Genomic DNA, 52,176 nt, shown 5'->3' with positions numbered 1-52,176 from the left:
TGCCTTCGCAGGCATGACGAGCATGGGGGACGCGGCAGAGAGCTGGCCGTCGCAGGCATGGTGGATGAAGTGCGATGCCTGCCTTCGCAGGCATGGCGGGGAGAGGGAGAAAGTCGCGGACATGAAAAAGGCCCGGCAGTCGCCTGCCAGGCCTTCCATCCGCTATACGCGAATCAGCCCTTCTTGGCCTTGGTCAGCAGCTGATCCAGCAGGCTGATCGCCAGATCGATCTCCTCGTGCGTGATGTCCAGCGACGGCGCAAACGTGATCACGTTCTTGTACCAGCCGCCCACGTCGAGCACGAGGCCGATCTTCTTGCCGTTGTGGGTGAGGTCGCCGGCCAGGCCGATGTCGACCATCTTGTCGAGCAGCGCCTTGTTCGGGGTGAAGCCGTCGTCGGTGCAGATCTCGGCGCGCAGCGCCAGACCCAGGCCGTCGACGTCGCCGATTTCCTTGTGCTTCTTCTGCAGTCCGCGCAGGCCTTCGAGGAAATGCGCGCCCTTCACTGGCACGGTCTTCTCGTAGTCCAGCTCGTAACCCATCTTGATGACTTCGAGGCCCAGCGCGGTGCCCAGCGGGTTGGAGTTGAACGTACTGTGGGTGGAGCCCGGCGGGAAGATGGTCGGGTTGATCATCTCCTCGCGCGCCCACAGGCCGGACAGCGGGTTGAGGCCGTTGGTAAGCGCCTTGCCGAACACGATCACGTCCGGCGTCACGCCGAAGTGCTCGATCGACCACAGCTTGCCGGTGCGCCAGAAACCCATCTGGATCTCGTCCACCACCAGCAGGATGCCGTACTGGTCGAGCACCTTTTTCAGGTCCTTGAAGAAGTTCATCGGCGGCACGACGTAGCCGCCGGTGCCCTGGATCGGCTCGACGTAGAACGCGGCGTATTCGCACTGGTTCGTTTTCGGATCCCACACACCGTTGTATTCGGTCTCGAACAGGCGCGCGAACTGGTTCACGCAGGCGTCCGAGTACTCCTCCGCCGTCATGCCCTTCGGGCGGCGGAACGGGTACGGGAACGGCAGGAACATCGCGCGCTCGCCGAAGTGGCCGAAGCGGCGGCGGTAGCGGTAGCTGGAGGTGATCGACGAGGCGCCCAGGGTACGGCCGTGGTAGCCGCCCTCGAAGGCGAACATCAAGCTCTTGCCGTTCTTGTAGTTGCGCACCAGCTTGAGCGAATCCTCGATCGCCTGCGCGCCGCCCACGTTGAAGTGCACGCGGCCGTCCAGGCCAAACTTGCCCTTCGCGTCCAGCGCCACCGTCTTGGCCAGCTCGATGCGGCTCTGGTGCAGGTACTGGCTGGCCACCTGCGGCAGCAGGTCGATCTGGCGCTTCAGCGTGTCGTTGAGGCGCTTGTTGCCGTAACCGAAGTTGACCGCCGAGTACCACATCTGCAGATCCAGGAACGGCGTGCCGGCGGTGTCGAACATGTGGCTGCCTTCGCCGTGGCGGAAGATCTTTGGCGGGTCGACGTAGTGCACGGTGTCGCCGAAGGAGCTGTACTTCGCCTCGTCGGCGAGCAGCTCGGCGTCGTCGATCACCACGGAAGCGTTCTTGTCGAAAACATTCATCGGGAGTCCGGAGTCGGAGAGCGGGGGATGGGTGGCAAGGCGACCGCTCAGGCTGTCGTCGCCGATGCGGTTGCGGTGGGATGGCCGGACAGGCTGCCGTCGAGCAGTCGCGGCAAGAACTCGAGCGCGTCCTCGAAGCCGGTGATCGGCACGTAGGGGATGCCGGCGGCGCGGCAGTGCTCGATCAGGCGGTGCTTGGCGAACACGAAGTCGACGCGGTCGGCAGCGCAGAAATCCGAGGCGCCGTCGCCGATCAGCAGGGTCTTCGCCCCCGTCTCGCGGGCTTGACCCACGCAGGCGCACTTGCAGGTGCCGCTGCGGCAACCGTCCGCCTGGAACGGCGAGGTCAGCTGCCACTGCCGCGGCGGTTCGGCCGGCGCCAGGTGGTTCGCCGCCAGCGGCAGGTCGTCCAGGCCGTAGCGGCCGAGGATGCGGTGGATCGCATAATCGAGGCCGTCGCTGACCACGCGGATCGGCACGCCGAGCTCGCGCGCCTTCGCCACGAAACCCGGAAACGCATGGTCGATCCACATCTCGGCCAGGTGCGCATCGAGTTCGGCGCGGCTCATCTGCAGCAGGTCGACCTGGCCGGCCATGCACTCGCGCGAACCGATCCGGCCGGCGCGCCAATCCTGCTCCAGCACTTCCCAGCCGGGACGACCGAAACGATCGAGCAGCGAGTCGATCACATCCTCGACGGAAATGGTGCCGTCGAAATCGCACAGGATGGTCCAGCCGGAAACGGGCATCGTCGGCACACTCGCATGGATGATGTGGTGCAGCCTAGGAACGCTGTCTTTCGGCGCCCTTTCCCCTTTCCGAACGGATGCTGAGCGTACGCACCGTGTCGCCCGCTGAAGCACGCCGGCAGCCCGTATGCTGCCACCCCATGCCGAACCACCGCGCCATCCCGTTGCAACTTGGCCTGCTGCTGGCCGCGTGCCTGCTGTGGCTGCCGGGCTGCACCGCAGCGGCCGAGCCGACCACGCTCGCCGTCGGCGTCGGCATGCAACGCATGCCCAGCTGGCCCGGCGCCAGCAACCAGCACAGCGAGCCGCTGCCGTACATCGACATCGAACTGCCCGGTCGCGGCAGCTTCTCCACCCTGGACGGGCTGCAGATCCAGCTGGTCCACGGCGACACATGGCACGCCGGCATCCATGGCGATTACCAATGGGGTCGCTCGCGCGACGACCTCGGCAGCCTGGGCGGGAAGATCCCGTCGCTGGCGCCGCGGATCAACCTGGGCGGCTACCTCGAATGGCAGCTCAACCGGCAGCTCGACGTGGGCGGCAGCCTCCGCCACGACATCAACGGCGCCGGCGCCTATCTGGAGCTGTATGCCGAATGGGACCCGCCGCCGATCGGCCTGCTGGAGCAATCCTTCGAGTTGCACTGGCAGGCGATGAACGCGCCGGCGATGAACCGCTTCTTCGGCATCGGTCCGCAAGCCGCGCGCGCCTTGTCGGTGCGCGCGTGGCAACCTGGCGCCGGCAGCCAGCTGGCCTCGCTGGAGTACAACCTGTTCATGCCCACCAGCCGGCACACCGGCATGGCGCTGGCGCTGGTCTACGGGCGCTTGCTCGGCGATGCTGCCGACAGTCCGCTGGTCACCCGTTACGGCTCGCGCACGCAGCTGTCGGAATCACTGGCGTTCGTCTACCACCTGTGAGGCCACGCGCGATTTCGGCAAGGCCAGTACCAGCAACAGCAGGTGTGCACCGATGGACAGACAGGGAGCCATCCGCGCATCCACCACGGTCGCGGGCAGCGTGGCATCGACCACGCCGTTGCCCAGGTTCCAGCCCCAATGCAGGCCGACCGCTGCCCACAGGCTGCCACTGCACCACAACGCGGCGGCATAAGCCAGCCCGAAGCTGAACAACGTGAACCACTCCAGCGGGCCGTCGGCAAGACGGTAGATGTGGTTGAGCACGTAGATCGTGCTGGATGCCAGCACGAACACCACACCGCCGCGCCAGTGCACGCCGGCGGCGCGATACCAGAAGCCGCGGGTCAGGATGTCCTCGGCCAGCGATGCCACGAAGGTGGAAAGCAACAGCAACGGCAGCGCGGACAGCAGGCTGGCCACGCCGCCGCTGGCTGTCTGCGGGTCGGGCGCATAGACGCCCCAGGCCAGGCCGAGCCGCACTGCGGCAAACTTCGCCAGCACGGCCAGCAACAAGCCGGCTGGCAACCATGTCTGCCAGCCATGACGACGGGTCAGCGCGTACGCCCCATAACCGCGATAGCCGAGCCAGCGCGACAGCGGCCAGGCCACCAGAACGCACGAGAGCATCAGGCCGGCCTGCACCGGAAAACTGTGCAGCCAGCGTCCGCCGACGCCTTCGGCCGACTGGTACAGCAGCCACAACACGACGAATGCGAGCATCGCCCGCCAACGGTTCTTCACGGCTGCCCCTGCCCCATCACCACCGGCAAACGCCAGCGGCGCGCAGGATATCAGCGATCGTCGCGGGTCCAGATCGCGCCGTCGTCCTCGCGCACCGGGAAACTGGCGATCGGCTCGTACGCCGGCGGTTTCGTCACCGCGCCGGTGCGCAGGTCGAAGCGGGCGCCGTGGCGCGGGCATTCCACCTCGAAGCCGAACACCTCGCCACCGGCCAGATCGCCGCCGTCGTGGGTGCAGATGTCCTCCACCGCGTACAGCGCGCCGTCGATGTTGTACACCGCGATCGGCGTGTCGCCGTCCCACACCACCTTGTACTCGCCCGGCAGGAAGTCGCTGCGCGTGCCGACCCGTACCCAGCCGTTCATGCCGTCACCTCGTCGAAGTCCTTGCGCAATACCTCGAAGCGCAGATCGTCGCGGCGCGGGATGCCGAAACGCTCGTCGCCATAGGGGAACGGCTGGTACTCGCCGGTACGCCGGTAGCCGCGGCGGCCGTACCAGGCGATCAGTTCCTCGCGCTGCACGATCACCGTCATGCGCATGCCGCGGCAATGCCACTCGTCGCGCGCGATCCGTTCGGCCTCGGCCAGCACCTGCTTGCCGAGGCCACCGCCCTGCCCGGCCGGGTCGACCGCGAACATGCCGAAGTAGCCGTTGTCGCCCTGGCGTTCGACGTGGCAGCTGGCCACCAGCCGGCCGTCGCGCTCGGCCAGCAGGATGCGGCTGCCCGGGCGCTCGATCAGCCCGCGCACGTCGGCCGCGTCGGTGCGCTGGCCGTCCAGCAGGTGCGATTCGGTAGTCCAGCCGCGCAGGCCGGATTCGCCGCGGTACGCGGATTCGACCAGGGCCACGATGGCTTCGACATCGGCGAGAGTCGCCGGGCGGAAAACGGGAGGGGTGGGTGCGCTCATCGCGGCGATGATAATGCGCCGTCCGGCGAGCCCACCATGACCTGGAACAGGCGGCCCGGGCGTGACCTTCGACACTGGGCAGCACGCAACGGCCTTGCCTAGCCTGCCGTTTGCGCAAAATTTTGCGACGCCCGGATGGCCGGGCGTACCCGCGTGCCTACCGAAGGAACCCACTTATGAAGCACCGTTGCATGAAGCCGCTGGCCTTCGCCCTGGCGATGACGCTGGGCGGCAGCGCGCTGGCCGCCCCCACCACCGCCTTCGACGTGAACGAGCTGGACAGCTCGATCAAGGCCTGCACCGACTTCAACGGCTTCGTCAACGCGAAATGGGTGGCCGCCAACCCGATTCCCGCCGACCGCACGCGCTGGGGTTCGTTCGACGCGCTGCGCGAGGGCAGCCTCAACGTGCAGCACGCGATCGTCGAGAAGGCCGCGCGCGAAGCGGCCGCCGCCAGGCCGGGCTCGATCGAGCAGAAGATCGGCTACCTGTACGCCTCCGGCATGGATGAGGCGGCCATCGAGCGGGCCGGCTTCGATCCGCTCAGGCCGCAGCTGGCGCGCATCGCCGGGTTGAAGAACCGTGCCGACGTGGTCGGCTACATCCGCGACAGCTACGCCCGCGGCGAGCCGGTGCTGTTCCGCTTCTCTGGCAACGCCGACTTCAAGGATTCCAACCGGCAGATCGCCTACGCCGGCCAGGGCGGCCTCGGCCTGCCCACCGTCGACTACTACAGCAAGCCCGACTACGCGAAGATCCGCACCGCCTACGCCGCGCACATAGCGAAGCTGCTCGAGCTGGCCGGCGTCGGCGCCACCGACGCGCAGCAGCAGGCCAAGTCGGTGCTGGCGTTCGAAACCCGCCTCGCCGCCGTGTCGCTGCCCCCGGTGGAAATGCGCAACCCGAACAACCGCTACCACTACGTCAGCCTCGCCGAGGCCGACAAGGTCACGCCGGACTTCGACTGGGCCGCGTTCTTCAAGGCACAGGGTGCCGACGTGAAGGACGGCTTCTCGCTGTCGCAGCCGAAGTTCTTCGCCGAGGTGCAGAAGATGCTGGGCGGCGTGCCGCTGGCGCAATGGCAGGCCTACCTGCGCTACCACGCGATCGCCAACGCGGCGCCGTACCTGTCCACGCCGTTCCAGCGCGAGGATTTCGCGTTCAACGCGCAGACCCTGAACGGCCAGAAGGCAATGAAGCCGCGCTGGAAGCGCGTGCTGGAGACCACCAACGACGGCATGGGCATGGCACTGGGCCAGCTGTACGTGGCCGACCACTTCTCGCCGACCGCGAAGCAGCGCGCCGAGGAACTGGTGGCCAACCTCAGCGCGGCCTTCCGCACGCGCATCGAGCAGCTCGAATGGATGAGCGACGCGACCAGGCAGAAGGCGCTGCAGAAGTGGGCCACCTTCGTGCCGAAGATCGGCTACCCGGACAAGTGGCGCGACTGGTCCGGTCTGGCGCTGACGCCGGGCGACTACTACGCCAACGTGCAGGCGGCGAACAAGTTCAACTACGACTACGCCATCGCCAAGATCGGCAAGCCGGTCGACCGCAGCGAATGGGGCATGACCCCGCAGACGGTGAACGCCTACTACAGCGCGCAGAAGAACGAGATCGTGTTCCCGGCCGCGATCCTGCAGCCACCGTTCTTCGACGCCAACGCAGACGACGCGATCAACTACGGTGGCATCGGCGCGGTGATCGGCCACGAGATGGGCCACGGCTACGACGACCAGGGCAGCAAGTTCGACGCCCGCGGCAACAACGTCAACTGGTGGACCGACGCCGACCGCTCGGCGTTCGAGACGCGCACCGCGAAGCTCGGCGCGCAGTTCGAGGGCTACGAGGCGCTGCCGGGCAAGCACGTCAACGGCCAGCTCACCATGGGCGAGAACATCGGCGACCTGGGCGGCCTCAACGCGGCCTACACCGCGCTGCAGATGGCGCTGGCGAAGAACCCGGCCGAGGCGCAGCGCAAGATCGACGGCTACACCCAGGAGCAGCGCTTCTTCCTGAACTGGGCCCGCGTGTGGCGCGGCAACATCCGCCCGGAGGCGCAGCTGACCCTGCTCAACACCGACCCGCACGCACCGGCGAAATTCCGCGCGATCGGTGCGCCGTCGAACATGCCGGAGTTCGCCAGGGCGTTCCAGTGCAGGACAGGCGACGCGATGGTGCGCGACGGCGCGAAGCAGGTGAAGATCTGGTAGGTCACGCGACCGGCCACGGCGCGGCTACGGCGGATGCCACGGATGGCCCGTAGGAGCCCGCTCGCGGGCGATGCCTTTGCTTTTGTGAATCCCGAACCCCGAGCCACGGCTCCAAGAGCATCGCCCGCGAGCGGGCTCCTACATGGCGGCGATCAGGCTCGGCCCGCTTCGTAGACCTTCAGATGCGCATACACCGTCGCCAGCAGCGAGCCTTCGTCGCGCGAGCGGTCGGCGCGGGCCAGCAGGTCGCCGACGATGTGGTCGGCTTCGATCGGGTGGCCATGCTGCAGGTCACGCAGCATCGAGGCGGTCAGCGTGGAGCCGGCCTCGGTCAGCACGCCGCGGGCCCGCTGCAGGGTCTGCTCGCTCGGCGCATGCCCGGCACGCTCGGCCACCGCGCGGCAATCCTCCAGCAGATCCAGCGCTGCCGCGCTGCCGCCCGGCGCAGCCACGATCTCGCCGACCGAGCCGCGCATCAGGCAGGTGATGCCGGCCAGCGCCGCCAGGAAGATCCATTTGTCCCACATGTCCTGCAGCACCGTGCTGCTCGGCCGCGCATCGAAGCCCGCATCGGACAGCGCCTGCGTGATTCGCCGCATGCGCGCCGACGCGCTGCCGTCGCGCTCGCCGAAGGTGAGGCTGTGCGAGGTATTGAGGTGGCGCACGGCGCCGTCTGCATCCAGCGTGGCGGCGATCACGCACTGCCCGCCGAGCACGTGCTGCGCACCGAAGCGCGCATCGAGCAGGTCGAGCTGGCGCATGCCGTTGAGCAGCGGCAGGATGACGGTCTGCGGCCCTGCCGCCGGCGCGATGTCGGCCATCGCCTGCTCCAGGCCATACGCCTTGCAGCTCAGCAGGATCAGCTCGTACGGCCCGCGCAGGTCGCCGGCCAGTACGGTCGGCGGCGAACGCAGGTCGGCGTCGCCGGTGGCGCTCCTGATCGACAGGCCATGCTGCGCCAGTTGTGCCGCGCGCTTTTCGCGCACCAGGAACGTCACGTCGCGCCCGTGCTGCAGCAGGCGACCGCCGAAGTAGCCACCGGTGGCACCGGCGCCCACGATCAGAATACGCATGTCACTCTCCCATCGGTGCGGCATCCGCCGCCATCAGCATCTGCGCGACCCGGGCGTCCTTCTCGCGCCACAGCGCATTGACCCACAGCTTGACGCGCCCGCGAAACGCCGCGTCGTCGTCGTAGCTGCCCACCAGGGTGGCGTCGATCGGCAGCTCGCGCACGTGCACGCGAATGTCGTGCACGCGACCGGCAATCAGATCCATCATCGTGCCGCGGCCTTCCGGATAGACGATGGTGACGTCGAGGGTCGCGTGCAGCGCGTCGCCCATCGCGTCCAGCACGAACGCCAGCCCGCCGGCCTTCGGCCGCAGCAGGTGCCGGTACGGCGAGGACTGCGCGTCATGCTTGGCCGGCGTGAAACGGGTGCCCTCGACGAAGTTCATCACCGACACCGGCATGTGGCGGAACTTCGCGCAGGCCTGCCGGGTGGCCTCGCGGTCGCGGCCCTGCAGTTCGGGATGGCGCAGCAGGGTTTCCCGCGAGTAGCGCTTCATGAACGGGAAATCCAGCGCCCACCACGCCGGCCCGAGCAGAGGCACCCAGATCAGCTGCTGCTTGAGGAAGAAGCGCATGAACGGCACGCGCCGGTTGAACACCTTCTGCAGCACCGGGATGTCCACCCAGCTCTGGTGGTTGCACAGCACCAGGTAGTTGCCGTCGCGACGCAGGCCGGCCAGCCCCTCGACCTGCCAGCGGATGCGGGTGAACAAGCCGAACAGGAAGTTGTTGACGCCGATCCAGCTCTCCGCGATCGCCACCAGCATGCGCGAGCAGGCAAGCCGGATCCCGTGCACCGGCACGACCACCTTGACCAGGCTGAGCGCGAACAGCGGCAGCACGTGCAGCAGGATATTGGCGGCGAGCAGCAGCAGGGCCAGCGGGATGCGGATCGGGCCGGGGAGCTTGGCGAGCATGGGGTCGGTCGTGGCGGGTGGAACGGAAAGCATAATGCCGACGGCGGCGACAGACCATGCGGGTGGGCGCCGCCTCACATCAGCAGCTTGCGTACCTTGAGCAAGGCCACCACGAACGCGTCGATCTCCTCGCGCGTGTTGTAGAACGCGAGCGAGGCGCGCAGCGTGGCGGGTACGCCGTAGAACTGCATCAGCGGGTGCCCGCAGTGATGGCCGGAGCGCACCGCGACGCCCTGCAGGTCGAGCAGGGTGGCCAGGTCGGTGGCCTGCGCGCCTTCCAGCAGGAACGAGATCACCGGCTCCTTCTCGGCCGCCTCGCCGATGATGCGCAGGCCGGGAACCTCGCGCAGGCGCTCGGTGGCGTAGTGCAGCAGCTGCTGCTCCCAGGCATGGATCGCCTCGAAGCCCACCGAGGCGTAATAGTCGATCGCCGCCGACAGCCCGGCGAAGCCGGCGATGTTCGGCGTGCCGGCCTCGAACTTGTGCGGCGGCGCGGCGAAGGTGGTGCCGGAGAACTTCACCTCGCGAATCATCTCGCCGCCGCCGAAGAACGGCGGCATCGCCTCCAGGTGTTCGCGCTTCGCCCACAGCGCGCCGGTGCCGGTGGGGCCGAGCATCTTGTGCCCGGTGACCGCGTAGAAATCGCAGCCCAGCGCCTGCACGTCGACCGGCCGGTGCGGCGCTGCCTGCGAGCCGTCGACCAGCAGCGGGATGCCGCGTTTCCGGCATTCGCGCGCGATCTCGCGCACCGGGTTGACCGTACCCAGCACGTTGGAAACGTGGGTGACGCAGGCCAGCTTCACCTCCGGCGTCAGCATCTCGACATACTTCTCCACGATCAGCTCGCCGCGCTCATCGATCGGCGCGGCCTTCACCGTGGCGCCACTGCGCGCACCCACCAGCTGCCACGGCACGATGTTGGCGTGGTGCTCCATCACCGTGGTGAGGATGCTGTCGCCGGGCTTCAGCTGCGGCAACGCGTAACTGTAGGCGACCAGGTTGACCGACTGGGTGGTGCCGGAGGTGAGAATCACCTCGTTGCGCGAGGGCGCGTTGAGGAAGCGCACCAACCGGTCGCGTGCGCCTTCGTAGGCGGCGGTAGCTTCCTCGCCCAGCTGGTGCACCGCGCGCGCCACGTTCGCGTTGCGCTCGCGGTAGTGCCGGTCCACCGCCTCGATCACCGACAGCGGCTTCTGGCTGGTGTTGGCGTTGTCCAGGTACACCAGCGGCTTGTCGTGCACCGTGCGCGCCAGCAGCGGGAAATCCGCGCGGATGCGCTGGACGTCGAAGACGGTGGGCGTGCTGACGGTGGTGTTCATGCGAGGGAATCCGGTTGGGTCCCTTCCCTGCTTGCCCCAAAGGGACTTCCTTCGGTCGCAGGGGAGGGTTGGGGAGGGGTCGCTCCTGACCTTCAGATCACAAGCCTTACCCCTCCCCGCCTCCCCCTGCAAGCGGGGGAGGCGATAAGGGCATCAGTCCGGCAATTGCGCGCTCAGCAACGCCGACAAATGCTCGCGCAGCGCCTCGTTCGGCACGTCGTCCAGTACCGCGCGGCAGAATGCGGCAGTCAGCAGCGCACGCGCCTCGGCCAGCGGGATGCCGCGTGAGCGCAGGTAGAACAGCGAACGCTCGTCGAGCTGGCCCACGGTGGCGCCGTGCGCGGCCTGCACCTCGTCGGCGTAGATCTCCAGCTCCGGCTTGGTGTCGATCTCGGCACTCGGCGACAGCAGCAGGTTCTTGTTGGTGAGGCTGGCATCACTGCCGTCGGCGCCGGGCGCCACCAGGATCGCGCCGCGGAACACGCCGCGTGCACGGTCGTTGGCGACACCGCGCCAGGTGGAGGTGGAGGTGGTGTTCAGCGCCTGGTGGCGGATCGCCAGCTGGGTATCGACGTGCTGGCGGCCGTGCGGCATGAACACGCCGCGGGTGTGCAGCTGCGCTCCGTCGCCGACCAGCTCGGCCTGCAGGTCGTGCCGCACCAGCGCGCCGCCCAGCTCCAGCACGTGCAGCCGCATCTGCGCGCGCGCGTGCAGGCGCAAGCCGCTGCGACGGATCAGGTGGGCGCCGGTCGCGGTGTTCTGCAGCACGGTGTAGTGGAGTTGCGCGCCTTCGTGCAGCTCGACGTCGCCGACCAGGGTGGCCAGTTGGGCCTGCTCGCCGTGGCCCACGTGGTGCTCGACCAGCGCCAGCGAGGCGCCCTCGCCCAGCTCGATCAGGTTGCGCGCATGCCAGGCCAGTTCGCTTTCCGCGGCGGTGCCGACGAAGACCAGTTGCACTGGCACCGCGATCGTCGCGTGGGCGGCGACTTTCAGCACCACACCGTCGGCGGCGCTGGCGGCGTTGACCTGCACGAACGCGTCGCCGCCCTCGCGGACGTGCCCGACCAAGGCCGGCCGCGACAAGGCAAAGCGCAGCGGCTCCGCGTCGTCGCGCAGGGCCTGCGCCAGCGGCTGCAGCGACAGCCCGTCGGGCAGCGCCTCGAGCGCCGACAGGTCGGCGCGGAACACGCCGTTGACGAAAACCAGCTGCGGCCCGCCCACGCCCGGCAGGGCGAACTCGGCGGCATCGACGTCGCGCGTCGCCGCTCCGGCGTCGCCGGCGGCGAAGCGGCGCTGGCCGAGACCGCGCAGCGCGGTGTACTTCCACGCCTCGACCCGCGCGCCGGGCAGGCCGCCGACAGCGAACGCGGCGCGGTTCTCGCGGCGCGCCTCGTCCAGCCAGGCGATGCCGCTGGCCGGCAGCGGCGCGTCCAGCAGCGACGCGACCAACGGCAGGGATGCCGGCTGGTTCATGCCACGGCCCCCGTGCCAAGCCCGGCGTAGCCGTGCTCTTCCAGCTTCAGCGCCAGCGACTTGTCGCCGCTCTCGACGATGCGGCCGTTCGCCAGCACGTGCACGAAATCCGGCACCACGTAGTCGAGCAGGCGCTGGTAGTGGGTGATCATCAGGAACGCGCGATCCGGCGAACGCAGCGTGTTGACGCCCTGCGCCACCTGCTTCAGCGCGTCGATGTCCAGGCCCGAGTCGGTCTCGTCGAGGATCGCCAGCTGCGGCTCCAGCACCGCCATCTGGAAGATCTCGTTGCGCTTCTTCTCGCCGCCGGAGAAGCCCTCGTTGACCGCGCGGTGCAGCAACTCGTCGGAGATCTGCATCACCTTGAGCTTCTCGCGCACCAGCTTGAGGAACTGCATGGAATCGAGTTCCTTCTCGCCGCGCGTTTTGCGCTGCGCGTTGAGCGCCGCGCGCAGGAAATAGGTGTTGTTGACGCCGGGAATCTCCACCGGGTACTGGAACGCCAGGAACACGCCGGCCGCTGCGCGCGCTTCCGGCGAAAGCTGCAGCAGGTCGATGCCGTTGTAGGTCACCGAACCGGTGGTCACCTCGTAGCCCTCGCGGCCGGACAGCACGTTGCCCAGCGTCGACTTGCCGGCGCCGTTCGGCCCCATGATCGCGTGCACTTCGCCCGCATTCACTTCGAGGCTGAGCCCCTTGAGGATTTCCTTGCCCGCGACGCGGGCGTGCAGGTTTTCGATTTTGAGCATGGTTGTTCCTGGTTTCTTTAGCCCCTCTCCCATCGGGAGAGGGGTTGGGGTGAGGGTTCGGGGCGGGCCGCAATGTCTCGCTCCGCCCGTACCCTCATCCGCCCTTCGGGCACCTTCATTCGGCACATCCATGTGCCTTACCTTCGGCGGCTCGCGCCGTGCAAATCGGCAGTCCTGCCGATTTGTCTCCCGGAGGGAGAAGGAATAAACATCAACCCACCGCGCCTTCGAGGCTCACCTCAAGCAGCTTCTTCGCCTCCACCGCGAACTCCATCGGCAGTTCGCGGAAGACCTGCTTGCAGAAGCCGTCGACGATCATCGACACGGCGTCTTCCTCGCCGATGCCGCGGCTGCGGCAGTAGAACATCTGTTCGTCGGAGATCTTCGAGGTGGTCGCCTCGTGCTCGACGATCGCGGTGGGGTTCTTCACTTCCATGTACGGGAAGGTGTGTGCGCCGCACTTCTTGCCGATCAGCAAGCTGTCGCACTGGGTGTAGTTGCGCGCACCCTCGGCGCCCTTCTCCATCTTCACCAGGCCGCGGTAGCTGTTGGAGCTCTTGCCTGCGCTGATGCCCTTGGAGACGATCTTCGACTTGGTGTGCTTGCCGAGGTGAATCATCTTGGTGCCGGTGTCGGCCTGCTGGAAGTGGTGGGTCAGCGCCACCGAGTAGAACTCGCCCACCGAGCGGTCGCCGCGCAGCACCACGGAAGGGTATTTCCAGGTGATCGCCGAGCCGGTCTCGACCTGGGTCCAGCAGATCTTCGAATCGTCGCCGCGGCAGTCGCCGCGCTTGGTCACGAAGTTGTAGATGCCGCCCACACCGTTCTCGTCGCCGGGGTACCAGTTCTGCACGGTGGAATACTTGATCTGCGCCTTTTCCAGCGCCACGAGTTCCACCACCGCCGCATGCAGCTGGTTCTCGTCGCGCTTGGGCGCGGTGCAGCCTTCGAGGTAGGAGACGTGGGCGCCTTCCTCGGCCACGATCAGGGTGCGCTCGAACTGGCCGGTGTTCTGTGCGTTGATGCGGAAATAGGTGCTCAGCTCCATCGGGCAGCGCACGCCTTTCGGGATGAACACGAAGCTGCCGTCGGAGAACACCGCCGAGTTCAGCGCGGCGAAGAAGTTGTCGCCGGTGGGCACCACGCTGCCCAGGTATTTCTGCACGATCTCGGGGTATTCGCGGATCGCTTCGCTCATCGAGCAGAACAGCACGCCGGCGTCGGCCAGCTGCTTGCGGAAGGTGGTGCCGACCGAGACCGAGTCGAACACCGCGTCCACCGCCACGCCGGCCAGCGCGGCGCGCTCGTGCAGCGGCACGCCGAGCTTCTCGTAGGTTTCCAGCAGCGCCGGGTCGACTTCGTCCAGCGACTTGGGCTGCTTCTTGGGCGCGGCGTAATAGCTGATCGCCTGGTAATCGATCGGGTCGATGTTGAGCTTGGCCCAGTCCGGTTTCGGCATGGTCAGCCAGTGGCGGTAGGCCTCAAGCCGCCACTCGGTCATCCACTCCGGTTCGCGCTTGACCGCGGACAGCGCGCGGATGGTGTCCTCGTCCAGGCCCGGCGGCAGGCCGGTCATCTCGATCTGGGTGACGAAGCCGGCGCTGTAGTTGCGGCCGAGGATCTGGGCCACCTGCGCGTTGTCACGCAGTGTGGCGGCGGTGCTGCTCTGGTTGTTCATGATCTCGTTCATTCGGTGGTGACCCGGCGGGCTTTCGCCGGCATGACGATGTCGCTCAGCGGCACGGTGGCAATCCGGCGCGGCGGCCGCGGCGGCTGCGGCTTGAGCATGTCGGCCAGGCTGACCGCGCGCAGCGCGTTGTCCAGCACGTTGTTGACCAGTTGCCAGCTGCCGCGCACGCCGCACTGCGATTCGCGCTCGCACTGGCCTTCGGCCACGCTGCATTCGGTCATGCCGATCGGCCCTTCGATCGCCTCGACGATCTCGGCCAGCGAAATCTCGCCGGCCGGCCGGGCCAGCCGGTAGCCGCCGTTGACGCCGCGGAACGACTCGACCAGCGCTGCATGGCCGAGCGCCTTCAGCAGCTTGCTGACCGTGGGCAGTTCCAGCCGCGTCTCGTCGGCGATCTGCACCGCGCTGAGCACCTCGGCCGGGTGCGCGGCGATGCAAGTCATCACCACGGTGGCGTAATCGGTCAGTCGGCTGACGCGGAGCATGGGGGGCGCTCGGGCTGGCGTGCTTGAATCGGGACTAAAATGGTACTGATTCGATGCCGCGCGGTCAATGCCGCGACGCCGGCTGTCTCGTCACCACGCCGACGGCTCGCTAAGCTGGCGCCACCCTGTTGCCCATGGTTGCCATGCCCCCGATACCCGACCGCGTCGCCGCCCGCCTCGCCTGGACCCGCCAGGTGCTGGACGACGCCAGCCTGACCCTGCAACCTGCCTCGGCCGACGCCAGCTTCCGCAGCTACTGGCGCACCGCGCATGGTGGACAAAGCTGGATCGTGATGGATTCGCCGCCGCAGCGCGAAGACCCGCGGCCATGGCTGGCGATCGGCGCGCGGCTGGCCGCCGCCGGCCTGCACGTGCCGGCCGTGCAAGCACACGATCTGCAGCAGGGCTTCCTGCTGATCGAGGATCTCGGCTCGCGGCTGTACCTGGCCGAATTGAACGGCGCGAACGCGGACAGACTCTACGGCGACGCGATGGACGCGCTGCTGGCGATGCAGACCCGCGTGCCCAGCGACGACCTGCCACCGTTCGACCACGCCGTGCTGGTGAGCGGGCTGGAAGTGATGCCCGAATGGTTCCTGCAGCGCCACCTCGGCCACGCGCCCGCCTGCGGCGAATGGGACGTGCTCGAAGCCGCCTTCGGCGTGATCGTGCGCAACGCGCTGGCGCAGCCGCGTCGCTTCGTGCATCGCGATTTCCACAGCCGCAACCTGCTGGTGGTCGATGAGAACAACCCGGGGATCATTGACTTCCAGGGTGCGCTGCACGGCCCGCTCACCTACGACCTCGCCTCGCTGTTGCGCGACGCCTACATCGCGTGGCCGCGCGAACGCGTCGAAGGCTGGGTGGAGTCCTACCGGCGACGCCTGCTGGGCGCCGGCGTGATCGACGCCAGCGTGGATGCCGCGCACTTCCTGCGCTGGTTCGACCTCACCGGGCTGCACCGCCACGTGCGCGTGTTGGGCCAGTTCTACCGGCTGTGGTACCGCGACGGCAAGCCGGGCTATCTCAGGGACGTGCCGCAGGTATACCGCTACGTGATCGAGGTGGCCGGCAGCTACCCCGAGCTGGCCGACTTCGCCGCGCTGCTGGAACGCCACGTGCAGGGGCGCGACCTCACGCAGGTGGCCGCATGAGGCATGCGCTGATCTTCGCCGCAGGGCTCGGCGAGCGCATGCGCCCGTTGACCGAGCACACGCCCAAGCCGCTGCTGCCGGTGGCTGGCAAACCGTTGATCGCATGGCACCTGGAAAAACTGGCCGCGGCCGGCGTGCACTACGTGGTGATCAACACCTCGCACCTGGCCGAACAGTTCCCTGCCGCGCTGGGCGACGGCTCGCGCTGGGGCCTGCGCATCCGCTACGCCTACGAAGGCCCCGCGCCACTGGAAACCGGCGGCGGCATGCTGAACGCGCTGCCGCTATTGGGGCCGGAGCCATTCCTGGTGGTGAGCGGCGACGTATGGTGCGACGCGGATTTCGCCGCCCTGCCTGCCGAACCGCGGGGTCTCGCGCATCTGCTGATGACCGGCAACCCCGCGCATCATCCCCGTGGCGATTTCCGGCTGGACGCCGAAGGCCGCCTGCACGACGACGGCGAACCCCGGCTCACCTACAGCGGCATCGGCGTGTTCCGCCGCGAGTTGCTGGACGGCTGGCGCGAGGCCGTCGGCGCTGCACCGGGCGCCGAGGCGAAACCGCCGCGCTTCAAGCTGCGCCCGCTGCTGGAAACGGCAATGGCAAACGGCAGGGTCGATGGCTCGCCGCATCACGGCGCGTGGACCGACGTCGGCACGCCGCAGCGGCTGGCCGAGCTGGAATCCGCCTCGCGCGGGTAATGTGCAAACGACCGGAACAGCAAAACGGCCCGGTGGAGACCGGGCCGTTTCGTTTCGTGGGGCTACCCCCTGCCCTTCGGGTCTCTCCCCTGCGAGCAGGGGAGAGAACATCAGCATCGCCAGCTTGCCGGCGATGGGCGCTCAGGGACGCCGCGCCAGCTCCGGGTTTTCCTTGGTCACCGGCATCAAGTCCTTCTTCGACACGCCCAGCCACAGCAGGATCGGGCTGGCCACGAAGATCGAGGACAGCGTGCCGACCACGATGCCGATCAGCATGGTGACGGCGAAGCCGTGCACCGCGGTGCCGCCGTAGAAGTACAGCGCGCCCATGGTGATGCCGGTGAACAGCGAGGTGATGATGGTGCGCGACAGCGTGTTGTTGATCGAGCGGTTGAGGATCTCCTCCGGCTCGGCCTTGCGCGCCAGCCGGAACAGCTCGCGGATGCGGTCGAACACCACCACCTTGTCGTTGATCGAGTAGCCGATCACCGCCAGCACCGAGGCCAGCACGGTCATGTCGAACTCGCGCTGCACCAGCGCCAGGATACCCAGCGTCACCAGCGTGTCGTGAATCTCGGTGGCCACCGCGGCGATCGCGAAGCGGCGCTCGAAGCGGATCCACAGGTAGAACATGATGCCGAGAATCACGAACACCGCGGCCACCGTACCGTCGCTGCGCAATTCCTGGCCCACCTGGGCGCTGACGTAGTCGCGGCTCTTCAGCTTCGCGTCCGGGCGGGCCACTTGCAGCACCTTGATCACGTCGGCGGCGATGCGGTCGAGGTTGAACTTGCCGCTGGTGTCGACGGCGCCGGGGTCGTCCTTCGGCTGCAGCCGGATCGACACCTCGCGGGTGCCGCCCAGGCTCTGCACCATCGCGTTGTGGATACCGCCCTTCTCCAGCGCACCACGCACCTCGGAGATTTCCACCGACTGGCCGTAATCGACCACCATCGACACACCGCCGGTGAAGTCCAGCCCGTAGTTGAGGCCCTTGAACGCGATCAGCCCGATCGAGGCGACCATCAGGAAGATGGCGATGGCAATGGTGTACTTGCGCATCCCCAGGAAGTGGATGTTGCTGTCGTGATTGAAGATTTCCATGATGGTTCCTTAGACCGACAGCGTCTTGAGCTTGCGGTGGCCGTGGATCGCCGCGGTGAACGCGTGGGTCAGCGTGACCGAGGTGAACAGCGAGGTCAGAATGCCGATCATCAGCGTCACGCCGAAGCCCTTGATCGCGCCGGTGCCCATGGTGGTCAGCGCCAGGGCGGCGATCAGGTGGGTGACGTTGGCGTCCAGAATGGTCGACCACGCCTTCTCGTAACCGGCACGGATCGCCGCGTGCGGGCTGGAGCCGTTGCGCAATTCCTCACGCACGCGTTCGCAGATCAGCACGTTCGCGTCGATCGCCATGCCCAGGGTCAGCACGATGCCGGCCACGCCCGGCATGGTCAGGGTGACGCCGATCAGCGACATCACCGCCAGCAGGATCACCAGGTTGAAGAACAGCGCGATGTCCGCCACCAGGCCGAACAGCTTGTAGTAGATCGCCGCGGCCAGCAGCACCAGTGCCAGGCCGAGCAGCACCGCCTTGAAGCCTTTGTCGATGTTGTCCTGGCCGAGGCTGGCGCCGATCACGCCTTCCTCGACGATGTCCATCGGCGCCGCCAGCGCACCGCCCTTGAGCAGCAGGGCGAGGTCGGAGGCTTCCTTCGCGCTGCCCAGGCCGGTGGTCTGGAACTGCTTGCTGAACGGGCTCTGGATGGTGGCGTCGTTGATCACCGTCTCGGTGATCTTCGGCACGCGCACTTCCTTGCCATCGACCACCTTGGTCTCGTAGACCTGCTCCACGTACAGCACCGCCATCGGCTTGCCGACGTTGGCATTGGTGAAGTCGCCCATCTTCTTGGCGCCGGCCGCGTTCAGGGTGACGTCGACCTTCGGCGTACCGCTCTGCTGGTCGATGCCCGACGAGGCGTCCACCAGCTGGTTGCCGGTCACGATGATCTGCTTGCTCACCAGCACCGGGCGGTTGTCGCCGCGCATGTAGTACAGGTTCGCGTCCGGCGGGATGTTGCCGGTGCGCGCCGCTTCCACCGCGCGCGCATCGCCGGGCTGGCCGATGCCGGGGCGGTACTGCAGCGTGGCGACCGCGCCGATCAGCTTCTTCGCCTCGGTCGGGTCCTGCACGCCGGCCAGCTCGACCACGATGCGGCTGTCGCCCTGCTGCTGGATCAGCGGCTCGGACACGCCCAGCGCGTTGATGCGGTTGCGCAGCGTGCCCAGGTTCTGGGTGATCGCGCTGCGCGACAGCTCGCGCAGTTTTTCCGGCTTGATGACCACGTTCAGCACGAAGCGGTCGCCGGTACTGGCGCCGTTCGCCACGTTGAGGTCGGTGTACTCGTTGGCGATCGCGTCGGCCGCGGTGGAGCGATCGGCGGCCGAGCGCAGGACCACCGCGATGCCCTGGCCGCTGGTCGCGCTGCGGGTGACCGATTCATAGCGGATGTTCTTCTGCCGCAACAGGCTGCGGATATCGTCCGCGTAGCTGTTTTCCTGCTTCTCGATCGCGTCCTTCTGGTCGACCTGCATCAGGAAGTGCACACCACCCTGCAGGTCCAGGCCCAGCGGCATCGAACGGGCGCCGATCGCGCCCAGCCAGCCCGGCACGTTGGACTGCAGCTTGAACGCGACCGTGTAGCCGTCGCCGAGCGTCGCCTTGATCTCGTCCAGGCCGCTCTTCTGCACGTCGGAGTTGGCGAAGGTGGCCAGCAGGTGGTCGCCTTCCACGAACACGCTGGTAACCGCGATCTTCTTCGCGCCCAGCGCCGCCTGCACCTTCTGCTGCAGCGCCTGGTTGATCGGCGGCGCATCGCGGTTGGCGGTGACCTGCACGGCCGGCACCGGCGGGAATGCATTCGGCAACGCGTAGATGATGCCGAACAGCATCACCAGCGCGACCAGCGCGTACTTCCAGCGGGGAAAATCATTCATGCCCTGCATCCATCAAGGCCGCGGCAGCAGGCCGCAGCGGTAGCAACAATCGGGAAATGACCGCAGACAAGGCACCGCCGCAAGCTGCCTGGCAGTGCCTCGCACCCGTCCTCAGGCGGACTTCAGCGAACCCTTGGGCAGGACCTGCTGGACCGCGCCCTTCTGCACCTTGACCTTCACGTTGGCCGCGATCTCGACCGTAACGAAGGTTTCGCCCACCTCGTCCACGCGTCCGGCGATGCCGCCGTTGGTGACCACTTCGTCGCCCTTGGCCAGGCCGGCGATCAGCGCGCGATGCTCCTTCTGCCGCTTCATCTGCGGCCGGATCATCATGAAATACATCAGGCCAAACAGCACCACCATCATGATGATCATGGACATGCCGCCGCCCTGCGGCTGCGGCGCTGCGGCTTGGGCGATCACCGGAGAGATCGGAAAACTCATGGATTTGTCTCGCAAGTTATGGCGCCGTCGAAGTTTTCGACAGAACGCCTGAGAAAAGATTCCCGATTATGCCATGCACCCCCCAAGCATGCACGGCGGCGCTGCCGGTGGTCCGGATCCCTCCGAAAACCGCCAGCTGGCGCGCCCGGCGCAGCCTTCCTACGAAACCGCGGCGCCCTGGCGACGGGCGTAGAACTCCGCCACGAACGCCTCCAGCGCGTGGTCGGCAATGGCCTGGCGCAGGCCGGTCATCAGCCGCTGGTAGTAGCGCAGGTTGTGCATGGTGGCGAGCTGGCTGCCGAGGATCTCGTTGCAGCGGTCGAGGTGGCGCAGGTAGGCGCGGCTGAAACCGTGGCTGCAGGCGTAGCAGTCGCAGCCTTCCTCGATCACCGCGGTGTCGCTGGCGTACTTGGCGTTGCGGATGCGCAGCGTACCCGCGGCGGTGAACAGGAAGCCGTTGCGCGCGTTGCGGGTAGGCATCACGCAGTCGAACATGTCGATGCCGCGGCGTACCGCTTCCACGATGTCCTCCGGCCGGCCCACGCCCATCAGGTAGCGCGGCCTGTCCGCCGGCAGCAACGGCACGGTGAAATCCAGCGCGTGGTTGCGCTCGGCCTCCGGCTCGCCTACCGCCAGGCCGCCGATCGCGTAGCCGTCGAAGCCAAGCTTCACCAGCCCTTCCGCGGAGTGTCGGCGCAGGGTTTCGTAGACGCTGCCCTGCACGATGCCGAACAGCGAATTCGGATTCTTCAAATCGTCGAACGCGCGGCGCGAGCGCTCGGCCCAGCGCAGGCTGAGCTCCATCGAATCGGCCGCCACCTTCTCCGTCGCCGGATACGGCGTGCACTCGTCGAAGATCATCGCGATGTCCGAATCCAGTGTCTTCTGGATCCGCATCGACACTTCCGGCGACAGGAACACCTTCGAGCCGTCCACCGGCGAGGCGAAGGTCACGCCTTCCTCGGTGATCTTGCGCTTGTGCGCCAGCGAGAACACCTGGAAACCGCCCGAGTCGGTGAGGATGGGTTTGTCCCAGCCGATGAACTTGTGCAGCCCGCCGAACGGTTCGATGACCTCCAGCCCTGGCCGCAGGAACAGGTGGAAGGTGTTGCCGAGGATGATCTCGGCGCCGGTCTCGACGAGGTCACGCGGCGTCATCGCCTTGACCGAGCCGTAGGTGCCCACCGGCATGAACGCCGGCGTCTCCACCGTGCCGCGGGCGAAGCCGAGGCGGCCGCGGCGGGCGGCGCCGTCGGTGGCGTGGAGTTCGAACTGGAGGGAAGTCATCCGGGCATTATCGCGGGTTTGGTCCGCCACGCCCATCGCCACATCGTGTGTGCAGGAGCCCGCTTGCGGGCTCCTGTGGCAACGCGAAGGTGTCGCTCAGGCGCCGTGCGGCAGGATCAGCATGGCGTCGCCATAGGAGAAGAAGCGGTAGCGCTGCTCGACCGCGTGGCGGTAGCTGTCCAGGATGAACTCGCGTCCGGCCAGCGCCGACACCAGCATCAAGAGCGTCGACTGTGGCAGGTGGAAATTGGTGATCAGGCCGTCGATGCTGCTGAAGCGGTAGCCGGGAAAGATGAAGATCTGCGTCTCGCCGGCGAACGGGTGCAGCTCGCCGTCCCTGCTGGCGCTTTCCAGCGCGCGCACCACGGTGGTGCCGACCGCGATCACCCGCCCGCCGTTCGCGCGGGTGCGGCGGATCTGCCCGATCAGGTGCGCGCCGACGTTGAGCCACTCGCGGTGCATGTGGTGGTCCTTCAGGTCATCCACGCGCACCGGCTGGAACGTGCCGGCGCCGACATGCAGGGTGACGTAGCCGAACTCGACGCCGCGCTCGCGCAGCCTGGCCAGGATCGCCTCGTCGAAGTGCAGGCCGGCGGTAGGCGCCGCCACCGCGCCGGGCTCGCGTGCGAACACGGTCTGGTAGCGCTCCATGTCGCTGGCGTCGGCGTGCCGTTCAATGTACGGCGGCAACGGCATCTCGCCGAGCTTCAGCAGCAGCTTCTCCAGCGGCTCCGGCGCCTCGAAACGCAGCCGGAAGAAACTCTCGTCGCGTCCCAGCACCAGCGCGTGGCTGCCGTCGGCCAGCTCGATCCGCGCGCCTTCCTTCGGCTTCTTGCTGACCCCGAGCTGCACCACCGCCTCGTGTGCGCCGGTGACCCGCTCGATCAGGATCTCCACCGCACCGCCGGTGTCCTTGCGCCCGTACAGCCGCGCCGGCAGCACGCGGGTGTCGTTGAACACCAGCAGGTCGCCGGGGCGCAGGAAGTCGGGCAGCTCGCGGAACAGGCGGTCCTGCCGCGACTGCGCCGCCACGTCGAGCAGCAACATGCGACTGGCCGAACGCTCGGGCAACGGCGCCTGCGCGACCAGCTCGTGCGGCAGGTCGAAATCGAAATCGGACTTCTTCAAGGCGGGCGCGGCCGGCAGCGGAAAACGGGACATTATCCCGCAGCGGGCCGATTCCGGCGCAACCGCTTACAACCAGCCTTTCTGCCGCGCCAGCCGATAGGCCTCGATGCGGTTGGCCACGCCGAGTTTGCCGATCGCCTCGGACAGGTAATTGCGCACGGTGCCGTGCGACAGGTTCAGCTGCGCGGCGATGTCGCCCGCCGACTGTCCTTCGCCGGCCAGGCGCAACACCTGGCGCTCGCGGTCGTTCAGCGGATCGGCTTCGGACCATGCCTCCAGCGCCAGCTGCGGGTCGATCGCGCGGCCGCCGCGATGCACGGTGCGCAAGGCCTCGGCGAGGTTCTCAGCGGGGGCGTCCTTCAGCAGGTAGCCGGACACGCCGGCATCCAGCGCGCGACGCAGGAAGCCGGGGCGCGCGAAGGTGGTGACGATGACCACCTTGATCGGCAGTTCATGGCGCTGGATGCGCTGGGCCAGTTCCAGCCCGGTCAGCCCGGGCATCTCGATGTCGGTGACCAGCACATCAGGCTTGAGTCGCTGCAGCTCGCGCCACGCGGCCTCGCCGTCGGCGGCCGAGCCGAGCACCTCGATGTCGCTTTCCAGGTTCAGCAGTGCGGACAGTGCACCGCGCACCATCGCCTGGTCCTCGGCCAGCAGCACGCGGATCATGCGATGACTCTCCGGTGTTCGCGGGGGTAAAGGATGGGCGTCATGGTCTGTGCGGGCATGGAAACACGGGTGGACTCATGCGACGGGCCGATCCGTAACCGGCTGCGTCAGCGGCCCGGCCATCGACGGATCCGGCGCCGATCGCGACGACTCGACCAGGCGCACGATCGGCAGCGGCACCACCACCCGCAGGCGCGAGCCCTGCCCACGCGGCGACTCGAACGCGAGCGTGCCGCCGAGCGCGCGCACGCGCTCGCGCATGCCGCTCAGGCCGTTGCCGTCGCTCTCGATGCCGCCGCGGCCGTTGTCGCTGATCCGCAGGCAGACGCTGTTCCGCTCGCGCGCCAGCTCGATCCGCGCCTGACTGGCATCGGCATGGCGCGCGATGTTGGTCACCGCCTCGCGCAACACCAGCGACAGGCCGCGCTCGATCTCGCCCGGCAGGTCCGCGGGCAGTTCGCCGTAATCCAGGTGCACCCGCGAGGACTCCAGCAGCAGCCGCGCCGAAGCCAGCTCGGCGGCGAGGTCGGTGGCGCGGATGCCGGTGACGGCGCAGCGCACTTCGGCCAGGGCGTGACGGGCAACCTTCTCCGCCTCTTCGACCTCGCGCCTGGCGGCATCGACATCGCGATCGAACAGCTTGCGCGACAGCTCCAGCTTCAGCGTGATCAGCGACAGCGTGTGCCCCAGCAGGTCGTGCAGGTCGCGCCCGATCCGCTCGCGCTCCGCGGTGGCGGCGAGCCGGCGCACCTCGTCGTGGGAGAGGCTGAGCGCGGCGTCCTTCTCCTGGTGGATCTGCTCGACCGTGACGATGGTGCAGATGACGAACACCGTGACCGGCATGATCACCAGCAGCGCCTGCGGATAGCCGATCCACCAGGCCAGCGCCACATAGACCACGTTGAGCAGCACCACCTGGATCACGTAACTGCGGAAGTGTCGCAGCTCGCAATGGCTGAGCATCACACAGGCGTACACGAAATAACTGAGCCCGCTGGGGTACCAGCGCAGCAGGCCGAAACACAGCGCCGCCATACCCCACGCATACCGATGCGCCGTTCGCCGCGAAGCCAGCCGCAACCTGGCGAACAGCAGCAGGAACAGCGGATATGAGCCCAGCGTGCACAGCAGCCAGGTCGGGGTGTAGCCGCGCAGGCCATGGTCGAACAGCGGGGTGATGAAGATCCACAGCGACCACAGCAGGTGCACGCTGTCGGCCCACGGCGACTTGCCGCGACGCAGGTCGTCGGCCACCGCGGAATCGGGCGCCGGCGCTAACCATCGGGTGATGAAGGCGGGGATCATGGCGTGGCTCGTCGCTGAGGGGCCGGGGCTGCGGAGCATGCTACTTCAACCGTGCCGGCGCAGGCGCCGCGCCGCCATCAGAAGAAATACCGCGACAAAGCCGACGAGCACCAGCACATGGCCCAGCCGTGGGCCCTTGTTCATACCCACTGCCGCCATCGCCAGCATGTCCAGCTGATAGCTCGGCCATACCGGCGCGATTTGCTGCAGGAACTTTGGCAGCATCGGCAGCGGCATCCACAGGCCGGACAGGAACGACATCGGCAGGTAGACCAGCTGCAGCATGCCGGGCGCGCCCTGGCCCTTGATCAGCGTGCCGACGAACATGCCCAGCGCGCAGAACGGCAACACGCCGAACACGCCGGTGAGCAGCAAGGCGCCGGCCTGGGTCAGGCTCAAGCTCACGTGGCCCAGGGTCAGCGCCATCGTCAGCAGCAACAGGATCACCACGCCCGCGGCGGCCATCGCCATCAGCATCTTGCCCAGCAGATAGGCACCAGGCGGCATCGGCAGTGCGCGTTTGAAGGTCAGCAGACCGCCGTCGCGCTCCAGCGCCAGCGACACGCCGAAGCCGAACAGGCCCGGGCTCATCACCCCGAACACGCCGTAGCTGGCCAGCAGGTAGCGCGCCGCGTCGGCGCCGTTGGACTTCGCCATCAGCACGCCGAACAGCAAGTAGAACATGCCCGGGAACAGCATGATCGGCAGCATGAAGCCGGGCGCGCGCAGGTAGCGCAGGCATTCGCTGCGCGCCTCTTCCAGATAGGCGCCGAGCACCCGGCGGCGCGGCATGTCGATGGCGGGTGCTGATGCGGTGACGGAAATGGCGGTTTGCATGTCAGGCGGCCTCGCGCTGGTCGGTATCCGCGGACTCGTCGGCGTCGCGGGTGAGTTCGGTGAAAGCCTCGGCCAGGCCGGCGCGCTGAACTTCCAGCTCGCGCAGTAGCGGGTCGGCGTCGAGCAGGCGGCGTACCACGGCCTCGGCCTCGGCGGTGGCGATGTGCAGGCGTTCGCGGTCCCGGCGCACCTCGCTGACCTCGGGCCAGTCGCGCACTGCCTCGACCGACAGCGTACTGAGGCAACGCACGCGCCTCAGCGCCACCCGCGCACGCAAGGCCTCGACGGTACCCTCGTGGAGCATCCTTCCGCGCGACATCACGCAGACGCGGTCGGCCAGCGCCTCGGCCTCTTCCAGGTAATGTGTGGTCAGCAGCACCGAACAACCCTCGGCCACCAGTCGGCGGATCGCTGCCCACAGCTGCTGCCGCGCCTCGATGTCCATGCCCACGGTGGGTTCGTCCAGGAACAGCAGTTCGGGCCGGCCGCACAGCGCCAGCGCGAACTGGACGCGCCGCTGCTGGCCGCCGGAGAGTTTCGCGTAGGGCCGCCTGAGCAGATCGGCGACGCCGGCCAGCTCGGCCGACTCCTGCAAGCTGCGCGGGTCCGGGTAGTAGCTGGCGGTCAACCGCAGCAGTTCGCCCACCCGCAGGGTCGGCGGCAGCTCGGCGTTCTGCAGCATCACGCCGATCCGCCGGCGCGCCTCGATCCGCTGCGGCTCCTGGCCGAACAGCTCGGCCGTACCGGCATCGGCACGGATCAGCCCCAGCAACAAGGCGATCGCCGTGGTCTTGCCGGCGCCGTTGGGACCGAGCAGCGCCAGCAGTTCGCCGCGGCGCAATTGCAGGTCGGTGCCATCCAGCGCGGTGAGCCGGCCGTAGCGCTTGATGGCGCCGTCGAGGCGGGCGACGGGGTCGTGGAAATGCGGCATGGGAGTCCTCCGGTTGCGGTGCATCCTGCGCGCGGCCAGCCGCGGCCGGCAGTCGCCGGCGTCAACCATCCGCCATGACAGCCGTCACCCGCGGCAGGGCACGGGGTTACGGCCACCGCCGCCGCAAGGTATCCTGTGAGGGATAAAGGCACGCCGGATGCGCTCGCCCGGCGCCGCGGAACGCCTGAAGACACTGGGGAAGCACCGGATTTCGCGCTTCCCGCCACGCATTCACCACCCGCCATCCGGCACGGCCTGCCGCTACGGCGGAGCTACGGAGGATTCATCATGGGTGTGATCGACCAGCTGCGCGAACTGCGCGAATTCGGCGGCAAGCCGCGGACCACCGGCCTGGACGACGCCAGCATCGAGCGCATGGCGGCGAACGACCCCCTGCTGGGCCAGGCCATCGCCGAGGCGGTGGCGCGCCATCGCGAACTGCGTACCGAGCTGGCGGATTTCCTCAAGCTCGACGAGGCCGAGCAGCTTGCCCGGGCGCAGGCCGGTTTCGTCAACTTCTACCCGGACGACGCGATCAACCCGTACCTGCCGGCGGCCGCCCGCGGCCCGTGGATCGTCACCCTGAAGGGTGCCGTGGTGCACGACAACGGCGGCTACGGCATGCTCGGCTTCGGCCACAACGACCCGGCGATCCTGGCCGCGCTGGCCCGCCCGCAGGTAATGGCGAACGTGATGTCGCCCAGCGTGGCGCAACTGCGCTTCACCGCGGCGCTGAACAAGGAACTGGGCCGCAGCCGCGGCGGCAGCCCGTACAAGCGCTACCTGTGCCTGAACTCCGGCTCGGAGTCGGTTTCGCTGGCCTGCCGCATCGCCGACGTCAACGCCAAGTCGATGACCGACGCCGGAGGGCGCTACGCCGGCCGCGCGATCAAGCGCCTGGCGGTCAAGGGGGCGTTCCACGGCCGCACCGAGGCGCCGGCGCTGTATTCCGACTCCAGCCGCAAGACCTACCAGCAGAACCTCGCCAGCTACCGCCACGAGGACACCCTGATCACCGTGGCCCCCTACGACGTGGCGCAGCTGGAAGCGGCGTTCGCCGACGCCGACCGGCACGGCTGGTTCATCGAGGCGATGTTCCTGGAGCCGGTGATGGGCGAAGGCGACCCCGGCCGCGCGGTGACGCCGGAGTTCTACCAGGCCGCGCGCGCGTTGACCGAATCGCACGGTACCCTGCTGCTGGTCGACTCGATCCAGGCCGGCCTGCGCGCGCACGGCGTGCTGTCGTTCGTGGACTACCCCGGCTTCGAGGGCCTGCCGCCGCCGGACATGGAAACCTTCTCCAAGGCGCTGAACGCCGGCCAGTATCCGCTGTCGGTGCTGGCCGTCGGCGAACGCGCCGCCGGGCTGTACCGCAAGGGCATCTACGGCAACACCATGACCGCCAACCCGCGTGCGCTGGACGTGGCCCTGGCCACGCTGGGCGAGCTCAGCGACGCCGTGCGCAACAACATCCGCGAGCGCGGCAAGGAATTCGTCGACAAGCTCAACGCGCTGAAGGGCGAGCTGGGCGGCCTGATCACCAAGGTGCAGGGCACCGGCCTGCTGTTCTCCTGCGAGCTAGCCCCGGAGTACAAGTGCTACGGCGCCGGTTCCACCGAGGAATACCTGCGCGAGCACGGCGTCGGCGTGATCCACGGCGGCACCAATTCGCTGCGCTTCACCCCGCACTTCAACGTCACCAGCGCCGAGGTCGACCTGATCGTGTCGCACGTACGCAAGGCACTGCTGGAAGGACCGCGCAAGGCCAAGGCCGAAGCGGCCTGACCGACGGTTTGGCCCACACCGGCGGCGGCGGCGCACGACACGCCGCCGCAGCTGAATACTTCATGCACGTAAGATCTTGCCGACTCCCGTGAGGGCTGGCCCCTGCCTAGACTGACTCGGCCGGCAACTGCCGGTCACCCAGGGAGGACTCACGATGTCACTGTCACTACGTCTGCTCGCCTTCAGCGCCTGCTTCGCCTTCGCCGGCCTCGCCTTCGCTGCCACCCCGGCCACCACCCCCGCCACCGCCCCGGCGGCCAAGCCGCATACCGCCCAGCAGCAGCGAATGATCGACTGTAACAAGCAGGCGACCGGCAAGAAAGGTGCCGAACGCAAGGCCTTCATGAGCTCCTGCCTGAAGGGCCAGAGCACCGCCGCAGCCGCTGCTCCTGCCGCTGCCGCACCCTCGGCGACGCCTGCGGCCCATGAGACCCAGCAGGAGAGAATGAAGTCCTGCAATGCCGACGCCAAGACCAAGGCGCTCAAGGGCGCCGAGCGCAAGGCGTTCATGAGCAGCTGTCTCAAGGGCGCCGCCGGCACTCCGTAATACCGCCGGCTCCTGTCGCCCCTCCGGCCCCGCCGGCGTGCGCATGTCCATGCGTGCGCCGGCGGGGCCGCTTCGTTAAGCTCCCCGACTGTCACGCCCCCGATGCCCGGAAGACAGCCGCCCATGAAGATCGTCGAAGTCCGCCATCCGCTGATCCAGCACAAGCTCGGCCTGATGCGGCGTGCCGGCATCAGCAGCAAGGAGTTCCGCGAGCTGGCTTCCGAGGTTGCCGCCCTGCTTACCTACGAGGCCACCAAGGACCTGGAAACCGTCGAGGAAGAGATCGATGGCTGGGCCGGCCCGCTGCTGGTGCATCGGATCAAGGGCAGGAAGATCACCATCGTGCCGATCCTGCGCGCCGGCCTGGGCATGCTGCCCGGCGTGCTCGACCTGATCCCCGCGGCCAAGGTCAGCGTAGTCGGCCTGCAGCGCGACGAGCAGACGCTGAAGCCGACGACCTACTATGAGAAGCTCACCGGCCGCATGGACGAACGCATCGCGCTGATCGTCGACCCGATGCTGGCCACCGCCGGTACCCTGGTCGCCACCGTCGACATGCTCAAGGCGGCGGGCTGCAAGCGCATCAAGGGCCTGTTTCTGGTTGCCGCGCCGGAAGGCCTCAAGCGCGTCCAGGCAGCGCATCCGGACATCGAGATCTACACCGCCGCGATCGACCAGCGACTGAACGAACGCGGCTATATCCTGCCCGGCCTCGGCGACGCCGGCGACAAGATCTTTGGCACCAAGCAGCTACCGGCGAACGGTTGACCGATACCAGCCGCGAAGGAGCCCGTCGCGGCTCGCCTCACCGGCCGAAACGGTCGGTCGCCTCCACCAGCGCGTGCACATTGCCCGGCTCGAACGCCGAGTGGCCGGCGTCCTGCACGATGTGCAGCTCGGCCTCGGGCCAGGCGCGATGCAGGTCCCACGCGCTGCGCAACGGGCAGACCACGTCGTAGCGACCCTGCACGATCACCGCCGGGATACGGCGGATGCGCTCGACGTTGCGCAACAGCTGGTCGTCGTGTTCGAAGAAGCCGCCGTTGACGAAGTAGTGGCACTCGATGCGCGCGAACGCCAGCGCGAACTCGTCCTCGCCGCTGGATTCGATGTGCGACTTGTCCTGCCACAGGAAACTGGTGGCGCCCTCCCACACCGACCAGGCGCGCGCCGCGTCGGTACGGACCTTCGCATCGGCGCTGGTGAGGCGGCGGTGGTAGGCGCTGATCAGGTCGCCGCGCTCCACTTCGGGGATCGCCACCAGGTAGGTTTCCCACGCATCCGGGTAGAGCGCATCGCAACCCTTCTGGTAGAACCACTCCAGCTCCCAGCGACGCAGCATGAAGATGCCGCGCAACACCAGTTCGCTGACCTTGTCCGGGTGCGTCTGCGCATATGCCAGCGCCAGCGTGGAGCCCCACGAGCCGCCGAACACCTGCCAGCGGTCGACGCCCAGGTGCTCGCGCACGCGCTCGATATCGGCGACCAGGTCCCAGGTGGTGTTGCCGGTCAGCTCCGCATGCGGGGTGGACTTGCCGCAGCCGCGCTGGTCGAACAGCACGATGCGGTACACCGCCGGATCGAAGAAACGCCGGCACTTCGCATTGGTGCCGCCGCCCGGACCGCCATGCAGGAACACCACCGGCTTGCCGTGCGGGTTGCCGCTCTGCTCGTAGTACAGCGTGTGCAGGGACGAAACCGGCAGGAAGCCGCTGTCGAACGGTTCGATTTCGGGATACAGCGAACGCAGCGACGACGACGGCATGACGGCTCCTGAATGTCAACGACAAGCCGTCAAGCCTAGCACGGGCGCGGCTTCCCGGCCCTCAATCCGCTGCGAACAGCTTGCCGGGATTGAGGATGCCATTGGGATCGAACACCTGGCGCACGCCGCGCATCAGCGCGATTTCCGCCGCGCTGCGGGTGCTTTCCAGATAGGCCCGCTTGACCAGGCCGATGCCGTGTTCGGCCGAGATGCTGCCGCCATGGCGCTGCAGCGTTGCCGCCAGCAGCGTGGTGACGTGCTCGCACTGCGCGATGAACGCATCCTCCGCCAGGCCGTCCGGACGCAGCACGTTGATGTGCAGGTTGCCGTCGCCGATATGGCCGAACCAGACCACCTCGGCCTGCGGATACTCGCGCGCCAGCAACGCCTGCATCTCGTGCAGGAACGCCGGCACCGCACTGACCCGCACCGAGACATCGTTCTTGTACGGCCGCCGCGGCGCCAGGCTCTCGGTGATGCCTTCGCGCAGCCGCCACAGTGCGGCGGCCTGCGCCTCGCTCTGTGCGATCACGCCGTCGCTGACCCAGCCCTGTTCCAGCGCACGCTCGAATGCGCTCAACGCAGCCTCCTGCTGCCGTTCGTCGGCCGCATCGAACTCGCACACCACGTAGTACGGGTAGTCGCCGTCGATGGCGCGCTGCGCGCCGTGCGCCAGCACGTGACGCAAAGCATGGTCGGTGAAGAACTCGAACGCCTGCAGCACCAGCCGTGCGCGGAACAGCGCGAACACCTGCATCAGCGCATCCATGTCCGGCAGCGCCAGCAGCATCACCTGCGACGGCGGCGGCGGATTGGTCAGCTTCAGCGTGGCTTCGACCACGATGCCCAGCGTCCCCTCCGAACCGATCAGCAACTGGCGGAAGTCGTAGCCGCTGGAGTTCTTGATCAGGCCGCGGTTCAAGTCCAGCAGTTCGCCGTTGCCGGCCACCACCTTCAGCCCGGCAATCCATTCGCGTGTGTTGCCGTAGCGGATCACCCGGATGCCGCCGGCGTTGGTGGCGATGTTGCCGCCGATCGAGCACGAGCCGCGCGCGGCGAAATCCACCGGGTAGAGCAGGCCGTGCTCGCGCGCGGCGTCGTGCACATGCTGCAGGACCATTCCGGGCTGCACGGTGAGCGTGCGGTCGACCGCGTTGAAATCCAGCAGCCGGTTCATCCGCTCCAGGCTCAGCACCAGCTCGCCGTTGGCCGCCACCGCGCCGCCGGACAGGCCGGTGCGCCCGCCTGACGGCACGATCGCCACGCGCAGCTCGTTCGCCCAGCGCACGATCGCCTGCACCTCCTCTGCGCCGGCCGGCAGCGCGATCGCCAGTGGCGCCGGCGTCCAGCGACGGGTCCAGTCGCGGCCGTAATGCTCCAGTTCGGCGGCCGTCGCGAGCAGGCGCAGTGCCGGCAAGCGGCGGGACAGTTCGGCGAGGCGTGGGTCGGACATGCTTCGGCTCCAGGGGCATTTCCGCAGCCTGCCAGCCGCTTCGCTCCGCGTCCAGTGCTGCAGTGCCGCAAATCTGGCATAGTGGCCGACAACTCCACTCGACCCGGGACGACGCATGCAGACCTCCTACCCCCGCCAGGACATCAAGGTATTGCTGCTGGAGGGCGTCAGTGCCAGTGCGGTCGACAACTTTCGCCGCGCCGGCTACAGCCAGGTCGAGCTGCATGCAAAGTCGCTGCCGGAAGACGAACTGAAGGCGCGCATCGCCGACGCGCACATCGTCGGTATCCGCTCGCGCACCCAGCTCACCGCCGACGTGCTGGCCCAGGCCAAGCGGCTGATCGCGGTGGGCTGCTTCTGCATCGGCACCAACCAGGTGGACCTGGCCGCCGCGCGCAGGCTCGGCGTGCCGGTGTTCAACGCGCCTTATTCCAACACCCGCAGCGTGGCCGAGCTGGTGATCGCCGAGGCGATCATGCTGCTGCGCGGCATCCCGCAGAAGAACGCGCAGTGCCATCGCGGCGGCTGGGCCAAGTCGGCCAGCGGCAGCTACGAGACGCGCGACAAGGTGCTCGGCATCGTCGGCTACGGCCACATCGGCACCCAGGTCGGCGTGCTGGCCGAGAGCCTGGGCATGCGGGTGATCTTCCACGACATCGAGACCAAGCTGGCGCTCGGCAATGCCCGCGCCGTGTCCAGTCTGGACGAATTGCTGGAACGCGCCGACGTGGTCACCCTGCACGTGCCGGAGACCCCCGCCACCCGGCTGATGATCCGCCGCGAGCAACTGGCGAAGATGCGCGCCGGCGCGATGCTGATCAACGCTTCGCGCGGCAGCGTGGTGGACATCGACGCGCTGGCCGCGGTGCTGCGCGCAGGCCATCTGGCCGGTGCCGCGGTCGACGTGTTCCCGACCGAGCCCAAGGGTAACGACGACCCCTTCGTCTCGCCGCTGATCGGCCTGGACAACGTGATCCTGACCCCGCACATCGGCGGCAGCACGCTGGAGGCGCAGGACAACATCGGCATCGAGGTGGCCAGCAAGCTGGTCCGCTACAGCGACAACGGCTCCACCCTGTCGGCGGTGAACTTCCCCGAAGTGGCCCTGCCCGAACACCCGCACAGCCGCCGGCTGCTGCACATCCACCGCAACGTGCCGGGCACGCTGTCGCGCATCAACGAACTGTTCTCGGCCGGTAACATCAACATCGACGCGCAGTTCCTGCAGACCGACAGCGAGGTGGGCTACGTGGTGATCGACGTCAGCGCCGACGAGGCCCAGGCCAGCGAGCTGAAGGCGAAGCTCGCGGCGATCCCGGGCACGCTGCGCAGCCGCGTGTTGTATTGAGAGGCCGGGCATCGGGAATCGGAAGAGCCGAAGCGGCGATTCCACCTGCTTTTCCGGTTCCCCCTGCCCACCCTCATTTGCGACATGAAAAAAGCGCCCATCGGGCGCTTTTTTCATGTCCAGGCCGAATTGGTCGGGGCGGCCGGATTCGAACCGACGACCCTCTGCCCCCCAGGCAGATGCGCTACCAGGCTGCGCTACGCCCCGACTACGGCAAGCTGGCAAGTCTAACAGCTTGTGCGGCGCGTCCGGAAGCCTTCAGCGACGCAGCAGGGTCAGCACTTCTTCCAGTTCCATCCGCACCTGGCGCACTATCTGGTGCGAGATGCTCGCTTCCATCCGCGCCTGCGGGCCTTCCAGACGCGCACGCGCGCCGGTGATGGTGAAGCCCTCGTCGTACAGCAGCGAGCGGATCTGGCGGATCATCAGCACGTCGTGACGCTGGTAGTAGCGGCGGTTGCCGCGGCGCTTGACCGGATTGAGCGCAGGGAACTCCTGCTCCCAGTAACGCAGTACGTGAGGCTTCACACCGCACAACTCGCTGACCTCACCAATGGTGAAGTAGCGCTTGGCCGGGATGGCAGGCAGTTCGGTGTTATTCCCTTGGTCCAGCATAGCCCTCGACTCTTACCTTGAGTTTCTGTCCAGGCCGAAACGTCACCACGCGCCGGGCGGAGATCGGAATCTCCTCGCCGGTCTTCGGATTGCGTCCGGGCCGCTGGTTCTTCAGTCGCAGGTCGAAATTGCCGAAGCCGGACAGCTTCACCTGTTCGCCGTTTTCCAGGGCTCCGCGAACCACCTCGAAGTAGGCGTCCACGAACTCCTTCGCCTCACGCTTGTTGAGGCCCACGTCGAGGAAAAGCCGCTCGGCCATTTCCGCCTTGGTCAGCGCCATCTCACCCTCGCAGCTTTGCCTTGCATGATTGCTCCAACGCAGCTATCGCATCACGTACGCAACGGTCCGCGTCGTCGTCGGTAAGCGTGCGTGAAGCGTCCTGCAAAATCAAGCCCATAGCGAGACTTTTTCGGCCTGCTTCGACTCCCTTGCCGCGGTAACGGTCAAACAGGCGCAATTCCCTCAGCCGTTCGCCCAGCGTGCCGCGAACCACCTGCTCGATTTGTGACCAACGGACCGCTTCGGGCAGGTCCACCGCGATGTCGCGGCGCACGGCCGGGAACCGGGGTACCGCCTGCGCCCGGGGCAGGCGACGGGTCAGCAGCGGCTCCAGCGCCAGCTCCAGCACGTGCACGTCCGGGCCCAGATCGAGCGCCTTGGCCAATTGCGGGTGCAATGCGCCCAGGTAGCCCACGGTGAGGCCATCCCGCGCCACCCGGGCGCCGCGCCCCGGGTGCAGCCAGCCCGGCAGGTCATCGGCATGCACCGACCAGCGCCGGGGCTCGCCGCCCCAGGCGATCAGTGCGTCCAGGTCGCCCTTGAGATCGAAGAAATCCGGCACCCGCGACGGCTCGCCCCACTGCTCGGCACGGGCAGCGCCACAGGCCACGATGGCCAGGCTCGGGGTTTCCACCGGCGGGTTGCCCTCAGCAAATACCCGCGCAACCTCGAACAGCCGCACCCGCTCTTGCTGTCGCGCGCGATTGTGGCGCAGCGCCTCGACCAGCCCCGGCAACAGCGAGGGTCGCATCACCGCCAGGTCGGCCGACAACGGATTGGCCAGCGGCACCAGGTGCTCGGTGAAACCCCAGTCCGCCAGCAGGTCGGTCGCCACGAAGGACAGATTCACTGCCTCGTAGTAGCCGCGCGCAGCCAGCTGTTCGCGCAGCGCCAGCTCGCCGATGCGTGCCTCCGGCTCGATCGCCAGGGTCAGCGCGCCGGCCGGCGTCGCGGTGGGGATGTTGTCGTAGCCGAAGATGCGCGCGACCTCCTCGATCAGGTCCTCCTCGCGCTCGATGTCGAAACGGCTGCTCGGCGCGGTAACCCGCCAGCCGTCGGCGGTCGTTGCCACCTGCATGCCCAGCGCGGTGAAGATGCGCGCCACCTCGGCCTCGGCCACGTCCACGCCGAGCACGCGCTGCAGGCGCACGCGGCGCAAGGCGACCGGAGCCGGCATCGGCAGATCGGCCGGGTTCTCTGCCGCCAGCACCGGGCCGGCTTGGCCGCCGGCGATCGCCAGCAGCAGCTCACTGGCGCGCTCCAGGGCGCGGCGCGGCAGCTCGGGGTCGACGCCGCGCTCGAAGCGGTGCGAGGCATCGGTGTGCAGGCCCAGCTTGCGTGCGCGGCCCATGATCGCGGCCGGCGCGAAGTGCGCGGATTCCAGGAAAACGTTGCGCGTGGCGTCGCTGACGCGCGAGTCGTGGCCGCCCATCACGCCAGCCACGGCCAGCGCCTTCTTCTCGTCGGCGATCAGCACGAAGCTCTCGTCCAGCTTCGCCTCGTTGCCGTCGAGCAGCTTCAGCGTTTCGCCAGCGTGCGCGTGGCGCACGATGATGTCGCCTTCCAGCGTGTCGTTGTCGAACGCGTGCAGCGGCTGGCCCAGCTCCAGCATCACGTAGTTGGTGACGTCGACCACCGCGCTGATCGGGCGCAGGCCGGCGCGACGCAGGCGCTCGGCCAGCCACAGCGGCGAGCGCGCCGCCGGGTCCACGCCTTCGATGATGCGACCGAGGTAGCGCGGCGCGTCCTTGCCTGCCTCCAGGCGAATGCCGCGACGCGCGTTGCTGGTCACGGGCACCGTCGCCGATGCCGGCAGCCTCACCGTGCTGCCGAACAGCGCGGCCACGTCGTGGGCCAGGCCGACCAGGCCCAGGCAATCGGGGCGGTTCGGCGTCAGCTTCAATTCGAAGCTGGCGTCGGGCAGGCCGAGGTAGCCGGCCAGCGGCTGGCCGACTGGCGCATCCGTCGGCAACTCCAGCAAGCCGGAGGCGTCGGTGTCGATGCCCAGCTCCTTCGCCGAGCACAGCATGCCGAACGACTCCACGCCGCGCAGCCTGGCCGCCTTGATGCGGATGCCGCCAGGCAAGGTGGCGCCGATGGTGGCCAGCGGCACGTTGATGCCGACTCGCGCATTCGGCGCGCCGCAGACGATCTGCAGCGGCTCGCCCTGCCCCGCGTCAACCTTGCATACCTGCAGGCGGTCGGCTTCGGGATGCTTCTCGGCGGCGACGATCCTGGCCACCACCACGCCAGCCAGGCCGTCACCCAGCGGGGTGAGTTCTTCCACTTCCAGCCCGGCCATGGTCAACGCATGGGCCAGCTCGGCGCGGTCGGCCTGGATCTCGACCAGCTCGCGCAGCCAGTTCTCGGAAAATTTCATGCTCGTGGATTCCCGGATGCGATCAGGCAAACTGCCTGAGGAAACGCAGGTCGTTCTCGAAGAACGCGCGCAGGTCGGACACGCCGTAGCGCAGCATCGCGAAGCGTTCGACACCGAGGCCGAAGGCGAAACCGGTGTAGCGTTCCGGGTCGATGCCGCAGTTCTTCAGTACGTTCGGATGGACCATGCCGCAGCCCAGTACTTCGAGCCAGCGCGTCGAACCATCTTCGGCATCCCAGCGGATATCCACTTCGGCCGAAGGTTCGGTGAACGGGAAGTAGCTGGGGCGGAAGCGCATCTCGAAGTCGCGCTCGAAGAACGCGCGGATGAACTCGGCCAGCGTGCCTTTCAGGTCGGCGAAGCTGGAGGTCTCGTCGACCAGCAGGCCTTCGATCTGGTGGAACATCGGCGAGTGGGTCTGGTCCGAATCGCTGCGGTAGACCTTGCCCGGCGCGATGATGCGGATCGGCGGCTGGCGCCCGGCCATGCTGCGGATCTGCACCGGTGACGTATGCGTGCGCAGCAGGCGACCGTCACCGAAGTAGAAGGTGTCGTGCATGGCGCGCGCCGGATGGTGCGGCGGGAAGTTCAGCGCCTCGAAGTTGTGCCAGTCGTCCTCGATCTCCGGGCCATCGGCACGCTGGTAGCCGAGCCGCGCGAAGATCGATGCGATGCGTTCCAGCGCACGGGTGACCGGGTGGATGCCGCCGCGCTCGCCGTCGCGGCCGGGCAGCGAGATGTCGATGGATTCGGACGCGAGCCGGCGATCCAGCTCGGCCTGCTCCAGCAACTGCTTGCGCACCGCCAGCGCGTCGGCAAGGCAGTCCTTCACCTTGTTCACCTCGGCGCCGCGCGCCTTGCGCTCCTCCGGCGCCAGTGCACCCAGCGTCTTCAGTGCAGCGGTGACGACGCCGCTCTTGCCCAGCAGTGCGACGCGCAGCGCGTCGAGCGCCTCCAGCGTGTCGGCCTTGTCTATATCGGCCAGCGCCTGCGCGGCCTGGCGTTCCAAATCATCCATCGGTGCAATCCCGGTTCGGACGTCCAAAAACGAAAACGGGGAGGAGGCGTGTGGCCTCCTCCCCGCTTGATGCGCATTCTATCGTCGCAAGCGACGATCAAGCAGCCAGGGCAGCCTTCGCCTTGTCAGCAATGGCCCCAAACGCCTTGATGTCGTGCACGGCGATATCAGCGAGAACCTTGCGGTCGACCGTGATGCCGGCCTTGGAGAGGCCATTGATCAGGCGGCTGTAGGACAGGCCGAACATGCGCGCAGCAGCGTTGATGCGCACGATCCACAGTGCACGGAACTGGCGCTTGCGCTGCTTGCGGCCGATGTACGCGTACTGGCCGGCCTTGACCACGGCCTGGTTGGCAACGCGGAAGACCTTGCGGCGGGCGTTGTAATAGCCCTTGGCGCGGCCGATGATTTTCTTGTGACGACGACGTGCGGTGACACCACGCTTTACACGAGCCATGGTCTATCTCCTCACAAGTACGGCAGCATGCGAGCCACGCCGGGCGCATCACACGCCTTGAGGTGGTTCGGGGCACGGAGACCACGCTTCTGCTTGGTCGACTTCTTGGTCAGGATGTGCGACTTGAATGCGTGGCCGCACTTGATCTTGCCCGACGCGGTCTTGCGAAAACGCTTCGCAGCCGCTCGGTTGGTCTTGATCTTGGGCATGGGATGCTCCTTGAGTGGGACGGCCTTGCGCGGGCAGCCCCGGTTTCTGACTGATCTGGCGGCGACCGCGACCCGAGAGTCCAGCCACGCTTTCCGTCCTGCCACGATCGGTACACGACCCATCCAGGCGGGTCGAACCGGTGATTATACTGGCTCAAAAAGCCAAACACCAGCACGAAGTGCTGACGATGGCATCCTCTCCCTTCGGGAGAGGATTGAAGTGAGGGTGCGGCTTGCCCGCAGCTCATGGAAACGATGCTTCAGGCCCTGCGACGCGAAGAGCATCGCCCGCAAGCGGGCTCCTACCAAAGACGCTCGGCTTACTTCTTCTTCGGGCCGATCATCATGACCATCTGGCGCCCTTCCAGCCGCGGGAAGGACTCGACCTGGCCGTTGTCGCCGACGTCTTCCTGGATCTTCTTGGCCAGGTTCTGGCCCAGGTCCTGGTGCGACATCTCGCGGCCGCGGAAACGGATGGTGACCTTGACCTTGTCGCCCTCTTCCAGGAAGCGGAGCATGTTGCGCAGCTTGATCTGGTAGTCGCCCACGTCCGTCACCGGACGGAACTTCACTTCCTTGATCTCGACCTGCTTCTGCTTCTTCTTGGCGGCCTGCGCCTTCTTCTGGGCTTCGAACTTGAACTTGCCGTAATCCATGATGCGGCAGACCGGGGGGTCGCCGTTCGGCTGGATCTCGACCAGATCCATGCCTGCTTCCTGCGCCAAGCTCAGCGCCTCGTCACGGCTGAGGATGCCCAGCTGTTCCGAGTCGGCGCCAATCACGCGCACTCGCGGCACGCGGATTTCCAGGTTGCGACGATTGCCCTTGTTGTCGGTGGTAGCGATACCACGATCCTCCAGAAGAAGTGATGAAACAGACCGCCCGGCGCTCAGCGCCGGATTTCGGTCTCCAGTCGTTCGACGAAGCCGGCCAGCGGCATGCTGCCCAGGTCCTCGCCGGAACGGGTACGCACGGAAACGGCACCCGTTTCCCTCTCGCGATCACCGACCACGAGAAGATAAGGCACTTTCTGCAGCGTATGCTCGCGGATTTTATAGCCGACTTTCTCGTTGCGCAAATCCGATTGTACCCGGAAACCTTTGTCGACAAGGGCTTGCGTTACCTCGCGAACGTAATCGGCCTGCGCGTCGGTGATGCTGAGCACCACCGCCTGCAGCGGGGCCAGCCAGGCCGGCAGCAGGCCGGCGTGGTGCTCGATCAGGATGCCGATGAAACGCTCCATCGAGCCGACAATGGCCCGGTGCAGCATCACCGGATGCCGTTTTTGCGAGTGTTCGTCCACATATTCGGCGCCCAGGCGCTCGGGCATCATGAAATCGACCTGCATGGTGCCGACCTGCCAGTCGCGGCCGATCGAGTCCTTCATGTGGTACTCGATCTTGGGGCCGTAGAACGCGCCCTCGCCCGGCAGTTCGGTCCACTTCACCCCGGCAGCGGACAACGCGCCGCGCAGCGCCGCCTCGGCACGATCCCACACATCATCGTCGCCGATGCGCTTGTCCGGCCGCAGGGCCAGCGCCACATCGATATCGTTGAAACCGAAGTCGGCATACACCTGCATGGCCTGGCGGTGGAACTCGGTGACTTCCGATTCGATCTGCCCGGGCGTGCAGAAGATGTGGCCATCATCCTGGGTGAACGCGCGCACGCGCATGATGCCGTGCAGCGCGCCGGACGGTTCGTTGCGGTGGCAGCCGCCGAACTCGCCGTAGCGCAGCGGCAGGTCGCGGTAGCTGCGCAAGCCCTCGTTGAAGATCTGCACGTGGCCGGGGCAGTTCATCGGCTTGAGCGCGAACGTGTGCTTCTCCGACTCGGTGAAGAACATGTTCTCCTTGTAGTTGTCCCAGTGGCCAGACTTCTTCCACAACGACACGTCCAGCACCATCGGGCAGCGCACTTCCTGGTAGCCGCTCTTCCTGTAGACGCCGCGCATGTACTGCTCGACCTGCTGCCAGATCGCCCAGCCGTTCGGGTGCCAGAACACCATGCCGGGGCTTTCTTCCTGCTGGTGGAACAGGTCGAGCTGCTTGCCAAGCTTGCGGTGATCGCGTTTCTCGGCCTCCTCCAGCTGGTACAGATACGCCTTCAGATCCTTGTCGTTGAGCCAGGCGGTGCCGTAAATGCGGCTGAGCATTGCGTTGCTGGAATCGCCACGCCAGTACGCGCCGGCCACCTTCATCAGCTTGAACGAATGCAGCTTGCCGGTGTTCGGCACGTGCGGGCCGCGACACAGGTCGGTGAACTCGCCCTGCGAGTACAGCGACAGATCCTCGGCGGCGGGAATGCCCTGGATGATCTCGGCCTTGTAGCTCTCGCCCAGGCCGCGGAAGAACGCCACCGCCTCGTCGCGCGACTTCACGCTGCGCGTCACCGGCAGTTGCTCGGCGACGAGCTTGTACATCTCCGCCTCGATCTTCGGCAAGTCCTCGGGCGTGAACGGGCGCTCGTAGGCGAAGTCGTAGTAGAAGCCGTTGTCGATCACCGGGCCGATGGTGACCTGCGCGCCGGGGAACAGCCGCTGCACGGCCTGACCCATCAGGTGCGCGGTGGAGTGGCGCAGGATTTCCAGCGCCTCGGGACTCTTCTCGGTGACGATCTGCACGCTGGCGTCGTGCCCGATCGCGAAGCTGGCGTCGACCAGCCGTCCGTCGACCTTGCCGGCCAGGGTCGCCTTGGCCAGGCCGGCGCCGATCGAGGCGGCCACGTCCTGCACGGTGACGGGGTGATCGAACGGCCTCTTGCTGCCGTCGGGTAGCGTGATTTCAATCATGGAAGCTTCTCTGGAAAAGCAAAAAAGGGCATGACGCCCTTTTCTTTGGTAAACGAAAAAACAAAGGCGTGGCGGCGGTCAGTCGTGGAAGCGGGTAGTTGCCATGTCGCACACTCGGCCGGCGCAGGCGCGGGCCACCTTGGGTCTCGTGAATGATGCCGAGACGCTAGTTTAGCCCGGATTGCCTGTCAATCCACACTTGGCGCAGCCTTGCCGGCCGCGCCCGACGGTAGAATGCCCCGATCTTCCGAGGACACTCCATGCGCATCCTGGTCACCGGCACCGCCGGCTTCATCGGCGCCGCGCTGGCGCAGCGCCTGCTGGCGCGCGGCGACGTGGTGTACGGCGTCGACAACCACAACGCCTACTACGACCCGGCGCTGAAGGAAGCACGGCTGGCGCGCTTCATCGACCATCCGAACTACACGCACCAGCGTGCCGACCTGGCCGACGCGGAGGTGCTGAATCACGCGTTTGCCGCATGCGCACCGCAGCGGGTGGTGAACCTCGCCGCGCAGGCCGGCGTGCGCTATTCGCTGCAGAACCCGCAGGCCTACGTGGCGAGCAACCTGGTCGGCTTCGTCAACATGCTCGAGGCCTGCCGCCACGGCAGCGTGGAGCATCTGGTGTACGCCTCGTCCAGCTCGGTCTACGGCGCCAACCGCAAGCTGCCGTTCGCGGTGGAGGACGCGGTCGACCATCCGGTCAGCCTGTACGCCGCCAGCAAGAAGGCGAACGAGCTGATGGCGCATACCTACAGCCATCTGTATGGCCTGCCCACCACCGGCCTGCGCTTCTTCACCGTGTACGGGCCGTGGGGCCGGCCGGACATGTCGCCGATGCTGTTCGCCGACCGCATCAGCCGCGGCGAACCGATCGACGTGTTCAACTTCGGCCACCACAGCCGCGACTTCACCTATATCGACGACATCGTCGAGGGCGTGATCCGCACGCTCGACCATCCGGCCGAACCGGACCCGGCCTACGACGCGGAGCGGCCGAACCCCGGCAGCTCGAACGCGCCGTACCGCGTCTACAACCTCGGCAACGACCAGCCGGTGCAGCTGCTGCGCTTCATCGAACTGCTGGAGCAGAACTTCGGCCGCCGCGTGGAAAAACGCCTGCTGCCGATGCAGCCAGGCGACGTGCCCGACACCTGGGCCGACGTGACGGCGCTGCGCCGCGACGTGGGCTACGCGCCGAATACCTCGATCGAGGATGGCGTGACACGCTTCGTCGCGTGGTACCGCGAATACCACCGCCTCGACTGATGCACATGCGCGCGCAGGAGCCCCCTTGCGGGCGATACTTTTCGCGGGATTCGGAATTCGCAAGAACACCGCCCGCAAGCGGGCTCCTACGACAACGCGGCCTCAGAAAGGCTTGGCGAGCACCAGCCAGATCACGGCCAGCAGCAGCAGCACCGGCGGTTCGTTGAGCCAGCGCAGCGCGCGCGAGGACGGCAGCGCGTCGCCCTTCTCGCTACGTTTGAGCATGCGCCCGGCCCAGACGAAGTAGGCCAGCAGCACGGCGACCAGGGTCAGCTTGGCGTCGATCCAGTGCGTGCCGGCGGTGACGTTCGGCAACGTCTGCGGAAACACCCGCCAGCCCTGCCACAGGGTCAGCCCGAACAGGAACGCGATGCCGAACATGTTGTGGCCGAACTTGTACAGCCGCCGCCCCATCAGTTGCAGCCGCGCCAGCACCACCGGCTCGTTCGCCGCCTCGGCCAGGTTCACCAGGATCCGCGGCAGGTAGAACACCGTGGCCATCCAGGCAATGACGAACAGCAGATGCAGCGACTTGATCAGCAGATAGGTCATGGCAAAGACACGTGGCCGCTGCGACGCGCAGCGGTCGCGATGATAGCGCGGGGATCGCCGGTCAATCCCGTGCCGGCCCGATGCGCTCCAGCAGCGCATGCAGCAGGCGATCCTGCTGGGCCGCATCGAGCGGCGCGTTGTGCCGGTCGGTGAGCTGGAAGAAATCCTCCACGCGTTCGCCGAAAGTGGCGATGCGCGCGTCGTGCACGCGCACCCCGGTGGCCAGCATCACCTGCGCCACCGCGGCCAGCAGGCCGGGGCGGTCGGTGCCGACCAGGGCCAGCTGGGTGCGGTCGCCGGCGGCGTGGAAGCTGATCTGCGGCGTCATCTGGAAATGTTTCTGGTGGCGCGACAGGCCGCGCTTGCTCGGCTGCACGCCGGCCGATTGCACCAGTGCGCGCTGCAGCCGCTGCTGCAGTTCCTCCGCGCGCGCCGCGCTGACCGGCTGCTGGCTGTCCGCATCGAGCAGCAGGAAGGTGTCCAGCGCCATCCCGGTCGGCGAGCTGAGGATGCGCGACTCCATCACCGAGAAGCGCAAGCGGTCCAGCACCGCGGTGACGGTGGCGAACAGGCCGTCGCGATCGGGCGTGTAGACAAACAGCTCGGTGCTGCCGCGCACCGACAGCGGGTGCACCGCCACCAGCGGCAGCGCACCGTGCGCGCGCAGGATCGCCGCGGTCTGCCAGGCGATCTGCTCGGGCCGATGGCGCAGGAAGCTGAGCTGCGGGAAGTCGGCCCAGACCCGCACCACATCGGCTTCAGCGTGCCCCTCGTCCAGCAGCAGCGCGAGTGCATACTCGGAACATTCGCGCACGCGCGCCCCGATGTCGCGCGGCAGCTCCACGTCGCTGCGCAAGGCGTAGCGGGTACTGGTGTAAAGGTCGGCCAGCAGCCGGTCCTTCCAGCCGTTCCACAGCCGCGGACTGGTGCCGATGATGTCGGCGATGGTCAGCAGGTACAACTGGCCGAGCCGCTCGCGATTGCCGACGACTTGCGCAAACCGGTGCACCACGTCGGGATCGGTGATGTCCTGGCGCTGCGCGGTGGTGCTCATCAGCAGGTGCCAGCGCACCAGCCAGGCGACCTGTTCGACGTCGCCGGGCGGCAGGCCCAGCCGGCTGCAGAAGACGCGTGCATCCTGCTCACCCAGCACCGAATGGTCGCCGCCGCGGCCCTTGGCGATGTCATGGAACAGCCCCGCCAGCAGCAGCACTTCCGGTACCGGCAGGCCGGCCCAGATCTCGCAGCCCAGCGGGAATTCGCGCTGTGCCGCCGGGTCGGCAAAGCGTGCAAGGTTGCGCAGCACGCGCAGGGTGTGTTCGTCGACCGTGTAGACGTGGAACAGGTCGTACTGCATGCGCCCGAACACCTTGCCGAACGCGGGCAGGATCGCCGCCAGCAGGCCGTGCCGGTTCATCCGCCACAGCGCCTCCACCGCCGGCGCGCCACGGCGCAGCAGCCGCAGGAAGGCGGCCAGCACCTCGCCGTCGTCGGCCAGCGCATCGCCATGCGCGGCGGTGGCCTGGTGGATGCGGCGCATGGTGTCAGCGCTGAAGCCGGCCACGCCGGACTGGTCCATCCGCGCGATGAAGATTTCCACCAGGGCGGCCGGCCGGCGCATGAACAAATGCGGGTCGACCGCCGCCAGGCGCTTGCCGTAGCGCACGAAATCCCTGCCCACCGGAACCGCTTCGCCCGGCGGCTCCAGCATCTCCTCGAAGCGCTCGGCCACCTGCATGCCGAGCCGCTCGACCTGGCTGGCGGCGCGGTAATAACCTTGCATGAACTGCTCGACGCCGAGATTCTTCGCGTGCTCGTCCTCGAAGCCCAGCCGCGCGGCCAGCGCGCGCTGGTAGTCGAACAGCAATCGTTCCTCGGGGCGCCCGGCCTCCAGGTGCAGCGCATAGCGGTAGCGGCGCAAGACCGCTTCGGACTGTTCCAGCAAGGCCTGTTCGGCCGGGTCGAGCAGGCCTTCGGCCACCATGTCGGCCAGGTCGTCCGCATGCGCCAGCCGCTGCCCCATCCAGCGCAGGGAGTCGAGCGTGCGCAGGCCGCCCGGGCCGTCCTTGAGGTTCGGCTCCAGGTTGTAGGCGGTATCGTCGTAGCGTGCGTGCCGCGCATTGCGTTCGGCCAGCCGGGCGGCCAGGTATTCCTGCGGCGGCCACAGCGCCGGGTCCTCCACGATGGTCTTGAGTTGCGCGTCGAACGCCGCATCGCCGGCCAGCCGGCGCGCATCCAGCAGGCTGGTGAACACGCTGGCGTCCTGCGCGGCCAGCGCGCGGCACTGCACAGGATCGCGCACCGCGTGGCCAACCTTCAGGCCGACGTCCCACAGCGTGGCGAAAAACTGTTCCAGCGCGCGCAGGCGCGCCGGTTCCGGCGACTGCACCAGCGCCAGCAGGTCCACGTCCGAATACGGAAACAGCAAGCCACGGCCGAAGCCGCCGACCGCGAACAGCGCCGCCCCGGTCACATCGCCAAGGCAGGCGGTCCACACGTGCGCCACGATGCGCGCCACCGACTCGCCGCGGCGTCGCGCCAGCACGCTGGCGTCGGCGCCATCGCGAAACGCGGTGGCCAGCATGCGGTCGACGTCGCCCAGCAGCTGCCGCAACGCCTGCCGCGCCTCCGCCGACACGCCCGAGCGCGGCACGGCTGTCGGCAGACGGGGGAGTGGCGGCAGCACGACGCTCATTGCGAAAGGAACAGGAAATGGGAAATAGGGAATGGGAAAAGCCAGTCTGCCACGCCGCGGCGACATCCGGGTCTTCCCATTCCCTATTCCCCATATCCCTCCATCAGGCATCCGGCCAGGGCGTGAGGATCTCGAAGCCGTCGTCGGTGACGGCGATGGTGTGTTCCCACTGCGCCGACAGCGAGTGGTCCTTGGTCACCACCGTCCAGCCGTCCGGCAGCTGGCGGGTATGCGGCTTGCCGGCGTTGATCATCGGCTCGATGGTGAAGGTCATGCCCTTCTTCAGCTCGACGCCGATACCGGGCTTGCCGTAGTGCAGCACCTGCGGCTCGTCGTGGTAGACCTTGCCGATGCCGTGGCCGCAATACTCACGCACCACCGAAAAGCCGGCCGCCTCGGCATGCTGCTGGATCGCGTGGCCGATGTCGCCCAGCGTGGCGCCCGGGCGCACCGCCTGGATACCGCGCATCATCGCCTCGAAGGTGGTGTCGACCAGCCGTTTGGCCAGCACCGAAGGGGCGCCGGCGATGTACATGCGGCTGGTGTCGCCGTGCCAGCCGTCCTTGATCACGGTGACGTCGAGGTTGACGATGTCGCCGTCCTTGAGCACCTTGCCCTCGTTCGGGATGCCATGGCAGATCACGTGGTTGACCGAGGTGCACAGGGTCTTGGGGAAGCCGTGGTAGCCGACGTTGGCGGGGATCGCCTTCTGCACCTTGACGATGTGCTCGTAGGCGCGCCGGTCCAGTTCCTCGGTGGTGACGCCGGGCTTGACGTACTCCTTGAGCATCGCCAGCACTTCGGCCGCCAGCTTGCCGGCGACGCGCATGCCTTCGAGGTCGGCGGGGGATTTCAGGGTAATGGCCATGGATTCCACTTCATATGGCGACAGAAGCCCAGGAAATCCAGCAACTTGCCGCGCTGCCGGCGGACCGGCTACAATTTCGGAGTTTTGCAGACCTGACCGGCCCGTCTTGACGGCCCGGCCAGCGCAAAGCGAACCGGGATTGTAACCCCCAGCGGTACAACACCCAACCAACGCCACACACGCATCGGCACCGCCTTCGGGGTGCCGCGCCTCGCCCATCAGTGAAACCGGGCCAGTCGCGGTCGAAGCCGGGGATGCGTGGAGGTCCCAACCCCCGAGCCTGTCACCAGGCTCAACAATCGGAGTTACACCCATGGCCCAAGTCACCATGCGCCAGATGCTCGAAGCCGGCGTCCATTTCGGTCACCAGACCCGTTACTGGAACCCGAAGATGGCCCCGTACATCTTCGGTGCCCGCGGCAAGATCCACATCATCAACCTCGAAAAGACCCTGCCGCTGTTCACCGACGCGATGAACTTCCTGTCGGGTCTGGCGCAAAAGCGCGGCACCGTCCTGTTCGTCGGCACCAAGCGCTCGGCGCGCGAGCCGCTGGCCGAAGAGGCCGCCCGCGCCGGCATGCCGTTCGTCACCTCGCGCTGGCTCGGCGGCATGCTGACCAACTTCCGCACCGTGAAGCAGTCCGTTTCGCGCCTGAAGGAGCTGGAAGCGGCCGAGACCGACGGCAGCTTCGAGAAGCTGGTCAAGCACGAAGTGCTGGCCCGTCGCCGCGAGCGCGACAAGCTGCAGGCCTCGCTGGGCGGCATCAAGGACATGAACCGCCTGCCCGACGCGCTGTTCGTGATCGACATCGGCCACGAAGACATTGCCGTGCAGGAAGCCAAGAAGCTCGGCATCCCGGTGATCGCGGTGGTCGACACCAACTACAACCCGGAGCTGGTCGACTACGCCATCCCGGGCAATGACGACGCGATCCGCGCGATCCAGCTGTACGCCCGCGCCGCCGCCGACTCGATCCTCGAAGGCAAGGCCGCCGCGCCGGCCGCCGCCCAGGGCGACGCCAACGACTTCGTCGAGCTGGACGAGGAAGGCAACCCGGTCGCCAAGGTCGATCGCAAGCCGGCTCCGCGCCGCGACGCCGCCCCGCGCAAGAGCGCCCCGCGCCGCGATGGCGGCCGTGACGGCGGCCGCGGCCCGCGCAACGACGGCGCGCCTGCCGCCAAGTAAGCGCGGCGCCGGCGGCCCGGCGCCGCCGTCGCATCCGCACGCGATAACCGCGCGGTGGCGCTCCATCGCCGCCGCGCAACTGACGCATTCAGAGGATTGACGATGAGCAATATTTCCGCACAACTGGTCAAGGAGCTGCGCGAGCGGTCCGGCGCCGGCATGATGGAATGCAAGAAGGCGCTGGTCGAGAACAACGGCGACATCGAAGTCGCGATGGAATGGCTGCGCAAGTCCGGCCTGGCCAAGGCCGACAAGAAGGCCAGCCGCGTCGCCGCCGAAGGCCGCATCGTGGCCGCCCAGGCCCCGGGCAAGGCCGTGCTGGTCGAGATCAACTGCGAGACCGACTTCGTCGCCAAGGACGCCAGCTTCCTGAAATTCAGCGACACCGTCGCCGACGTCGCGCTGAACTCCGGCGCCGCCGACATCGACGCGCTGAAAGCGGCCGCCTACCCGGGCGCCACCAACGTGGAAGAAGCCGCCAAGGCGCTGATCGCCACCATCGGCGAGAAGATCGACGTGCGCCGCCTGGCCCGCGTCTCCACCGACGGCATCATCGGCAGCTACATCCACGGCGGCCGCATCGGCGTGCTGGTGGCGCTCAAGGGCGGTTCCGGCGAACTGGCCAAGGGCATCGCGATGCACGTCGCCGCGATGAACCCGGCCTATGTCCGTGCCGAGGACGTGCCGGCCGACTTCCTCGCCAAGGAAAAGGAAATCGCGCTGGCCGCCATGTCGGACAAGGAAAAGAACAAGCCCGCCGACATCCTGGAGAAGATCGTCTCCGGCAAGGTCCACAAGATCGTCTCCGAGGTCACCCTGCTCGGCCAGCCCTACGTGCTGGACACCAACGTGAGCGTGGCCGAGGCGCTGAAGAAGGAAGGCGCCGACGTGGTCTCGGTGGCTCGCCTGGCCGTCGGCGAAGGCATCGAGAAGGTGGAAGAGGACTTCGCCGCCGAAGTGATGAAGCAGGCCGGCTTGAGGTAATGTGACCCGTCATCCCTGACGGTGAAAACCGGCCGTCCGTGGCCGGACTTTCAGAAAGGGCAGCGCTTCGAACAGGGTCGCGGGAAACCGCGGCCCTGTTCGTTTCCGGACGCGGACCGGCCGCTTCCTGCCTTCCGCTCCTCGTCCCGCCCCCGGCTCTCAGCTACAATGCGCCGGTTTGCCCCACACAATCCGGAGACCCCATGAGCGACCAGCCCAAGTACCGCCGCATCCTGCTCAAGCTCTCCGGTGAAGCGCTGATGGGCGATGCCGACTACGGCATCGACCCGAAGGTGATCGGCCGGCTCGCCGACGAGATCATCGAGGTGCGCCGCGCCGGCGTGGAGGTGGGCGTGGTGATCGGCGGCGGCAACATCTTCCGCGGCGCCGGCCTCGCCGCGGCCGGCATGGACCGGGTCACCGGCGACCACATGGGCATGCTGGCCACGGTGATGAACGCGCTGGCGATGGCCGATGCGATCGAAAAACGCGGCGGCTACGCGCGGGTGATGAGCGCGATCCAGATCCACGACGTGGCCGAGGACTATATCCGCCGCCGTGCGATCCGCCACATCGAGAAAGGCCGCATCGTGCTGTTCGCCGCCGGCACCGGCAATCCGTTCTTCACCACCGATTCCGCCGCCGCGCTGCGCGCGGTGGAAATCGGCGCCGACCTGCTGCTGAAGGCGACCAAGGTGGATGGCGTGTACACCGCCGACCCGGCGCGCCACGCCGACGCCACCCGCTACGAGCAGCTCACCTACGGCGACGTGATCCAGCGCAACCTGCAGGTGATGGACACCGCCGCCATCGCGCTGTGCCGCGACCATGGCATGCCGCTGCGCATTTACGACATGACCGTGCCGGGCAGCCTGATGCGGATCATGCGGGGCGAGTCGATCGGCACCCTGGTCGACGGCGGCTGACCGCGCCGCAGCAAGCCTCACGCCGCGCCACTGCTATAATCGAACGTTGCCAGATCCACCGGGAAGCGCCCATGCTCAACGACATCAAGAACGACGCCCAGACCCGCATGGGCAAGAGCATCGAATCACTCAAGCACGACCTCACCCGCATCCGCACCGGCCGCGCCAGCACGGCGCTGGTGGACGGCATCAAGGTGTCCTACTACGGCTCGGACATGCCGTTGCCCCAGGTCGCCTCGGTCTCGCTGTCCGACGCGCGCACGATCATCATCACGCCGTGGGAAAAAACCATGGTGGCGCCGATCGAGAAGGCGCTGATGGCCTCCGACCTGGGCATCACGCCGACCACCGCCGGCACCGTGATCCGCCTGAACATGCCCGCGCTCACCGAGGAGCGCCGCAGGGAGCTGGCCAGGCACGTCGGCCACGAGGGCGAAAACGCCAAGATCGCGATCCGCAACGTGCGTCGCGACGCCCTGCAGCAGGTCAAGGACCTGCTCAAGGAAAAGCTCATTACCGAGGACGACGACCGCCGCATCGACGACGAGATCCAGAAACTCACCGATCGCGCGGTGAAGGATGTCGACGCCGTGGTCAAGGCGAAGGAAGAGGAGCTGATGGCGCTCTGAGCGTCATCGCATCCACCATGTCCGGCGTCGAGGCCGCCCAGGTTCCGCGCCACATCGCCATCGTGATGGACGGCAACGGCCGCTGGGCGAAAGCCCGACACCGCCCGCGCAGCTTCGGCCACAACGCCGGCCGCAAGGCCGTGCGCGAGGCGATCGAGGCGTGCCTGCGCGAGGGCGTGCAGGCATTGACCCTGTTCGCCTTCTCCAGCGAGAACTGGCAACGCCCGCAGGACGAAGTCGGCGCCCTGATGGGCCTGTTCGTGCGCGCACTGGACAAGGAAGTGGACGAGCTGCATGGCCACGGCGTGCGGCTGCGCTTCATCGGCGACCTGGCCGCCTTCGACGAGGCGCTGCGCGAGCGCATGCAGGCGGCGATGGCCCGCACCGCCGGCAACGACCGGCTGCAGGTGAACATTGCGGTGAGCTACGGCGGTCGCTGGGACATCGTGCAGGCCAGCCGCCAGGCCGCCGCCGCGGTGGCGCGCGGCGAGCTGCGCGCGGACGAGATCGACGAGGCCCGGCTGGGCCAGTGGATGAGCCTGGCCGAGCTGCCGCCGCTGGACCTGTTCATCCGCACCGGCGGCGAATGCCGCATCAGCAACTTCCTGTTGTGGCAGGTGGCGTACGCCGAACTGTACTTTACCGACACCTTGTGGCCCGATTTCGACCAGGCCTGCCTGCGTCGGGCCATCGAAGACTATGCCCGCCGGGAGCGCCGTTACGGCCGTACCGGCGAGCAGGTCGCCACCGCTTCGTAGAGGATTTCCATGCTGCTTCAGCGCATTCTCACCGCCCTGGTGCTCGCGCCGCTGGCGATCCTGATCATCCTGCTGCCACCGACCGGCATCTTCGCGGGCATCGTCGCGCTGGCGTTCCTGGCCGCGGGGTGGGAATGGGCGCAGCTGAGCGGCCTGCACAGCCGCTCATGGCGTGTCGCCCTGCTGCTCGTGGCGGCCGGCGTGTTCGCCCTGCTGTGGCGAAGCCACGCCACCCCGCTGACCCCGCTGCTGCTGGCCGCCGGCGCGGCTTGGTGGCTGCTGGCCTGCCTGTGGCTGCGCCACTTCGCGTTCGCCGCGGCGCCCACTCGCGAAAACCGTACGCTGAAGTTGCTGGCCGGCGCGTTCGTGATCTTCCCGACCTGGGTCGCCCTGGTCAGCATCCATGCGCGCGTGCCGCACGGCCACTGGTGGACCCTGCTGGCGCTGGTGATCGTGTGGGCATCCGACATCGGTGCGTATTTCAACGGCCGCACCTTCGGCAGGCGCAAGCTGGCGCCGCAGATCAGCCCCGGCAAGACCTGGGCCGGCGCCTACGGCGCGATGGTGGCCGGGGTGCTGGTCGCCGAGGCCGGCGGCTGGCTGCTCGGCGTGCGCGGCGCCGCGCTGCTGATGCTGGCGCTGCTGACGGCGCTGACGGTGGCGGCGTCGATCGTCGGCGATCTGATCGAGAGCCTGATGAAGCGGCACGCCCAGGTGAAGGATTCGGGCACCCTGTTCCCCGGCCACGGCGGCCTGCTGGACCGGCTGGACAGCGTGTTCGCCGCACTGCCGGTGTTCGCCGCCGGCCTGGCGCTGCTCGGGCTCGACCAGTGAAAAACGTCGCCGTCCTCGGCGCCACCGGCTCGATCGGCGGCAACACGCTCGACGTCATCGCGCGCCATCCCCAGCGTTTCCGCGCCAGCGTGCTGACGGCGCATCGCCAGGTCGAGGCGCTGGTGGCGCTGTGCGCGCAGCATCGGCCGGCCCTGGCGGTGATCGCCGATCCCTCGCTGGAAACCGAGCTGTCGCGCCGGCTGGTCGCCGCCGGCGTGCGCTGCGAAGTGGCCAGCGGCCACGCCGCGCTGACCGCCGCCGCCGCCGGCGGACTGTGCGACACCGTGGTCGCCGCGATCGTCGGTGCCGCCGGGCTGGAGTCCACCCTGGCCGCCGCGCGCGCCGGCAAGCACCTGCTGCTGGCGAACAAGGAATCCATCGTGATGGCCGGCCCGCTGCTGCTGGAGGCAGTCGCCACCGGTGGCGGTGCGCTGATCCCGGTCGATTCCGAGCACAACGCGATCTTCCAGTGCCTGCCGGGCGGGCGCCCCGAGCTGCGCGGGAGCGGCGTGCGCCGGCTGATCCTGACCGCTTCCGGCGGCCCGTTCCGCGGC

General features: G+C 67.7%; 50 protein-coding genes and 1 tRNA gene (1 of these 51 only partly in view). 16 read left to right on the top strand and 35 right to left on the bottom strand.

The genetic code is table 11. From position 1 onward, the window contains the following. Nucleotides 1-173: 173 nt before the first annotated feature. Together RHOOR87_RS0112365 and RHOOR87_RS0112360 are read right to left on the bottom strand one after the other, a co-directional pair. Entirely contained in the window at nt 174-1,577 is a 1,404-nt protein-coding gene (locus RHOOR87_RS0112365) for an aminotransferase class III-fold pyridoxal phosphate-dependent enzyme (RefSeq protein WP_027485180.1), read from the bottom strand. A gap of 47 nt (nt 1,578-1,624) precedes the next feature. Further along, complete coding sequence (locus RHOOR87_RS0112360) at nt 1,625-2,326, bottom strand: MtnX-like HAD-IB family phosphatase (RefSeq protein WP_015447135.1); 702 nt, start codon at nt 2,324-2,326, stop codon at nt 1,625-1,627. Between the two features lie 140 nt (nt 2,327-2,466). Here RHOOR87_RS0112360 and RHOOR87_RS0112355 point away from each other — a divergent pair, with 140 nt between their 5' ends. Then, nucleotides 2,467-3,249, top strand: coding sequence for a MipA/OmpV family protein (locus tag RHOOR87_RS0112355; protein WP_007512131.1), 783 nt, complete (start codon nt 2,467-2,469; stop codon nt 3,247-3,249). Here RHOOR87_RS0112355 and RHOOR87_RS0112350 read toward each other — a convergent pair. Genes RHOOR87_RS0112350 through RHOOR87_RS0112340 form a run of 3 tightly spaced genes read right to left on the bottom strand, consistent with a single transcriptional unit; the run spans nt 3,223 to nt 4,900 of the window. Continuing rightward, nucleotides 3,223-3,990 carry a type II CAAX endopeptidase family protein gene (locus RHOOR87_RS0112350; RefSeq protein ID WP_231381785.1) on the bottom strand — a complete coding sequence of 256 codons (768 nt, stop codon included), beginning with the start codon at nt 3,988-3,990 and terminating at the stop codon, nt 3,223-3,225. The genes RHOOR87_RS0112355 and RHOOR87_RS0112350 overlap by 27 nt on opposite strands. Before the next feature lie 50 nt (nt 3,991-4,040). Continuing rightward, nucleotides 4,041-4,355, bottom strand: coding sequence for a non-heme iron oxygenase ferredoxin subunit (locus RHOOR87_RS0112345; RefSeq protein ID WP_007512127.1), 315 nt, complete (start codon nt 4,353-4,355; stop codon nt 4,041-4,043). Further along, the gene (locus tag RHOOR87_RS0112340; protein ID WP_027485178.1) at nt 4,352-4,900 is read right to left on the bottom strand and encodes a GNAT family N-acetyltransferase; all 549 of its coding nucleotides are present in this window, start codon (nt 4,898-4,900) and stop codon (nt 4,352-4,354) included. Before RHOOR87_RS0112340 ends, RHOOR87_RS0112345 begins: the two co-directional genes overlap by 4 nt. A gap of 176 nt (nt 4,901-5,076) precedes the next feature. Here RHOOR87_RS0112340 and RHOOR87_RS0112335 point away from each other — a divergent pair, with 176 nt between their 5' ends. Continuing rightward, the gene (locus RHOOR87_RS0112335; protein ID WP_027485177.1) at nt 5,077-7,113 is read left to right on the top strand and encodes a M13 family metallopeptidase; all 2,037 of its coding nucleotides are present in this window, start codon (nt 5,077-5,079) and stop codon (nt 7,111-7,113) included. Between the two features lie 152 nt (nt 7,114-7,265). Here RHOOR87_RS0112335 and panE read toward each other — a convergent pair whose 3' ends face one another. The 7 genes from panE to RHOOR87_RS0112300 form a co-directional block, all read right to left on the bottom strand. Continuing rightward, nucleotides 7,266-8,186 carry a 2-dehydropantoate 2-reductase gene (gene panE, locus RHOOR87_RS0112330; RefSeq protein WP_027485176.1) on the bottom strand — a complete coding sequence of 307 codons (921 nt, stop codon included), beginning with the start codon at nt 8,184-8,186 and terminating at the stop codon, nt 7,266-7,268. A gap of 1 nt (nt 8,187) precedes the next feature. After that, nucleotides 8,188-9,102, bottom strand: a complete 915-nt coding sequence (locus tag RHOOR87_RS0112325) for an acyltransferase (protein WP_027485175.1) — start codon at nt 9,100-9,102, stop codon at nt 8,188-8,190. Nucleotides 9,103-9,176: 74 nt separating this feature from the next. After that, entirely contained in the window at nt 9,177-10,421 is a 1,245-nt protein-coding gene (locus tag RHOOR87_RS0112320) for a cysteine desulfurase (protein ID WP_027485174.1), read from the bottom strand. A gap of 153 nt (nt 10,422-10,574) precedes the next feature. Further along, a complete protein-coding gene (gene sufD / locus RHOOR87_RS0112315) occupies nt 10,575-11,894 on the bottom strand; it encodes a Fe-S cluster assembly protein SufD (protein ID WP_027485173.1) in 1,320 nt (439 codons plus the stop codon). Continuing rightward, a complete protein-coding gene (gene sufC, locus RHOOR87_RS0112310) occupies nt 11,891-12,643 on the bottom strand; it encodes a Fe-S cluster assembly ATPase SufC (protein WP_027485172.1) in 753 nt (250 codons plus the stop codon). Before sufC ends, sufD begins: the two co-directional genes overlap by 4 nt. Before the next feature lie 211 nt (nt 12,644-12,854). Then, nucleotides 12,855-14,321 (bottom strand): Fe-S cluster assembly protein SufB, encoded by a 1,467-nt coding sequence (sufB, locus tag RHOOR87_RS0112305; protein WP_162829213.1) that lies wholly within the window; start codon nt 14,319-14,321, stop codon nt 12,855-12,857. Between the two features lie 8 nt (nt 14,322-14,329). Next, nucleotides 14,330-14,818 (bottom strand): SUF system Fe-S cluster assembly regulator, encoded by a 489-nt coding sequence (locus RHOOR87_RS0112300; protein ID WP_007512110.1) that lies wholly within the window; start codon nt 14,816-14,818, stop codon nt 14,330-14,332. A gap of 143 nt (nt 14,819-14,961) precedes the next feature. On the opposite strand from RHOOR87_RS0112300, the gene RHOOR87_RS0112295 reads away from it, so the two are divergent. Both RHOOR87_RS0112295 and murU read left to right on the top strand, forming a co-directional pair. Beyond that, nucleotides 14,962-15,972, top strand: coding sequence for a phosphotransferase (locus tag RHOOR87_RS0112295; protein ID WP_027485170.1), 1,011 nt, complete (start codon nt 14,962-14,964; stop codon nt 15,970-15,972). Beyond that, nucleotides 15,969-16,673: an N-acetylmuramate alpha-1-phosphate uridylyltransferase MurU gene (gene murU / locus RHOOR87_RS0112290; RefSeq protein ID WP_027485169.1), complete on the top strand. Its 705-nt coding sequence runs from the start codon at nt 15,969-15,971 to the stop codon at nt 16,671-16,673. The genes RHOOR87_RS0112295 and murU overlap by 4 nt, the downstream gene beginning before the upstream one ends. 141 nt (nt 16,674-16,814) lie before the next feature. Here the strand turns inward: murU and secF are convergent, their stop codons facing one another. The 9 genes from secF to RHOOR87_RS0112245 all read right to left on the bottom strand — a co-directional run bounded on the left by secF (nt 16,815) and on the right by RHOOR87_RS0112245 (nt 26,271). After that, nucleotides 16,815-17,777, bottom strand: a complete 963-nt coding sequence (gene secF, locus RHOOR87_RS0112285) for a protein translocase subunit SecF (protein ID WP_015447125.1) — start codon at nt 17,775-17,777, stop codon at nt 16,815-16,817. A 9-nt stretch (nt 17,778-17,786) separates the two neighbouring features. Further along, a complete protein-coding gene (gene secD / locus RHOOR87_RS0112280; RefSeq protein WP_007512102.1) occupies nt 17,787-19,670 on the bottom strand; it encodes a protein translocase subunit SecD in 1,884 nt (627 codons plus the stop codon). A 111-nt stretch (nt 19,671-19,781) separates the two neighbouring features. Then, nucleotides 19,782-20,114 (bottom strand): preprotein translocase subunit YajC, encoded by a 333-nt coding sequence (yajC, locus tag RHOOR87_RS0112275; protein WP_007512100.1) that lies wholly within the window; start codon nt 20,112-20,114, stop codon nt 19,782-19,784. A 159-nt stretch (nt 20,115-20,273) separates the two neighbouring features. After that, nucleotides 20,274-21,401 (bottom strand): tRNA guanosine(34) transglycosylase Tgt, encoded by a 1,128-nt coding sequence (gene tgt, locus RHOOR87_RS0112270; RefSeq protein WP_027485168.1) that lies wholly within the window; start codon nt 21,399-21,401, stop codon nt 20,274-20,276. Nucleotides 21,402-21,497: 96 nt separating this feature from the next. Continuing rightward, a complete protein-coding gene (queA, locus tag RHOOR87_RS0112265) occupies nt 21,498-22,529 on the bottom strand; it encodes a tRNA preQ1(34) S-adenosylmethionine ribosyltransferase-isomerase QueA (RefSeq protein WP_027485167.1) in 1,032 nt (343 codons plus the stop codon). 66 nt (nt 22,530-22,595) lie between these two features. Beyond that, entirely contained in the window at nt 22,596-23,198 is a 603-nt protein-coding gene (locus tag RHOOR87_RS0112260; protein WP_015447121.1) for a response regulator transcription factor, read from the bottom strand. Nucleotides 23,199-23,273: 75 nt separating this feature from the next. Further along, nucleotides 23,274-24,503 carry a sensor histidine kinase gene (locus RHOOR87_RS0112255; RefSeq protein WP_027485166.1) on the bottom strand — a complete coding sequence of 410 codons (1,230 nt, stop codon included), beginning with the start codon at nt 24,501-24,503 and terminating at the stop codon, nt 23,274-23,276. Between the two features lie 45 nt (nt 24,504-24,548). Next, nucleotides 24,549-25,340: an ABC transporter permease gene (locus tag RHOOR87_RS0112250; protein WP_027485165.1), complete on the bottom strand. Its 792-nt coding sequence runs from the start codon at nt 25,338-25,340 to the stop codon at nt 24,549-24,551. Between the two features lies 1 nt (nt 25,341). Then, the gene (locus tag RHOOR87_RS0112245; RefSeq protein WP_027485164.1) at nt 25,342-26,271 is read right to left on the bottom strand and encodes an ABC transporter ATP-binding protein; all 930 of its coding nucleotides are present in this window, start codon (nt 26,269-26,271) and stop codon (nt 25,342-25,344) included. A gap of 288 nt (nt 26,272-26,559) precedes the next feature. On the opposite strand from RHOOR87_RS0112245, the gene RHOOR87_RS0112240 reads away from it, so the two are divergent. From RHOOR87_RS0112240 to upp, 3 genes are all read left to right on the top strand, one after another. Further along, nucleotides 26,560-28,056, top strand: coding sequence for an aminotransferase class III-fold pyridoxal phosphate-dependent enzyme (locus RHOOR87_RS0112240; protein ID WP_027485163.1), 1,497 nt, complete (start codon nt 26,560-26,562; stop codon nt 28,054-28,056). A gap of 154 nt (nt 28,057-28,210) precedes the next feature. After that, nucleotides 28,211-28,603 (top strand): PsiF family protein, encoded by a 393-nt coding sequence (locus RHOOR87_RS0112235; protein WP_007512083.1) that lies wholly within the window; start codon nt 28,211-28,213, stop codon nt 28,601-28,603. A 123-nt stretch (nt 28,604-28,726) separates the two neighbouring features. Further along, nucleotides 28,727-29,371, top strand: coding sequence for a uracil phosphoribosyltransferase (upp, locus tag RHOOR87_RS0112230; protein WP_027485162.1), 645 nt, complete (start codon nt 28,727-28,729; stop codon nt 29,369-29,371). 37 nt (nt 29,372-29,408) lie between these two features. On the opposite strand, the gene pip is transcribed toward upp, so the two are convergent. Both pip and RHOOR87_RS0112220 read right to left on the bottom strand, forming a co-directional pair. Further along, complete coding sequence (pip, locus tag RHOOR87_RS0112225) at nt 29,409-30,368, bottom strand: prolyl aminopeptidase (protein WP_027485161.1); 960 nt, start codon at nt 30,366-30,368, stop codon at nt 29,409-29,411. A gap of 61 nt (nt 30,369-30,429) precedes the next feature. Next, a complete protein-coding gene (locus RHOOR87_RS0112220; protein ID WP_027485160.1) occupies nt 30,430-31,821 on the bottom strand; it encodes an FAD-binding oxidoreductase in 1,392 nt (463 codons plus the stop codon). A 115-nt stretch (nt 31,822-31,936) separates the two neighbouring features. Here RHOOR87_RS0112220 and serA point away from each other — a divergent pair, with 115 nt between their 5' ends. Next, nucleotides 31,937-33,169, top strand: a complete 1,233-nt coding sequence (serA, locus tag RHOOR87_RS0112215) for a phosphoglycerate dehydrogenase (RefSeq protein ID WP_027485159.1) — start codon at nt 31,937-31,939, stop codon at nt 33,167-33,169. Between the two features lie 130 nt (nt 33,170-33,299). Here serA and RHOOR87_RS0112210 read toward each other — a convergent pair. The 9 genes from RHOOR87_RS0112210 to thrS all read right to left on the bottom strand — a co-directional run bounded on the left by RHOOR87_RS0112210 (nt 33,300) and on the right by thrS (nt 40,919). Beyond that, nucleotides 33,300-33,376, bottom strand: a tRNA-Pro gene (locus RHOOR87_RS0112210). A 51-nt stretch (nt 33,377-33,427) separates the two neighbouring features. Beyond that, entirely contained in the window at nt 33,428-33,784 is a 357-nt protein-coding gene (locus RHOOR87_RS0112205) for a MerR family transcriptional regulator (RefSeq protein ID WP_007512073.1), read from the bottom strand. Continuing rightward, complete coding sequence (gene ihfA, locus RHOOR87_RS0112200; protein WP_007512071.1) at nt 33,765-34,064, bottom strand: integration host factor subunit alpha; 300 nt, start codon at nt 34,062-34,064, stop codon at nt 33,765-33,767. The genes RHOOR87_RS0112205 and ihfA overlap by 20 nt, the downstream gene beginning before the upstream one ends. Before the next feature lies 1 nt (nt 34,065). Beyond that, nucleotides 34,066-36,444, bottom strand: coding sequence for a phenylalanine--tRNA ligase subunit beta (gene pheT, locus RHOOR87_RS0112195; RefSeq protein WP_027485158.1), 2,379 nt, complete (start codon nt 36,442-36,444; stop codon nt 34,066-34,068). A 22-nt stretch (nt 36,445-36,466) separates the two neighbouring features. Then, entirely contained in the window at nt 36,467-37,462 is a 996-nt protein-coding gene (gene pheS / locus RHOOR87_RS0112190) for a phenylalanine--tRNA ligase subunit alpha (protein ID WP_007512067.1), read from the bottom strand. 97 nt (nt 37,463-37,559) lie between these two features. Next, nucleotides 37,560-37,919, bottom strand: a complete 360-nt coding sequence (rplT, locus tag RHOOR87_RS0112185; protein ID WP_007512065.1) for a 50S ribosomal protein L20 — start codon at nt 37,917-37,919, stop codon at nt 37,560-37,562. An 11-nt stretch (nt 37,920-37,930) separates the two neighbouring features. Next, a complete protein-coding gene (rpmI, locus tag RHOOR87_RS0112180; RefSeq protein ID WP_007512063.1) occupies nt 37,931-38,128 on the bottom strand; it encodes a 50S ribosomal protein L35 in 198 nt (65 codons plus the stop codon). Nucleotides 38,129-38,448: 320 nt separating this feature from the next. After that, nucleotides 38,449-38,973 carry a translation initiation factor IF-3 gene (infC, locus tag RHOOR87_RS0112175; protein WP_304412458.1) on the bottom strand — a complete coding sequence of 175 codons (525 nt, stop codon included), beginning with the start codon at nt 38,971-38,973 and terminating at the stop codon, nt 38,449-38,451. A gap of 44 nt (nt 38,974-39,017) precedes the next feature. Further along, nucleotides 39,018-40,919, bottom strand: a complete 1,902-nt coding sequence (thrS, locus tag RHOOR87_RS0112170) for a threonine--tRNA ligase (RefSeq protein WP_027485157.1) — start codon at nt 40,917-40,919, stop codon at nt 39,018-39,020. A 260-nt stretch (nt 40,920-41,179) separates the two neighbouring features. Here thrS and RHOOR87_RS0112165 point away from each other — a divergent pair, with 260 nt between their 5' ends. Further along, a complete protein-coding gene (locus RHOOR87_RS0112165; RefSeq protein WP_027485156.1) occupies nt 41,180-42,190 on the top strand; it encodes an NAD-dependent epimerase in 1,011 nt (336 codons plus the stop codon). Between the two features lie 102 nt (nt 42,191-42,292). On the opposite strand, the gene RHOOR87_RS0112160 is transcribed toward RHOOR87_RS0112165, so the two are convergent. The 3 genes from RHOOR87_RS0112160 to map form a co-directional block, all read right to left on the bottom strand. Further along, the gene (locus RHOOR87_RS0112160) at nt 42,293-42,742 is read right to left on the bottom strand and encodes a CopD family protein (protein WP_015447109.1); all 450 of its coding nucleotides are present in this window, start codon (nt 42,740-42,742) and stop codon (nt 42,293-42,295) included. Nucleotides 42,743-42,803: 61 nt separating this feature from the next. Continuing rightward, nucleotides 42,804-45,437 carry a [protein-PII] uridylyltransferase gene (gene glnD, locus RHOOR87_RS0112155; protein WP_015447108.1) on the bottom strand — a complete coding sequence of 878 codons (2,634 nt, stop codon included), beginning with the start codon at nt 45,435-45,437 and terminating at the stop codon, nt 42,804-42,806. Between the two features lie 103 nt (nt 45,438-45,540). Continuing rightward, on the bottom strand, nt 45,541-46,305 hold the full coding sequence (map, locus tag RHOOR87_RS0112150; RefSeq protein ID WP_007512049.1) for a type I methionyl aminopeptidase: 765 nt from the start codon (nt 46,303-46,305) through the stop codon (nt 45,541-45,543). Nucleotides 46,306-46,618: 313 nt separating this feature from the next. Here map and rpsB point away from each other — a divergent pair, with 313 nt between their 5' ends. The 7 genes from rpsB to RHOOR87_RS0112115 all read left to right on the top strand — a co-directional run. Continuing rightward, nucleotides 46,619-47,491: a 30S ribosomal protein S2 gene (gene rpsB, locus RHOOR87_RS0112145; protein WP_007512047.1), complete on the top strand. Its 873-nt coding sequence runs from the start codon at nt 46,619-46,621 to the stop codon at nt 47,489-47,491. 102 nt (nt 47,492-47,593) lie between these two features. After that, a complete protein-coding gene (gene tsf / locus RHOOR87_RS0112140) occupies nt 47,594-48,475 on the top strand; it encodes a translation elongation factor Ts (protein ID WP_015447107.1) in 882 nt (293 codons plus the stop codon). Between the two features lie 203 nt (nt 48,476-48,678). After that, nucleotides 48,679-49,401, top strand: coding sequence for a UMP kinase (gene pyrH / locus RHOOR87_RS0112135; protein WP_007512042.1), 723 nt, complete (start codon nt 48,679-48,681; stop codon nt 49,399-49,401). A 71-nt stretch (nt 49,402-49,472) separates the two neighbouring features. Then, nucleotides 49,473-50,030, top strand: coding sequence for a ribosome recycling factor (gene frr, locus RHOOR87_RS0112130; protein ID WP_007512040.1), 558 nt, complete (start codon nt 49,473-49,475; stop codon nt 50,028-50,030). 17 nt (nt 50,031-50,047) lie between these two features. Then, entirely contained in the window at nt 50,048-50,788 is a 741-nt protein-coding gene (gene uppS, locus RHOOR87_RS0112125; protein ID WP_027485155.1) for a polyprenyl diphosphate synthase, read from the top strand. A 9-nt stretch (nt 50,789-50,797) separates the two neighbouring features. Continuing rightward, entirely contained in the window at nt 50,798-51,622 is an 825-nt protein-coding gene (locus RHOOR87_RS0112120) for a phosphatidate cytidylyltransferase (protein WP_027485154.1), read from the top strand. After that, nucleotides 51,619-52,176, top strand: the 5' portion of a protein-coding gene (locus tag RHOOR87_RS0112115; protein ID WP_007512035.1) for a 1-deoxy-D-xylulose-5-phosphate reductoisomerase. The gene runs 618 nt beyond the window's last position; only the first 558 of its 1,176 coding nucleotides appear in the window; it begins with the start codon at nt 51,619-51,621; the stop codon falls past the right edge of the window. Before RHOOR87_RS0112120 ends, RHOOR87_RS0112115 begins: the two co-directional genes overlap by 4 nt.

Origin of the sequence: Rhodanobacter sp. OR87, assembly GCF_000473345.1 — a bacterium.
In the GTDB taxonomy this organism is placed as follows: domain Bacteria; phylum Pseudomonadota; class Gammaproteobacteria; order Xanthomonadales; family Rhodanobacteraceae; genus Rhodanobacter; species Rhodanobacter denitrificans.
Note: the sequence above shows the minus strand (reverse complement) of the source record. Positions and strands in the feature narration are given on the sequence as shown.

Bases quoted from the DNA above. Each gene is read 5' to 3' on its own strand.
- RHOOR87_RS0112365 (WP_027485180.1), bottom strand. From the start codon at position 1,577: ATGAATGTTTTCGACAAGAACGCTTCCGTGGTGATCGACGACGCCGAG.
- RHOOR87_RS0112360 (WP_015447135.1), bottom strand. From the start codon at position 2,326: ATGCCCGTTTCCGGCTGGACCATCCTGTGCGATTTCGACGGCACCATT.
- RHOOR87_RS0112355 (WP_007512131.1), top strand. From the start codon at position 2,467: ATGCCGAACCACCGCGCCATCCCGTTGCAACTTGGCCTGCTGCTGGCC.
- RHOOR87_RS0112345 (WP_007512127.1), bottom strand. From the start codon at position 4,355: ATGAACGGCTGGGTACGGGTCGGCACGCGCAGCGACTTCCTGCCGGGC.
- RHOOR87_RS0112340 (WP_027485178.1), bottom strand. From the start codon at position 4,900: ATGAGCGCACCCACCCCTCCCGTTTTCCGCCCGGCGACTCTCGCCGAT.
- RHOOR87_RS0112335 (WP_027485177.1), top strand. From the start codon at position 5,077: ATGAAGCACCGTTGCATGAAGCCGCTGGCCTTCGCCCTGGCGATGACG.
- panE (WP_027485176.1), bottom strand. From the start codon at position 8,186: ATGCGTATTCTGATCGTGGGCGCCGGTGCCACCGGTGGCTACTTCGGC.
- RHOOR87_RS0112325 (WP_027485175.1), bottom strand. From the start codon at position 9,102: ATGCTCGCCAAGCTCCCCGGCCCGATCCGCATCCCGCTGGCCCTGCTG.
- RHOOR87_RS0112320 (WP_027485174.1), bottom strand. From the start codon at position 10,421: ATGAACACCACCGTCAGCACGCCCACCGTCTTCGACGTCCAGCGCATC.
- sufD (WP_027485173.1), bottom strand. From the start codon at position 11,894: ATGAACCAGCCGGCATCCCTGCCGTTGGTCGCGTCGCTGCTGGACGCG.
- sufC (WP_027485172.1), bottom strand. From the start codon at position 12,643: ATGCTCAAAATCGAAAACCTGCACGCCCGCGTCGCGGGCAAGGAAATC.
- sufB (WP_162829213.1), bottom strand. From the start codon at position 14,321: ATGAACAACCAGAGCAGCACCGCCGCCACACTGCGTGACAACGCGCAG.
- RHOOR87_RS0112300 (WP_007512110.1), bottom strand. From the start codon at position 14,818: ATGCTCCGCGTCAGCCGACTGACCGATTACGCCACCGTGGTGATGACT.
- RHOOR87_RS0112295 (WP_027485170.1), top strand. From the start codon at position 14,962: ATGCCCCCGATACCCGACCGCGTCGCCGCCCGCCTCGCCTGGACCCGC.
- murU (WP_027485169.1), top strand. From the start codon at position 15,969: ATGAGGCATGCGCTGATCTTCGCCGCAGGGCTCGGCGAGCGCATGCGC.
- secF (WP_015447125.1), bottom strand. From the start codon at position 17,777: ATGGAAATCTTCAATCACGACAGCAACATCCACTTCCTGGGGATGCGC.
- secD (WP_007512102.1), bottom strand. From the start codon at position 19,670: ATGAATGATTTTCCCCGCTGGAAGTACGCGCTGGTCGCGCTGGTGATG.
- yajC (WP_007512100.1), bottom strand. From the start codon at position 20,114: ATGAGTTTTCCGATCTCTCCGGTGATCGCCCAAGCCGCAGCGCCGCAG.
- tgt (WP_027485168.1), bottom strand. From the start codon at position 21,401: ATGACTTCCCTCCAGTTCGAACTCCACGCCACCGACGGCGCCGCCCGC.
- RHOOR87_RS0112260 (WP_015447121.1), bottom strand. From the start codon at position 23,198: ATGATCCGCGTGCTGCTGGCCGAGGACCAGGCGATGGTGCGCGGTGCA.
- RHOOR87_RS0112255 (WP_027485166.1), bottom strand. From the start codon at position 24,503: ATGATCCCCGCCTTCATCACCCGATGGTTAGCGCCGGCGCCCGATTCC.
- RHOOR87_RS0112250 (WP_027485165.1), bottom strand. From the start codon at position 25,340: ATGCAAACCGCCATTTCCGTCACCGCATCAGCACCCGCCATCGACATG.
- RHOOR87_RS0112245 (WP_027485164.1), bottom strand. From the start codon at position 26,271: ATGCCGCATTTCCACGACCCCGTCGCCCGCCTCGACGGCGCCATCAAG.
- RHOOR87_RS0112240 (WP_027485163.1), top strand. From the start codon at position 26,560: ATGGGTGTGATCGACCAGCTGCGCGAACTGCGCGAATTCGGCGGCAAG.
- RHOOR87_RS0112235 (WP_007512083.1), top strand. From the start codon at position 28,211: ATGTCACTGTCACTACGTCTGCTCGCCTTCAGCGCCTGCTTCGCCTTC.
- upp (WP_027485162.1), top strand. From the start codon at position 28,727: ATGAAGATCGTCGAAGTCCGCCATCCGCTGATCCAGCACAAGCTCGGC.
- pip (WP_027485161.1), bottom strand. From the start codon at position 30,368: ATGCCGTCGTCGTCGCTGCGTTCGCTGTATCCCGAAATCGAACCGTTC.
- RHOOR87_RS0112220 (WP_027485160.1), bottom strand. From the start codon at position 31,821: ATGTCCGACCCACGCCTCGCCGAACTGTCCCGCCGCTTGCCGGCACTG.
- serA (WP_027485159.1), top strand. From the start codon at position 31,937: ATGCAGACCTCCTACCCCCGCCAGGACATCAAGGTATTGCTGCTGGAG.
- RHOOR87_RS0112205 (WP_007512073.1), bottom strand. From the start codon at position 33,784: ATGCTGGACCAAGGGAATAACACCGAACTGCCTGCCATCCCGGCCAAG.
- ihfA (WP_007512071.1), bottom strand. From the start codon at position 34,064: ATGGCGCTGACCAAGGCGGAAATGGCCGAGCGGCTTTTCCTCGACGTG.
- pheT (WP_027485158.1), bottom strand. From the start codon at position 36,444: ATGAAATTTTCCGAGAACTGGCTGCGCGAGCTGGTCGAGATCCAGGCC.
- pheS (WP_007512067.1), bottom strand. From the start codon at position 37,462: ATGGATGATTTGGAACGCCAGGCCGCGCAGGCGCTGGCCGATATAGAC.
- rplT (WP_007512065.1), bottom strand. From the start codon at position 37,919: ATGGCTCGTGTAAAGCGTGGTGTCACCGCACGTCGTCGTCACAAGAAA.
- rpmI (WP_007512063.1), bottom strand. From the start codon at position 38,128: ATGCCCAAGATCAAGACCAACCGAGCGGCTGCGAAGCGTTTTCGCAAG.
- thrS (WP_027485157.1), bottom strand. From the start codon at position 40,919: ATGATTGAAATCACGCTACCCGACGGCAGCAAGAGGCCGTTCGATCAC.
- RHOOR87_RS0112165 (WP_027485156.1), top strand. From the start codon at position 41,180: ATGCGCATCCTGGTCACCGGCACCGCCGGCTTCATCGGCGCCGCGCTG.
- RHOOR87_RS0112160 (WP_015447109.1), bottom strand. From the start codon at position 42,742: ATGACCTATCTGCTGATCAAGTCGCTGCATCTGCTGTTCGTCATTGCC.
- glnD (WP_015447108.1), bottom strand. From the start codon at position 45,437: ATGAGCGTCGTGCTGCCGCCACTCCCCCGTCTGCCGACAGCCGTGCCG.
- map (WP_007512049.1), bottom strand. From the start codon at position 46,305: ATGGCCATTACCCTGAAATCCCCCGCCGACCTCGAAGGCATGCGCGTC.
- rpsB (WP_007512047.1), top strand. From the start codon at position 46,619: ATGGCCCAAGTCACCATGCGCCAGATGCTCGAAGCCGGCGTCCATTTC.
- tsf (WP_015447107.1), top strand. From the start codon at position 47,594: ATGAGCAATATTTCCGCACAACTGGTCAAGGAGCTGCGCGAGCGGTCC.
- pyrH (WP_007512042.1), top strand. From the start codon at position 48,679: ATGAGCGACCAGCCCAAGTACCGCCGCATCCTGCTCAAGCTCTCCGGT.
- frr (WP_007512040.1), top strand. From the start codon at position 49,473: ATGCTCAACGACATCAAGAACGACGCCCAGACCCGCATGGGCAAGAGC.
- uppS (WP_027485155.1), top strand. From the start codon at position 50,048: ATGTCCGGCGTCGAGGCCGCCCAGGTTCCGCGCCACATCGCCATCGTG.
- RHOOR87_RS0112120 (WP_027485154.1), top strand. From the start codon at position 50,798: ATGCTGCTTCAGCGCATTCTCACCGCCCTGGTGCTCGCGCCGCTGGCG.